Below are 41,302 nucleotides of genomic sequence, written 5' to 3'. Positions count from 1 at the left end.
TTTTTTCGTGCCTGGAATATATTACAGAAAATTCAGTTTAAATATTAGCGTGGAATTATTTTAATGCGACGCTAGTGTTTTAAATTATATAAATTATTTAATATTGAGATTGAAGGAATAAATAAATATCAACAGAAGAATACCATATTATATAAAAATTCTCTTAAAAAAATGCGCTTAAGTATAAAGTCTGGATCAATTATAGAATTAATAAATTATACTAGTTATTTGGTAATTCTTATTTTAGGTATATATTTTATTTATACAGGAAGTCTAACTATTGGGATTTTAATAGCATTCACGACTTATGCGAATAATTTCAGTCAATCATTTCTAAGGTTTTCGCAATTAAATACATTTTTCCAAGAAGCGATCGTGTCAGTAAATAGAGTGAAAAATTTATTAGAAGATCCTAAAGAAAACATAGGAAATTCGGAAGTATCTATCAATCTTGATCCAATGTATTTTTCGAAACAGGGTGAAATTATATTTAGAGATGTCAGCTTTTCGCATTCCGAAACATCTTCTTCGGTCCTAGAAAACGTAAATTTTCGAATACCTTTGAGGAAAATAGTACTTATAAAAGGGACAAGTGGATCAGGAAAAACAACATTGTTAAACATACTATCCGGTTTATACGTTGGCTATCAGGGAGACATATTTATTTCTGATACAAATATTAGACACATTCCTAATGATATTTATAAAAAAAAGGTCTGTCTGGTATCACAAGAACATTTTATCATGACGGGAACCATTAAAGAAAATTTGTTATTAGGAAAACCAAATGCAACTGATGATGAATTAATTAGAATTTGTGAAATGGTTAATATTTATTCATTTATAGAAACTTTAGAAGATAGTATTGAAACTGTAATAGGGTATAATGGACTTGAATTATCGACTGGACAACAACAAAGACTTTCTATAGCAAGATCTCTTCTAAGAGATGCTGATATTTACTTGTTCGACGAGATCACTGCTGCACTTGATAAGGAAAATCAGGTGAATATTGAAGTATTACTAAAATATTTAAATAAGGAAAAGCAAAAGACTATTATATTGGTTACACATAATCCAGTTTTAATAAAAGAAGCTGATAAAATTTTTGAAGTTGATAAAAATCAAGTGAAAGAAAGCAAATCTTTTTTCGTTTCTACTTCTTGATTTATTGAAATCACATTTTTACCATGTACAAAGACTGAGATTTAAGCTATTGACACTAAAAAAATAATAAAGTAGATTTAAAGTAATTGCATAAAAGCATTAGGTGCCCATTGCGGGAGAATAGGGAATAAAGTGAAAAGCTTTAGCGGTCCCACCACTGTAAAAGGGAGTTTCATAGAGAATGCCACTAGTATTGTGCTGGGAAGGTTCTATGAAATGTTGAAATTGAGCCAGGAGACCTGCCTATCTGCTTCGGTTATATAGACGATGGAAAAGTCTGTAGTTTATTTGTTATGGAATAAACTACAGGCTTTTTATTTTTTTCTCTAAAGCATTCTTCGAGTAACAAGGGCAAAAAAGAAAGGGGAAATTTTCATGCAATTATTACAACAGACGATTCAAAACATTCAAAGTGCTGACAACAAAATGATGGAGGAGGCTAGAGAACGCATAGATGCACTTTGCAAGCCTCCTAGAAGCTTGGGGAAACTGGAGACCCTTGCTGTGCAACTATCAGGAATTACAGGAGAACTATTTCCTTCGATTGATCATAAAGCGATAATTGTCTGTGCAGCAGATCATGGTGTTTGTGATGAAGGGGTGACATCGAATCCACAAAATGTGACGGTCTTTCAAACATTAAATTTTCCTAGAGGCGGAACTGGTGTCTGTGCTGTAGCGAAAATAACAAATGCAAAAATTGTCACTGTAGACGTTGGCGTAAAAGAAGATATTCCGCATGATGCTGGTGTTATCCTAAAAAAAATTAAATATGGAACGGACAATATGGCAAAAGGTCCTGCTATGTCAAGGGAAGAAGCTATCCAATCAATTGAAGTAGGAATTGAGGTAGCTACAGAAGAAATCAAAAAAGGAATCAATGTACTCGGGACAGGTGAAATGGGCATCGGTAATACAACACCGAGTGCCGCTATATTATCGGTTCTTCGCGAATGTCATCCGAATGAAGTGACAGGCTTCGGTGCAGGTGTTGGACCAGGAGGTCTTGCACATAAAGTGGAGGTCATTCACAATGCTATTGCATTAAACAAACCAAATCGTCATGATGCTATAGATATTCTTGCAAAAGTCGGAGGATTAGAAATAGGTGCGATGGCTGGGGTAATACTTGCTGGCGCCGCACATCGTAAACCTGTTGTAATTGATGGCTTTATTTCTACGATTGCTGCTCTTATAGCGTACGAACTTGAGCCAAACGTCAAAGACTATATCATTCCTTCTCATGCCTCTGAAGAGCCAGGTGCAAAAATTGCTGCTGAAATGCTCGGAATTGAACCGATGCTACAAATGAATATGCGATTAGGAGAGGGATCTGGTGCAGCTTTAGCCTTTCCTATTTTGGACGCAGCTTGCTCTATGATGAAAAACATGACTACTTTAGAAGAAGCTATGGTGCTATTGAAAATGTGATTTATTACCATTTTATTAGGTGCGCACTGCAAAAAAGCAAGGATGTTAGTGAAATTTGGAGATTCCGATAAGCGGATTGAACATTTTAAGAAAAAATATTTAAAACAAGAGGCTGGAACAAATGTGTTTCAGCCAACAAAAATACTGAACTATCCAATGAAACTCTCATGAAGTGTTTCGGAATAGTTCGGTTTTTCTATTTATCGTGTTTTGTTAATTTAGAGATTATTCGGCTTTATGAAGGAACCATTTAGTTATGTTCCAGCCCCTTGTTATTATGCAACTGTATAGCTATGCTCGATTCAACTTCCGTAACGGTAAACGCCATTTCTTCATATAGGAAAGTATTCTTAGTACTGTGATCACACCAAATAATACATATAAAAAGAGATCCCCTGAAAATAGTTGAAGTCCGACGATAAGCCCGGCTAGAGCTGCCCAAACACCATAGACTTCATCACGGAGGACTAATGGTTGTCGTCTAGCTAATAAATCGCGAACAATTCCACCGCCTGACCCTGTTAAGACAGCGGCTACAATAACTGCACTAATAGGCATATCGAGCTTCACAGCATAAAGGGCACCTTGAATCGCAAATGCCGATAATCCAATAGCATCAGTGAAATTGCCCCAGCGATGCCAATGCTGAATGAGTCGATGTGGAAATATGAAAAAAATTGTAATGGCTGCAATGGCAATTTGGAACATCATATCCTGTCCCCACAGTGTTGTTACAGGTAAACCTATGAGTAGATTTCGTATAGCTCCACCACCGAAAGCAGTTACGATACCGAGTATATAGACACCGAATAAATCATATTCTTCCTCCATTGCAATTATTGCCCCGGAAATAGCGAAGGCAATTGTTCCAATGATACTAAAAAACTCCCAAGCCAACCCTGTCACCCCTTATGTGAATAAATCATTTCATGTTGTTGTAGATTGCATACTAGAAAACATTAAAGTCTCCTTTTTGTATCTAAAAGTTTTTGCATAGTAAAGCATCGACTTGCGATTTGGAATTATCAGTTATCAAATATCTTATTATAGCAGAATTAAATAGATATAGTTCGAATTAAGTTTAGCGCCTAATGCAATTTTTGCAGGCAAGCTCACAAATTGTTAAGATAAGATTTGAACAAATGTGAAATGGAGAAGAATATAATGACTTTTACAACCAATTTAACAGAAGAAACACTAGCGTTAGCTGCTAAAATAGAAGAAAAGGTACGCCCTTTTCATGCAAAGGTAGAAGACATGGCGTTCTTCAATCAACAAAAAGTGCTTGCTGCGTTCCGAAAGCATCAAGTAAGTGACTATCATCTGCACCCGTCTAATGGTTATGGCTATGATGATGAGGGGCGTGACAATCTAGAACGTGTTTATGCAGAGGTCTTTGGAGCGGAGGCTGCCATTGTACGTCCGCAAATTATTTCTGGTACACATGCAATCACACTTAGCTTATTCGGCGTGCTTCGTCCTGGTGATGAATTACTTTATATTTCAGGTCAGCCGTACGATACATTGCAATCAATAGTTGATGGTGGCGATAAGGATACTGGCTCGTTAAAAGATTATAAAATCGGTTATAGCCATGTGGATTTAATCGATAATCAAGCGATCGATTGGGAAGGTGTTGCAGCTGCCATTACACCAAACACAAAAATGATTGCTATACAACGTTCGAAGGGCTATGCAACACGCCCATCCTTTACCATTTCACAAATTACAGAAATGTGTGCGAAAATCCGTGAATTAGCACCAGATGCAGTTATTTTCGTTGATAATTGCTACGGTGAATTTGTTGAGGCACAGGAACCGACAGAGATTGGAGCTGATTTAATGGCAGGCTCGCTTATTAAAAATCCTGGTGGGGGCTTGGCGAAAATTGGTGGTTATATTGCGGGGCGTGCAGATTTAGTAGAAAAATGTGCTTATCGTATGACATCACCAGGTATTGGTGCGGAAGCAGGAGCAACATTAAATACGCTTGGTGACTTCTATCAAGGATTTTTCCTAGCACCTCATGTTGTATCTCAAGCATTAAAAGGTGCCATTTTCACAGCTGCTATGCTAGGGGAAATTGGCATGAATACATCACCAAGGTATGATGTTAATCGTACGGATTTAATTCAATCGGTTTCTTTCCAAACCGCGGAACAAATGATTGCTTTTTGCCGTGAAATTCAAGCGAACTCACCAATTAATGCGCATTATGCACCTGAGCCAGCGTATATGCCTGGCTATGAGGATGATGTCATCATGGCAGCTGGAACATTTATTCAAGGTTCCAGTATTGAGCTGACAGCAGACGGTCCTATTCGTCCGCCATTTACAGCATTTATTCAAGGTGGGTTAACATATGAGCACGTAAAATTTGCAATTTGTAGTGCTGTTCAAAAAATCCAAAAATAGATAGCGAAAAAACTATTCAAATTTCCGTTTTGAATAGTTTTTTATTTTTGGATAAAAAGTTGAAGATATCATTTGCTAACACGTAGAAATGTAACATCGGACGCCCCCGGAAAAGCGCCAAGTCGGAATGGAAATCAACCCCACGTTAAGATAAAAAGCTTAGTTTTTTACAATTTTTCGTCATTTCAAAAATATTATTTAAATCCATGTTAGGAAAGCTTACATGGATAGTTGACAGTGTAAATTTTTCGTTATATTATTAGCAGGTATTGGAGGGGACTTAAATGAGTCGTGAAATTAGACGAACTATGCCGTTATTATCTATGAATATCGTAATGCAATTGACCGAGCTTTCGGCACGTCAGATTCGTTATTATGAAGAACACCATTTAATTGAGCCGCACCGAACAGAAGGCAACCGTCGAATGTTTTCGTTAAATGACGTCGACACACTGCTTGAAATTAAAGATTACTTGGAACAGGGTATGAATATGGCGAAGATTAAAAAACTATTCGCTAAAAAGAAAGACGCTGTTGCAACAGAAGAACCAAATTTAAGTGACTCAGAATTACGTCGCATCATGCGTGAAGAAATGCGTCAAGCACAGCGCATGCAAAAATCATCCATCCGACAAGGGGATTTATCTCGATTCTATTAATAAAAGGCAACATCATTAATTATTTTATTAATAGGGTAGGGTAATAATAAAAGCTAGACAATTTATAGGAGTGTGGAAAACTGTGGGTAAATACACAAAAGAGGACATTAAACGTCTAATCGAGGAAAAAAACGTAAGCTTTATACGTCTACAATTTACGGATATTCTTGGCACAATCAAAAATGTTGAGATTCCTGTAAGTCAATTAGACAAAGCTCTAGAAAACAAAATGATGTTTGATGGCTCATCTATTGAGGGCTTCGTACGTATCGAAGAATCAGATATGTATTTACATCCTGACTTAGATACTTTCGTAGTGTTCCCTTGGACTTCTGAAAAAGGGAAAGTAGCACGTTTCATCTGTGATGTATACACTGCTAAAGGCGAGCCATTTGCTGGTGACCCACGAAACAACTTAAAACGTATCCTTAAGAAAATGGAAGACATGGGCTTCACAAGCTTCAATTTAGGGCCTGAGCCAGAATTCTTCTTATTTAAATTAGATGCAAAAGGTGAACCAACACTAGAAGTAAATGACCACGGTGGTTACTTCGACTTAGCGCCAACTGATCTTGGCGAAAACTGCCGTCGTGATATCGTATTAGAGCTAGAAGAAATGGGCTTCGAAATTGAAGCATCTCACCATGAAGTAGCTCCAGGACAACACGAAATTGACTTTAAATATGCAGATGCAATTACAGCTTGTGACAATATCCAAACGTTTAAATTAGTTGTTAAAACAATTGCTCGTAAACACGGTTTACATGCTACATTTATGCCAAAACCATTATTCGGTGAAGCTGGCTCTGGTATGCACTTCAACGTTTCATTATTTAAAGGTAAAGAGAATTCATTCTACGATGAGTCTACTGAACTAGGTCTTTCAGAAACAGCAATGCAATTCATGGCAGGTGTCCTTGCTCACGTTCAAGGCTTCACAGCTGTGACAAACCCAACAGTTAACTCTTATAAACGTCTTGTACCTGGTTATGAAGCACCATGTTATGTAGCATGGTCCGCTCAAAACCGTTCACCACTTATTCGTATCCCATCAGCACGTGGTCTTTCAACTCGTGTAGAAGTACGTTCAGTGGACCCATCTGCTAATCCATATTTAGCAATGGCTGTTATTTTAGAAGCTGGTCTTGAAGGTATTCGCAGCAACTTAACACCACCAGCTGCTATTAACCGTAACATCTACGTGATGTCTGACGAAGAGCGTAAAGCGAATGGTATCGCAAACTTACCAGCAGCACTTGACGATGCTTTAGCATTACTTGCTCAAGACGAAGTAGCGCAAGCAGCTTTAGGTGAGCATATCTATGCAAACTTTAAAGAAGCAAAAGAAATCGAGTTCGACATGTACCGTACAACAGTACACCAATGGGAACGCGATCAATATTTAAAAATGTACTAATTAAAAGCGTTGGAGCTGTGAGGCTCCAACGCTTTTTTATGCGCACCTAATACCGAATGGGCCTAATGCATTAAAAGTATTTGGAGCTGCTGGATTAGAATATCTTAAAAAATATGGTGCAAAATCTGATATTTTTTGGAAAGTAGCTGTGAAATCTAGACAACATGCTATAAACAATCCCTATTCTTTATTCTCAAATAAGCTTCAATTAGAAGAGGTCGTGAATGCACCTGTTGTTAACCAGGTTTGACACGATTTATGGCGTGTCCACCGACATGTGGAGCAGCAGCGGTAATCGTATGTAGCGACCGATTTGCTAAAAAACATAATGTCAATAAAACTATGAAAATTCTTATTCATCAATGATGGAGACAATACGTATGGAGGAAAATATGTGGAAATCTATCAGGTGGTTTAATGTCAAAAGGACATCCTATAGGAGCAACCGGCTTGGCACAATGTACAGAATTAGTATGGCATTTACGTGGAGAAGCAGGAAATTGTCATGTTGAACAAGCTAGAATTGCCCTTCAGCATAACCTTGGACTTGGCGGCGCATGTGTAGTAACAATGTTTAGCAGGGGGTAATAAATTCATAACTTTGTATTAATTCAAGAATGGATGAATGACGAGATTCTAATCTACACTAAATAGTAAGAAAGCGATAGGGAAGACAAACCCCATCGCTTTCTTCTATTAATAGCCCATATGATGATGGCCCATATGATGGCCCATATGATGATCCATATGATGGCACATATGATGTCCCATGTGATGACCCATATGATGATGGCCCATGTGATGGTGATGATGTCCCATATGATGATGTGGCATATGACAAGGCTCAGGTGGCATCTCGCAAAGTGTATGAGTCTCGCAACATTCATCCACTACACATTCAGTGCAAGGGAAATGATATTGATGATCAATTATATGTTTGTTAACTGTTGTAATATGTGCTGGTTGTACATGAGGTACGACCGTATGGATGTAATTAGTGCGAACAAATTCCTCTGACGGTAAAAAATGAGGTGGATCAAATTGAGTTGGGCACGCTTGTGGCGGACAACAATGTGGACCTTTTGCATGGTGATGATGATGCATACGTCTATGCATGGTAAAACCTCCTGTTTTGATAAGTTGTGGTTCATAATTAACATATGAGATGAAAGACAGTGTGGTCTATTTGTATGCCTATTAAGGGCTGGTTAAATCTCTTAGGCAATCAAAACAGGTATGATTAATGGAGGGTTTCACCAATCTTTAACTTCTTTCAGACAAAGTAAATTTGAGCTTTGCTGAATGGTAATGATACAAAGAAGAAGTGCGGATAATTAGAAGAGAATTATAACAATAACAAATTTTTGGGGATTGAATAAAAATTCATTTTGTTGTAGAATTAATCGTTGTGTTGTTGGGTTTACGATATTTTTATAGATTTGACTTAATGAATAGAAATTTTGCATTGCGGATGTTAATTATAAAAAAGTAGTGTTTGGGCATTCCTTTATTACTTTTAGAGGGATGCTTTTTTATATTATCCGTATTCCATTTTTCTCGCATTAACGGACAGTAATTTATCTGTATCGAAAGCGAAGTATCAGGTACAGGACCCCCGCCTCGAAATTCAGAGAAAGTAAAGAGTTAAGGTGGGAGATTAACTGCTCGTAAATGCTTGATTGGTAAAGACTAATGTTTAGTGAGGAATAAAGAAATTCCCACTGATTAAAGTTACAAATATACATTTCTTGGCGGTTTAAAAGGACATAACTAACAAGCTTGATGTATAAAACTTCGAAAAACCTAGAGAAATGAGGCTTTAAATTATGAAAAAATATCCTACTTCTACATACTTTTTCTTCATAATTCCGTCTCTTATTGGTGTTCTGTTATTCATGACACCAGTCTTAACGGAAGATGGATGGAAAGTTCCGATTGCTATTTCAGCAAATTTACTAGCTAGTTTTGTTGCTCCGGTTATTAGTTATTTTACTATAATCATGTTTGCGATTTCGGCAATTGGTTCACTCATTGCCAAATTTATTCCGCGAAATAATAGAAAAGAGCCTAGTATTTTAGATACATTATTTTATGTAAATTGGTTTTGGACAATTATAAGAGTCATCGGTTTAGTATTTGCCTCTATGGTAGTCTTTGATTTTGGACCATCGGCAGTTAATAATGAAAATACTGGTGGATTATTAATGAACCCAGACGGTGGTTTAGTAACATTTTTATTTACAATTTTCTTATTTGCAGGCCTACTATTACCATTTTTAACAAACTTCGGCTTGCTTGAATTTTTCGGAACGATGATGGTAAAAATCATGCGTCCTCTTTTTAAAAGCCCTGGTCGTTCATCGGTTGATGCACTTACATCGTGGGTTGGTGATGGAACAATTGGTGTTCTTATGACGAGTAAGCAATATGAAATGGGAAACTACACGAAAAAAGAGTCTGCCATTATTGCAACGAGCTTTTCCGTAGTATCCATCACATTCTGTATCGTAGTATTAGATACAGTGCATTTGTCACGCTATTTTATTCCATATTATTTAACGGTTGTCCTTTGTGGTCTTGTGTTAGCGGTAATTATGCCACGAATTTTTCCACTTGCTAACAAAGAAGATACTTATATCGATGGTACACCTGTAGATTTATCACGTGAGGAATTACCAGAAGGTTATAATTCTGTGTCACATGGCTTAGAAAATGCTTTAGCCGTTGCGCATGCAAATCGTGACCCACGTCAATTTTTGAAAGATGGAATTAGAAATGTTTTGGATTTATGGGTTGGTGTAGCACCGGTTGTTATGGCATTTGGTACGGTTGCTTTAATGCTTGCTGAATTCACTAATGTTTTTGCACTTTTAGGAAAGCCGTTTGAACCTATTTTAACAGTACTTGGTTTACCAGAAGCAGCTGAGGCAGCGCGAACGATGGTTGTTGGCTTTGCTGACATGTTTCTACCATCAATTTTAGGAGCAGGAATTGAAGCTGACACTACGCGATTTGTAATTGCTGTCGTTTCTGTGACACAGCTTATTTATATGTCTGAAGTCGGTGGTCTTATTTTAGGTACAAAAATTCCACTGAAATTTTTAGATCTAGTCGTTATTTTCTTAATGCGTACGATTATTTCATTACCAATCGCAGCATTAGTTGCCCATATACTCTTTTAGCCTAAAAAGGCAATTGTTCGAATTTACTAACGCGGACAATTGCTTTTTTCTTTATTTAAATCTGCATGTTAGAGGAGAATATCCATCGAAATTGACTTTCTTTATGATGAAAAGATGATACATAAATTCATTGAGTTGGGAAAAACTACACTTAAAGTGATACTGAGGTGATAAAATGGACAGAATTTTTTCTCTCTGCTTAAGTTCCTGTTATTTGTTATTTTCTCAACCAAGTGATGCCTATATAAATGATTCGCTCAGTCCTTATGAAGAAATTTATCCTGAAATAGGCTATAAAACGGTTGAAGCAGCTGCCTCCGATTTTGAAAGGCACTTTCATCAAGGACTAAAGCTACCACTTCGAGTACCGCCTATTAGTTTTACACATCATTTTGGTCGGTTTAATAATCTTGATGGTGACATGAACGATTTTTTTGAAATTACATTTATTAATAATCAACTTCCTGAGCATCATTATAAAATAACGGTTCGACCTATTCAGTTTAAGTATCCATCTAAAAAGGAAAGTATAGTAAAGACATTCGAATTGAAAAACGGAACGACTTCAGTTTATATGGAAATATCAGGTTTCAATGTACTTGCTTTTGAAAGAGAAGATTGGCAATATATGCTATGGATTGACAAGAGAGTTTCAAATAAGGTGACACCTGAAGTTTTAGTCGACATTGCCAATTCCATTGACTATACAACGCAAGAGGATGAACATGGATAATAAAAAAATGCCAAGACCTTTAATGTGGACTTGGCATCATTTTCTTTTTGAAAGTATTCCGAATAGCCATTATGCTGGGTTGACCGAAGCATTTCGAATCGCCATTGTTATGATTGAATAGAGTAATACACTGAAAACTAATACACTACTTAAAAGAGTAAAGGTAGATATATTTGATAGTAGGTCAAACAAAGAAGAATACCACTTGAAGATGATTGTAACAATTGGAATTAAGCCGAGTAACCCTATAAAACTGTAACCACCAAGAGTTCCTAAGCGATAAAAGACAACATTCAATAGAAGGCCAGCTGTTAGGAAGAAGAGCAGCAAAACAGTATCCAATGCCATCGTTTGTAAAAATGATGGGGAATTATTAAAAAATAAAATAGGATGAATAATGAATATGCTAGAAACGAGAGTAATTATTTTTTGTGTACAACCAATTATGAAGGCACCTACTAAGCTCCAACAGATGAAAAAGAGCCCCACATTGAACATAAATTGCAAGCGACATAAACCAAGCCTTAAAAAATAAGACAAGGTTTTATTTAGTAACTTTGCTGCCATGACACTGGAAAAGATATAAACAGGTATAGAAATCATGATGGAAAAGGAATAAATATGCAGTTCAAAAAAAGTATCTATGAAAAGCGAAAATAGGACGATTGAAAATAAAATGCACCAAAAAGTTATAATTTGTTTTTTATAGCTTTGAAATAATACATACAAACTACCCTTTACTGTATTCATTTAATAGCCCTCGCTTTCTGCTGTTTACTTAAATACACCAACATATCCTGTAATGAAACACGTTCAAGCATAATATTCTGTCCTTCAATGGATTGACCACCAGCGAAGACAATTGCAGTTAGCTCCTGCATAAATGTATGTTTATAAATAACTTCTAGACCACGTATTACTTGCTCAACATCAGAAGCACTACCTTTTACTGCAACAATATGCTCATACCATTCTTCCGCTGTTTTTTGAAGCAGTATTTGTCCTTCGTGTAAAATAAGTATTTCTTCAAATAGCTTACTTGCCTCATCAATTAAATGTGTAGACAAAATAAAAAGCCTTGGATTTTCAGTTTGTTGTTCAATCAATAAATCATAAAATGTATTTCGAGCAGCTACATCAAGTCCGATATAAGGCTCATCAAAAATCGTAATCCCTGCATTACTTGCAAAACCTGTAATAATACCTAACGCAGACACCATTCCTTTTGATAAACTGCGAACCTTATCTTTTGGATTTAGAGCAAAAACTTCTAGTAGCTCCATTGCAAGATTCTCATCCCATTTTGGATAAAAGAAGCTATTCGCTCTTAATGTTTGTGCAATGGTCATTTCCTCTTGAAAGTTTCCACTCTCAGCAACAAAACAAATGTCACGTAGAGTTAAAGGTACATTAAATACATTTTCTCCATTGACAGTGATGTTCCCGTTAGTAGTTGCAATGAGTCCAGATAATAAATTTAAGAATGTTGTTTTACCAGCGCCATTATGGCCCAAAAACCCAATGATTTTAGGTCCTTCAATTGTAAAAGAGATATTTTTTAAAGCTTCCTTATGTCTATATGATTTACTAACATTTTTCACTTCAATTTTCATACGTTAACCCCTTTGTAACATATTTTGTAATTCTACATCTGAAATACCTAATCTTATTGCTTCTTTCTTCAATGGCTCTATATGTTGATTAAAAAAATTTTCTCTACGCTCCGCAATTAATATTTCGCGAGCGTTAGCACTAACAAACATGCCGACGCCTCGTTTTTTATAAATTACGCCTTTGTCCACTAATTCGTTCACGCCCTTTCCAGCTGTTGCGGGGTTAATTTGATATTCTTTTGCAAACTCATTTGTAGATGGAATGCGATCTTCTGGTTGTAAGTGTCCATCTAAAATCCCATCCTCTATTCGTTCGCGTATTTGCTGGAAAATGGGCTTTTCGCTATTTAAAGAGTGAATTACAATCCACCTCCTTGTGTTAACTGGTTAATTACTTATGTAACTAACCATATAACGATAGGATATTTTTGTCAATGCAAAATTATGAAAAATTTAGTTGACGGAATGCATTCATTAAGTTAATATAACTAGCGAATAAGAAAGAGGTTCATAGCGCATACCCTCTATAAAAAACTATGGATGACGTCATCTACGCCATATCCCAAAAATGCGGATATGGCGATTTTTTTTTATTAGGATTCACGCATAATGAACTTCTCACAACTTGAGGAGGCATTTTTATGGCAGGAAGAAATGAGGAACAAGGCTTGCAGGATTTAACACTCCTTGGCAACCAAAATACAAAGTATTTATTTGAATACTCACCAGAGATACTTGAAGCAGTCGATAATTTGCATACGAAAAACGATTTTTTTGTGAAATTTAATTGCCCGGAATTCACGAGTCTATGTCCAATGACAGGGCAGCCTGACTTTGCGACAATGTATATTTCTTTTATTCCGGATAAAAAGCTAGTAGAGAGTAAATCATTAAAGCTCTATTTATTTAGCTTCCGTAATCACGGGGACTTCCATGAGGATTGTGTTAACATCATCATGAATGATTTAATTAAACTGATCGAGCCACGCTATATTGAAGTATGGGGCAAGTTTACGCCACGTGGAGGCTTGTCCATTGATCCTTGGTGTAACTATGGACGCCCAGGCACGAAATATGAAAAAATGGCGGAGCATCGTTTGATGAACCACGATATGTATCCTGAAAAGGTAGATAATCGCTGATGCTTTACTATTTAAATGGATTATTTGTTGGCTTTTTAATTTTAGCAAATGTTTTAGCTGTTAAAGTGTTTAGTATAGGTGAATGGATGATGCTTCCAGCTGCTGCGATTTTAATTATTTTCACGTATCCTCTTATTGATGTAATTTGTGAGGTATATGGCAAGGAAGCGGGTGGTCGCACGGTAAGAACAGGGCTTATAGCACAAGTATTTGCGGCATGCTTTATTGCTATCGCCATTGCACTACCACCTGCACAAGCCTTTGTTCATCAGCAGGAGTTTGAGACAATTCTCGGCGGCAGTATGCGTGTCATTATTGCAAGTCTTGTAGCCTATGCGGTCAGTGTTAATTTGGATGTAGTGATATTTAATAAATTTAAGGAAAAGCATGGAGACAGCAAGCTTTGGCTTCGAAACAATGCTTCTACGATGTTAAGCCAACTTATTGATACGGCATTATTTATTACGATAGCCTTTTATGGAATAATGCCAATTAAAGTTTTATTGACATTATTTATAACACAGTATTTGTTTAAATTTTTTGCGTCTATTGTAGCAACACCACTTGTTTATGGACTAGTTTTCGTGGCGCGAAGATTTGATAAACGTAAAGGCTTTGGACTATCTCATTACTGAAATGATTCAAAGTGTTAAAAATCAATGAAATGAAGCATGGCTCCCCGGCAAAACGAGCACTTCGAGAGGCTGGGACATAACTAATTTGTCCTTTATGAAAGACGGATAATTTTTAAATTAACAAAGAATATAAATAGAAACCCGAACTATTACGAAACACAGAATGAGCGTTTCGTGATATAGTTCGGTTTTTTCATTGGCTAAAATCCTTTTGTCCCAGCCTTTTTTTATCACCCTCAAAACATTCCACTCATACACCATCTCAATCACCTACATTTACTCGTGTTTGAAGGCATCCATCAACAAGATGTGCCCTAACTATTTATATGAGTAAAGTAATCTTAGTAAAAACACATTGATATATAGATTTAAAAATTTTAATAACTCGATGGGAGAGATGTCACATAATTCTTCCACGGAAGTTGATGGAACTCTCACAATGAAAAATATTACTTAACTTTTTTCAGCGGGTGTACAAACACCTGCTGCTGTCGCTCCGCTTTCGCGCAAAACACATTTGCAGGCTTAAGCACAAAGCCGATTCCGGACGCAATTATGCCGAGGCATAATTGATAAGAAGCCCTCATATTCCACGTTTATAGTTCCATTTTTGCATATGTACCACGTTACGGCTGAGCATATACTGTGGATGAGAGGGGGGAGGTGAGTATTTATGAGAATTAACTGGATGATCCGTTTTCAGCATAAACCATTTTTATTTGCGCTATTTTCGTTGATTTTGTTACTCGCACAGCAAGTAGCAACTATTTTTGGCTATGACATAACGAGTGCAATGAGTGAGCAGGCAACGCACATCTTAAATACTATATTATCAATTTTCGTTTTAATAGGGGTTGTCGTAGATCCAACTACACGGGGAACCAGTGATAGTGAACGTGCTTTAATGTATCGAAGACCTAGATAAACAATGGTGTAAAAATAAATCAAAAGTGTAATTTTACAATAAGGATAAATGTGTTATAATGTTAAAAAATTGATAATGCAGGGAGGATGATTGAATGTCGCTTGAAATGGAGCGGAGGGTTGCTAAGCTCGAGCAGGAAATGATGGATTTACGGCAGGAATTAGAGGGCTTAAAGCGTCAGAAATCTGTTGAAAAAACAAGTACATTGAGCCCTAGAAAACCCATTATAGAACAATCTACGCCAAAACCAGCGCAAAATCTAAAGCCAAAAACAACAGCTCCAGAGAAAAAGATGCAACCACAGCGAACGTTGGAAGAGCGTATTATGTGGGCACTGCCAAAATTATTTATGGTAATTTTAGTGATGGGGGTGCTTTGGGGTCTTAAGCTCGTGAGTGATTATGGCTATTTATCGAATGAGGTTAAAATCATCCTCGCCTACACATTATCGCTTGCCTTAGCTGCAATAGCTTATGCGTTGGAGCATAAAAAAATAGGATCCTCAGCCATCACAATTTCTTTGTACGGAGGGGCATTTATTGTTGGAATATTAACAACAGCCGCTAGTGCGATATTGTATGAGATCATCGGTTTAACGATGGCACTTGTTATTGCCGTTGTTTATATCGGCTACGGTATTGCTATTAGCTATTTAAAGAAAAACGAAGTACTAACAATATTTGTGGCGTTTACCTCATTATTACTCCCTTATTTACTAGAATATATGGATTTTAGTCCTATAATTATTTTAATCTATGTGGTTGTCCTATTTACGATGCTGCAATTTGTCATTCATCAACACAAGCAGAAATTGGCTCTCTATATAGCAACCTTTTTCTCAGAGCTAGCTGTCAGCATTATAGCGTTTATGAACAATGACAATCGAGTTGTTTTTGCAATAGGTTTCCTAGTTGTTTTAACTATTTTTTACACGAGTTGGTGCTGTTTATATAATGCAGAGTCTAAACTGAAATATATTCATGTCGGACTCCAATTTAGTCTAGGAGCCTTTAGTTTATTGCTCTTGAACTTTATCATTAGTCCAATTGAATATAGCGAAGCACTATTACTCATATTAGTTTGCTTGTTTGCAGCTTTAGCGGGTTATGGCTATAAGCAAAAATGGCAGGAGGCATTTGATAGTGCCGTAACACTCGCATTTATTACACTATTTAATACGCTATTAGTTATGAATTTTCCAGAGAAAGTGGATCATTTGCTAATCCCGTTCATCACCTTTGCAGGCGTTATGATGAGTTTACGTTTACGAATTAGTTTGATGAAGGTTGTTAGCTCATTTTTATTTATGATTACACTCGCGTTAAGCTTTATAATTCATGGGCCAACACCACTTTTCAGCATAGATCATGCTAGCTTGATCATGCCAGGAATATATCTCCTGATTATTTATCTATACGCAAGACGTCCAAAAGAGACACTGACTGTATTTGAAAAGTTAATGAAGGATCTATATGTAATTGATTTTTTAGCAGTAATAACGACTGGTTATTTCTTAGCCTATACCGGAAAGCTGGATGTAACATACTTTACAGGTGTTGGTAATATTCCACATCTAATGTGCATCATCCTCGCTTTACTTTTCGCGGGATCACTTTTAGTACCAACAAAATATAAAGGGCGTGCATTAACGCCGGTCCTTAGTGTATTTTTCATTCTCTTCACACTAATGCTTGAAGTTATTCCGTACAATATGCAAGGTGTCGAGTGGTTAAATATAGTAACGAGAATCGTATATATCGCTGTTATCGTAGCAATTGTAATTGATTTACTGATGAATGGGCGCATTTATCAAATCTATCAAGAGAAAATAGAGAAACGCTTGGACCCGATTGTAAGTGCAGGCGTTGTGCTTTCAATGATATCTGTTTGGGGGCTCATATCCCAGCTTACCTACAACAGTTTGCTTGATTGGAAGCTAAGCATTGCCTTCTCAACGATTACATTATTCCTAACAGCGAGTATTGCACTATGGCTTAGCACCTTGCGCAACTTACGAACATTACGTATAACAGGTTTTATCATCTTAGTTATTGCGTTTATTAAGCTTATATTCTTTGATTTGTCAGCGCTAGACTTATTAATACGAGCTGCCCTGTTTATCACGATTGGTGGGATTGGGTTGCTGTTGTCAGGTAGGTTATTGCGGAAATAAAAAAAGGGTTATTTAGAGTATCATTACAAATACGGTACTCTAAATAACTCTTTATTGTTTGGTTCTGTTAAGTTATATGTTGATTTTTTTGATAATACAAAGGAAGGCCTCCAATGAAAGACTTTCCTTATCCTTAATTAGCAAATTATAATAGAAATCAATATCAAACTTCAGTGCAGAAACTGAGGTGAAATGAATTTAAATTGGAATTTGATTGGCGCGCATACTTCAAATGTATGGGCGTCTATTAGTATAGGAGGACATGGAAATGGAAATTGCTTATACAATTACAGTTTTAATAGTGGGGCTCGTTCTAGGCTCGTTTTTTAATGTAGTTGGCTTACGTGTGCCTTTGAAAGAGTCCATTGTGCGTCCGCCCTCGCATTGCACTTCTTGTAAGAGACAGTTGACAGCACTTGATTTGGTGCCTGTTTTGTCTTATGTATTTTTAGGTGGAAAATGCCGTAGCTGTGGGCAAAAAATTTCTTGGATTTATCCACTGATGGAGCTTATTACTGGCGTATTATTTGCTTTTGCATATTGGAAATTAGGCTTTAGTGTAGAGTTTTTCGTTGCGCTATTATTAATTTCATTATTAGTGATTATTGTTGTATCGGATTTTGTGTATATGCTTATTCCAGATAAGATACTACTCTTCTTTTTGCCATTACTTGTTTTAGGACGAGTGATATCTCCTTTGTCTCCGTGGTGGGACAGTATAGTTGGTGCTGTCGTAGGCTTTGGCATATTATATTGTATAGCTGTTCTATCAAAAGGTGGAATGGGTGGAGGCGATATTAAATTGTTCTTTTTACTTGGTCTCGTACTCGGCACAATACATGCAATTCTGACGCTATTTTTAGCAGCCGTGATTGGTATGATTGTTGGGTTAGTTGTGTTAAAGGTACGCGGGCAGGGAAGGAAAGCACCTATACCATTCGGACCGTCTATTGCTCTAGCAGCTATTATTATCTATTTCTATGGGGATGCGTTGATGGATTGGTATCTCGGATTTTGGTAATTAATCAGTGGATTTCTTCAATGATTAATAGTCTTCACCAATCACGCTTTTACAGGCAGTTAATGCAAGATCAAGATCATGGAGGCGATAAGATGAAACCAATTATAGGTATAACGGCTTTTGCGGAGGATGATTTGTCCTCGAGATTAAATGCTGCTTACAGCAAAAGTATAATTGAAGCTGGTGGTGTTCCACTTATAATTCCGCTTGGAGTGGAAAAGGATGTTGCGCAAATTTTATCGCTGACGGACGGATTGTTACTATCGGGTGGTTATGATGTACATCCATTCCTCTTTGGTGCAGAACCTACACCAAAATTAGGGAAGATTCATCCAGAAAGAGATACAGCGGAGCTTGCTTTAATTAACGGAGCCTATACTCGGAAAATGCCGATTCTCGGAATCTGTCGAGGGCTTCAAATACTGAATGTTGCGTTTGGAGGCACAGTCTATCAGGATATTGAAAGCGAGTACCATAGTCGAAAATTAATAAAGCACATGCAACAAGCGGCACGAGGCGTTACTACACATCATGTTAATCTAACACCTGATACACTATTAAAAACGATTATTGAGGAAGAAAAAATTGCTGTGAATTCATTTCATCATCAGGCAATAAACATAGTAGCAGAAAAATTGGAAGTGGTAGCAAAATCAAGTGATGGTATCGTTGAAGCGGTAGTGCATGATGATTTACCATTTTGTCTAGCAGTACAATGGCATCCTGAAGAGCTAGCCATCGCAGGAGATGAAGTATCAAAGAAATTATTTAATGCATTTGTAGAGGCAAGTTTGAAATTTAAATTCCCTTGAAAGAAGTCTCCCACTTCTAAACGTGAAGGTGTGACAGCATCAGTGAAAGTGGGTGATGAATTTCGGTTAGGTGTTGCCTAAAGTTGTGGGAATCAACCCCACGGTATGGGGATGAGCTGTTTTAATTTAACTAAAGACATTGCTAGGTGTAAGAATCCATTTGAAAGTGGGTTCTTTTTTAGTGTATAAAATGGAACTCAAAAGATAAGAAAAAAGAGGTATATGCTCCTTTGTGAACATAAAATCCTCTTTTTATATTTTAATATTGAGATACTTTTAATGTACACGACGATAAAGACCTACAACTTGCCCCAAAATAGAAACTTGGTCTACGATAATTGGCTCCATTGTTGAGTTTTCAGGTTGTAAACGGAAATGATTTTTTTCCTTGAAGAAACGCTTTACAGTAGCTTCATCTTCTTCAGTCATTGCTACGACAATATCACCATTATCAGCTGTTGCTTTTTGTTTAACAATAACTAAATCTCCGTCTAAAATACCAGCTTCAATCATTGATTCACCCATAATTTCTAGCATAAATAATTGATCTTCACTAGTACCATAAGTATCTGGTAGTGGGAAATATTCATCGATATTTTCAATAGCAGTTATCGGAGAACCTGCAGTAACCTTCCCAACAAGTGGGACATGTATAACATGTTGCTTTTGAATAGAATCCTCTGGCTCTAGAATTTCAATGGCACGTGGTTTAGTTGGATCGCGTCGAATCAAACCTTTTTGCTCTAAACGAGATAAATGTCCGTGAACGGTTGAGCTTGAAGCAAGTCCAACTGCTTCACCAATCTCACGTACAGATGGTGGATACCCCTTTGCGCGCACTTCTTCTTTAATGAACTCTAATATGGCTTCTTGTCTTTTCGAAACTTTTTTCATGATTGCTCACCTCTTTTTTTCTAATGATTCTACTTATTAATAGTATAACAGAATGCGAACACTTAAGCAAACATAGGTTCGAAAAGTGTTTGACAAAAACGTTTGTTCGCACTATTATAAGAACATACATTCCGAACAAACATTCTAGAAAAGGGGTTATAAACATGAACTGGTTAAAGAAAAATCCACATATTACAACTTTATTAGGGGCTTGTCTACTTTTTGCAGCATACCTTTTTATAACAGACCCAGGCGATGTTGCGTACACAAAAATTGAAATCGCACATGGTGATAGCTTATGGTCGTTAGCCGAACAATACCGTGGTAAAATGAAAACGGATGAATGGATTAAGCTTGTGAAAACAGAAAATGAATTATCTAACGTACAAATTATTGCAGGTAAATCTCTAGTGGTTCCAGTAGTGGGTGACCAACCCCATCCTATAAATTCAATTGAAATTGCGAGAAATGAAAAATGATAAATAATCAACAATCGGCTGTTGTCTATTGCCGTGTGAGTACAGAAAAAGAGACACAAAGTTCCTCATTAGAGCGTCAACAGGAGGAGTTGATGCGCTATGCTAAAGAACAGGGCTATGAAGTCAAACATGTTTTTAAGGACAAGCATAGTGGCTATGATGTGGAACGTGAAGGATTATTAGAAATGCTCGATTTCATTAAAGAAAAACAAATAGAAGCATTATTCGTGCAGGATGAAACACGCTTAGGACGTGGAAATGCTCGAATGGCAGTGTTGCATTTATTGCAGAAAACTGAAACTGATGTTTTTTCTATGCGAGACGAGGGACCTTTACAATTAAATGAAATGGATACGATGCTCCTGGAAATTTTAGCAATTGTAGAGGAATACCAGCGCAGAATCCATAATGCTAAAATACGCCGTGGCATGCGTCGTGCCGTTGAAAATGGCTATCGTCCTGAAAATAATTTATCCAACCGTGGAAATCCAAACGGTCAAGAACGTAAAGATGTACCTGTAGAAGAAATTGTAAAGCTACGTAATCGAGGCTTCACCTTTGAGGAAATCGCCATGACTCTTAGAGGTCTAGGTTTTGATGTAAGCAAAGCTACTGTCCATAGGAGATATCGGGAACATCAAGAGGGAAGCGGACAAAATAAAGTGACGTTTTAATCAGTGGGAGTTTTGTCGGCCCGCTGATTTTTTATTTTAATGGATCTTGAAGGATAGCCAAAGTGACGGATAGAACCTGATCGATGACTAGAATGAATAATTAATATCCATTTACCATGTTGCTTGGATATAGAACTGTACCCAGCCGAAAATAAAAAAATAAGAGAAGTAGCGAATTCTACCTCTCTTTCTGATAAATTCTCTATAATGTTGAAAAAATTTGTATCATCTATTACTGTAACTAAGTTTTCATATTAATTAGCGCTAATTCGTTATTCTCGGTACCAACTTTCATCAAAAGAAAGATTTAGGGCTTTACCGGATCATCACCGAAACGTGTGGTTGATTTCCGTTCCGACTGGGCGCTTTCCTGGGGGCGTTCGATAAGCCGCTTCGCTTCGCTGCAGGGTCTTATCTGAAACGCTGATCCCCGAGGAGTCGCCCAGTCTCCACTACAATCAACTATTTGCATAGTAAACGTTTTAACAAAAGTCATCCACAACTTTTGGTGATGAACCGCTTTACCCACAGTAATGCCAAATTCTACAAAACCTCTACCTCTTGCGGTTATGATGTTGCCGTCTTGTACAACTAGGTCTTCAGAGAAATAATTAAGATCAAAGAAGCCTAACTTATTCATACCTTCTGGTGATAATCCTACAGTATATTTTTTGTTCTTTAATACTCCAGCTTTTGCTAAAAGAGATGGACTACTAGAGATACTTGCAATGATCGCACCTTTGGCATTCACATTATTAATAAAATCAATTAATTTCTGCTCATGTATTAGTAAAGCGATATCCATACACCCAGGTAATATCAGGCTATCGATTTCGTCAAGATTAACTTCACGTATTTGTTCATCGGCTATACAAGATAAACCAGATTCTCATTTGATTTTTTCACTGTGTAATCCAACGGTTACAATAGGTTTATTTCCTTGCATTAATATAGATAATGCTACACTCAGTTCGTATTCACTAAATTGGGGATACAATAATACAGCGGTCTTTTTCATATAAATCTCTCCTCTGAAAGTATCCTATGCCCATTCTTCTTCTAAGACAGAATAGTAATATTCATCCCACCACTCATCTCCATGGGGTATACATTTTTTGAAATAACCCTCGCGTCTCATACCGATTTTCTCCATCACTCGATAGGATGGGATATTTTCTGGTTGGCATGTTGCAATAATTCTATGAAGTTTCATTTCTTTAAATCCGTAGTTCAGTACAGCCCTCGCTGCTTCAGAGGCATATCCATTATTGAAATAGTTCGGATTTAACACCCAACCAATCTCATACGTATGGTCACCAAAATATTGGTGGAAAACAATATGACCAATAACAATATTTTCACTTAGTAAAATAATAGGGAAGTATTTTGCTTTTTCATCGCTATTTTCTGAAACAAACTTTTTTGCTTGTTCCTCATTAAAAACGTCCTCTGGAAGATACTTCATCACATTTGGATTTGAAGTATATTCATAGATAGCTTGCCAATCTTGAGCCTCGAAATTTCTTATTAATAGTCTGTTCGTTTGGATAAACAATTCATTTTCCTCCTTTGCAATGAAGTTTCACATTAGCTTTCTTTTCTATTTATTTATCAGCTCATTAATCTTTCTATTCAATTTTTTTACTTCGGATTTGTTATATAAATAAAATAGCAGCCAAATAAGAGTGAATAGCAAAACACTTAAGAATAGCATTAACATAGTTACTCCTATAGATGATGTGGGAAGCCAATTTAAAAATAGTGCAACAACAATAAAAGTACCTAAAGAAATTGCAAAATGGATAGCTGCTTGTAGTAAAAATGTTAAACGTTCTACTTGATAAATATATGATGGTAATACGCAAGCAAGCCCCACAATAATTGAACCTAAAGATTGTTGTATAAAGTTAGTCATAATAGCTTCTAAAAAAATATCTCCAAAAATCCAAGAACCCAAAAGATTAATAAAAACAAAAACTGTACAGCCCATACATACGCCAAACGCTACATTTTTTAAAAAATGCACCTATCTTAAACCCCCAAACGCTTTTTAAATTGCTTTCGATAATTACGAGAAATTACTTCTTTAATTCCTAAAACTAGCTCAATCTCCATTGTTCCATTAAATGAAGCTTCAATATTTTTAACTTTTTTTAGATGTATAATTGCAGATTTAGAAATCCGTATAAAGTCATTCCCTAATTGTCGCTCTAATTCATATAAAGGTTTATTCAATACGAGACGATTATTATCTTCGTCATATAAAGCTAATTCTCTTCCTTCCGTTCGAATAACAATAATTGAATTTGGATCAACGATATATGTTTTATTATTTGCTATCCCTGTTAAAATTCGTTCTTCTTGCTCTTGTTGTAATAAAGAAATAGCGGCTTGTATCGTAGGAGTAAGTTTTGCTGTACAAATTGTGACATGTGGCTCTTCATACTCTGCATCTATTTTTACCTCTATTTTCAGTTCTATCACCTCTCAAAAAAATTATAGCATATACAACATTTTAGAAAATGCAGGACATTGGTTGAAAAAGGCTTCTTACACACTCATAACAACATGTTACTCCAAACGTCTTGTTGGGGTACATTTCTTTCGATATATTGAGTTCAGATAAATTAAAGCTTTTGATGTACTGCAAATGAAATAGAGATCTAAATAATATGGATATGAATTTTTCGAGTAATTAAGTATTCGACAGTTCATGATTAGGAGGCTACGGCTATTATGAATGAATTAACTACTTCAAGTGAAAGAAGTAAAACTGGTTGGATATTGGTGAATATTTCAACTATGCTCACAGCTAGTATAATTTTTTGGAGTTATAATAATCCTGAAGGTTTTATTGAAAATGGAATTGGCTTTAGGACAGAAGTATTTTCGAATATATTTATTTGGATTTTTACACTTATTATCATAGTGGGATACATTGCATATACAATCATTGCAATCCCTTTCGTAAAAGTACATTTATTTACTCTATCTTGGCTTAAAGTAATTGGAATATGGGCTGCCATTGTGGCAGGGATAGTAGAAGAAGTTGTTTTTAGACATTTACTTATGGAATACTTATTAACTATTGGAGCTTCAGCCGTCACGCAAATACTAACTTCAGGGATACTCTTTGGAATTGCTCACGGTGTATGGGTACTTTTTGGAGGGAATTGGAAGTTTGCGTTACCTGCTATAATAAGTACCACAATTTTAGGAAGTCTTCTCGCAGTGCTTTATATTATGGCTGGAAGAAGTACCTTTGCACCAATCATAGCTCATATTTTGATTAACATGTTTATTGAACCATGGCTAATGTTATCTGCTGTTTCTGGAAAATGGGATAGTAAATAAAGAACAAATTATGTATATATATTAGAAATGTGTAGCCATGACAGCGTATCAGGCTAACCGCGGCTAGCTAAATGTCCTTAACCTGCACCTTTTTTTAGAAGGTGTTTTTTATTTCCAAAGGCTATTGCACGTTTACATAACAAGTCGACTAAATCATAATCAGTGGAGGAAAAAGCGTGTAGAGAGGTCCTGTGCCTTTCTATAATTGGTTAAACGAGCGTGATAGCCTTCCACAATCAATTAGTAGTAGACCATGTAATTAGAGAATTGGGTAGAATGGTAGATGGGTGAAATAATGTTATGGAAAAACACTCTACTTTGGTTGGATTTTTAACATTCGTTGGTAGAATAGTAGATTGCTAGTATATAATACTAAGATATTATGTTTTTTAAAATAAAACTATGTTGGGGGAGAATAATGAAAAAATTATTTATTGTGTTACTAGCAGCATTTGTATTTGCGGTAGTAAATCCAACGAAATCAGAAGCAAAAGTGATGTATGATGGAGCAGAAGTTGTAAAAGAGCAAACAGGAAAAATGACCTTTAAAAAAGACATCAAGGTATACAAGAGAAATCCAGATGGTACTTTTGATTCGCTAGTGGTAAAGCGAAATAATTTCTTTAGAACGTATGATATTGAAAAATATGATAAAAAAATATTCTATCAAATGGGGCAATACCGCGTACAAGCAACGGATTTAGTAGTTTTCAAAGAGGTACCAATAGAAATTCGTTCATCTTTTTATAAATCCCCAATCTATATTGTTAGTACTCGTGATGGTATTAATGCTAGCGAAAATTACGGACACTTCTTCAGCAATGCAGGAACATGGTTTATTGATTTCAAAAATACAAAGAATGGACAACTACTGAAGCATTGCAACGGTGAATATGAAAAAGACGAATTTTGTGATGAGTACCCTGGTACAGATCTTAAAATCGTTGAGAGAATATGGACGGATAGTGGCGTACGTTATGAGCTAACAAAAGATGCGGAAGGGAAAGACGTTCCATTAAAAGAATCTAAAACTGAAAGAATGATGAAAAAGGGAAGTACTGTTTTTTCAAGGTTTTATCATGAAATTAATGGTTATATATATGTAGCTGATGACTTAGAAGGAAGACTCGATGATGCTGTTTGGCTCCCAAAGAATTCACTAATGCCAGTTGGAGATAAGTGATAGATTATGAATTATATATAGCCCTCTTAATTATTTGTTAAGGGGCTATTTTTTTAGGGTTTGTTGACATGCGGATAGGATGTTAGTCGATGTCTTCGCTTACCGAATGAAATATTAAAGTGGCTGGGACATAAGTATACTTTCAAAGCAAAATTAATAAATTTCACATCAGAAAAGCGCGAGAAATCAACGTTTCTAAAATTGATTTCTCGCGCTTTTTAAGGTTTTAACCAGTTATGTCCCAGCCTCTTAGTTGTTATTGTGATAGTAATATCCTATCGTTTAAATGCTGAAATCAATTGAGGGAGTAAGCATTGTGCTGTAAATATTGAATCTTAATCATTTATTCTTTTTAATCTTTTAAAACATGCTCTTAATAATTAATATATATAATCAAGCAGCTGCAGAAATGTGGTTGCTTTTTATTATGGCCAAAAGAAAAACACTTTCAGCTGCACGATGAGCTGGAAGTGTTTCTTGCTATCGTTTAAATTTTATCACCGTTCTTTAGGAAGAAGAAACCTTCAAATTCAACTTCTAATACATCGGCAATCTTTTTTAAATCTTGTTCGCTAAAATTATCCTTCTTCAATTTCGTATTAATATTTTGTCGAGATTGTCCGAGTAGCTCAGCTAGATCCTGGACTGACATGCTTTTTCTGTTTAATAAAACTTTAATCTTTTCCCCCATTGTCAAAGACACTCTAACACCTCCTACACCTTAATTATAACATGATTTACGAAGGTGTTGACAACCAATATATTGACAAAAGCAATATTTATTTTTACAAAAAACTTGATTTTGACAATCGTATGGTTTACATTGGAAATATAAATTTTTACAAATAACCATCAAAGGTTAGTCGGTGAATGGACTAGAAATAGCCGACATGTTGATGTGGGAGGGAATATCAATGTGTGGACGTGACCAATCGAAAACTATCCAGAAGCGCAATGAATACATCCACAACAAATTGAAGCAACTGGATCAGGTTAAAGACGCTCGCAAGCATACAAGACGGTTAGCGCGCATCATGAAGTATCACAAGTTATTAACCGATGTGGAAGTAGAGCATATGAGGAAGAAATTGAAACAAGCTTTTAAGTAAATACGAACAATATTTATTCTTTGGATCCATTAAAGTTCGTGATTAGAAAGTGAGGTGAGAACAATGGCAGCGTTTGAATATTTAGTACAATATGAAACATTCAATTCAGTACAAGAAATGGATATCAGCACGTTGAACAGCATATCCAGCAACATTACTATGACCTAACTGAATCAGAGAGTGCCATTGTTTATAAACTCGCTTCACATGCTCTTAATTACCCTGGGGTATGTCATTTGAAGGCTGCCACAATTGCTGACAGCTTAGAGATCAGTACAAAGACGGTGTACAGAGCGATTTCAAAACTGGAATCACTAGGGATTATTAAGAAACAGGTCACTACGAAGGAAAAAGGCGGTCGTGGTGCAAACATCTATATTATTTTGCCGTATCAATTAGAAGTGTGTGGAAGCACTGACAAACCATTTGAGCAAGAGGCGGTTCAAAGTGAGGTTGTTCCATTACAAGCAGCATGTAACACGGCTAATGCTGAAAAAGAAGCATGTAAAGAATTTATGAATGATTATCAGCAAATGCTTTACGATTTCATGCATTCGCTGCCACTTTCGGACATTTTCAAAGATGAGCTGCATAAAGTGGTATTGGCATCTAATGTAAGTAACATTCAGGAATCATATTGGCTAAGAACATCATTTTTAAAATGGCCAACGATATTAGAGATGGTGTGCTGACAGTTACAAAGACATTACGTGCAGTATTCGTAGGAGCCCACAACAAAGCAGTACAGCGCATAGGTAAGCATCCGACAACAAACACATCATATATGAAGAAAAAGCCTGTAAATGTACGTCCAGTACCTTTCTACAATTGGCTAACAGAACGTAATGGACCAACAGAAGTATTTTAATAAGAAAGGAAGTGAATGCAAATGAAAGTAACGGTTAAAGAATGGCGTGTAATGTCTGATCGCAACAAACAATTACTTTTAAATGCGGTAGCAACTAAATAAAACATAGATGAAAAGGGGAATGAGAACATGCAGCAACAAACACAACACTTATTAGAAACAGTGGTACTCGAAAATAGTAATGATGCTACAGGATTATCTGTACAAATGACCGAATTACGAGTTGTACAAAGCGCAGTAGCAAAATTGATGAATAGAATTGACGAAATGACAGAAAACGGTTGGCATGAGGATCGTGGAATGGCTTATATGTCTATTCAAGAAATTCAAGATACAGTGCGTTTAATTGATATGGCTTTTTATCCATTGTTTAAAAGATTGGAAGAAGATGTGAATACCATTAACATTCATGCCGATGAATTATATGAAACGGTAATTAAAAGTGCATCTGAAGTACAAAGTATTTGAGAGTTGTGCAAATTTCATAGGTCTGCTCAAAATTGAGCGTACTTCTGCAAAATTGGATTGGTCCCTCAAAAGTGAGGAGACCTCTCTAATTTAAGAGAGATCTGTTTCACTTTCAAAATTTTACTTTTGTAATAAAAAGTACGGAAACTTGTTGGTACTGATAAAGTAAGAGTTATAATCCATTAAAGTGCTAATTACCACTAAAGTGACGCCATTTGTAAATATCTTCGAAACGATTAAATATTTCCTGGTAAATTACATCCTCACAAAAATGCAAATATTCATCATCCTCACCAAGATAATATACATATAGACTGGATAGTATTTGCATATCTTCTTTTCGTGTTTTTAAAAAATCATTTTTAATAAATCCAACTCTGTTGTTTTTTGATCTATTGATTACTTCTATTCCATCGCTATTTATACTTATTACTCTAACTTTTGTGGTTTGCCCCCGATACAATCCACAACTATCTGCAATCTCAGCTGGCATCTTTAAAAGTTTAATATTTCTCATTGATTTTCACTCCTTTATTTTTAACTATTTTCAATATAGCTAGTTGAATGAAAAAAAACAAAAACATTTGGTAATGTAATTACTTTATTGGTTAGTAAAATAAAAAAGATTGGAGCAAATTGCTTCAATCTTACTCACCCATCCCTGTACACACGCTCGCAGTTCTTGGGCTTTGCAAAGTCGATACGGCTCTTTTTTTATGAATGCCCACCTTTTTGACTTTTCACTCTCAATCCTTTACAGTCGAAATACTCACGAATTTTACAATGTAGGAGGATTATAATGAACATTGAAATAAAAGATACTTTAATCTCTGCAGAATCTTTACAAGCAAAAGTAAAAGAACTAGCACTACAAATTGAACGCGACTTTGAAGGCGAAGAAATCGTGATAATTGCGGTATTAAAAGGTTCTTTCGTATTTGCTGCTGATTTAATTCGTCACATAAAAAATGAAGTAACAATCGACTTTATCTCTGCGTCTAGTTACGGCAACCAAACGGAAACAACAGGAAAAGTTAAATTATTAAAAGATATCGACGTCAACATTACAGGCAAAAACGTAATTGTCGTAGAAGACATTATCGATTCAGGCTTAACACTTCACTTCTTAAAAGACCATTTCTTTATGCATAAGCCAAAAGCACTAAAACTCTGTACATTACTTGATAAACCAGAGCGCCGTAAAGTTGACTTAAAAGCAGAATACGTCGGCTTCCAAATTCCAGATGAATTTATAGTTGGCTATGGAATTGACTGTGCTGAAAAATATCGTAACTTACCATATATTGCATCAGTTGTAACAGAAAAATAAAAACAAATATAACTTCCATCGATTTCTGATGAGAGTTTATTTGTAAACGTAAATTAACTCCAAAAAAACAAGCATTTGCAGAATTTTAAATTGAACTAGGAAATGTAGAGCAAGCTGCGATAAAGGCTGGATACAGCAAAGTCTACGCAAGAGGTAATGCTCATAAATTTGTTGCAAATGTGAGCTTAAAAACTTATATAGAAAATCGCATGGAAGAATTAAAATTAAAAAGGTTGAAGCAATTAGCCTCAACCTAATATAACTCACACATTCCTGTACACACGCCCGCCGTATTTTATTAGCCCCAAATCCATGCTTTTTCATTCATTGTTTTGCATTACCTTAATGAATAAAGCGATGCGAGAAAGGTTGGTATAACTGCATTCCAAGGGAAAACATGCTATACTTTGCATACCATATTCATTAAGATATGTACTGAAAGGTGTGTAACTATGATATCAAAAGAAAAAATTAACCGAATCAATGAACTTTCTGCTAAGGCTAAAAGTGGTACATTAACAGAGGCAGAAGCTAAGGAACGTACAGCGCTTCGTAAGGAGTATCTAGATACATTTAGAGCAACGATGCGTGATACAATTGAAAACGTAAAAGTGGTAGATGCTGAAGGAAATGATGTAACACCGGAAAAAGTTAAACAAGCGAAAAAAAATAAATTTCTAAATTAATGTGTCACATTTAAATCAATTACTCCTCGGCGTAATTGCGTCAGGATTTTGAATTGTGCTAGCACAATTAATTCCATTCAAAATCCGTAACATCCGCCGGAGGCATTATCTTTATTCAGTTAGTCTTATACGGTTTCACTGCTGTGAAAATATTAAATTTAAAATAAATATTTCTACTGAATAAAGATAAAGTATGTAATAAAACGTAAATAGTATAACAAAAATATTGTTTTCTGAAGCAATGTTGACTAAACTGTATAAGAACAATATATAGGACGAGAAAGGATGTCACAAAAAAATGACTCAACATGCGGATCAACTAGCGATTAATGCTATCCGAACTTTGTCAATCGATGCAATTGAAAAAGCAAACTCAGGTCACCCAGGTTTACCGATGGGGGCTGCGCCAATGGCTTATACGCTTTGGACAAAACAACTTCGCCATAATCCGGCGAATCCAAAATGGTTTAACCGCGATCGTTTTGTACTTTCTGCAGGTCATGGCTCAATGCTTCTATACAGCCTACTTCATCTTGGTGGCTACGGCTTACCAATGGAAGAAATTCAAAATTTCCGTCAATGGGATTCATTAACTCCAGGACATCCTGAATATGGTCATACAGTTGGGGTAGAGGCAACAACGGGTCCTCTAGGTCAAGGTATTGCTATGACAGTTGGTATGGCAATGGCTGAACGTCATTTAGCAGCTACTTACAATAAAGCAGGACATGACATCGTTGATCATTATACATTCGCACTTTGTGGCGATGGCGATTTAATGGAAGGTGTAGCAGCTGAAGCTATTTCATTAGCAGGTCACTTGAAGCTTGAAAAGTTAATCGTTTTATACGATTCAAACGATATTTCTTTAGATGGTGATTTAGAAAAATCATTCTCAGAAAATGTCCAAAAGCGTTTTGAATCTTATGGCTGGAACTATTTAAAAGTTGCTGATGGTACTGATGTTGAAGCAATTAACGCAGCTATCGAAGAAGCTAAAAAATCAACTGGCAAGCCAACACTTATCGAAGTGAAAACTGTAATCGGTTTTGGTTCACCAAACAAATCAGGTAAAGCTGCTTCTCACGGTGCACCACTTGGTCAAGATGAGGTCGTTTTAACAAAAGCTACTTATGAATGGACACACGAGCCATTCCAAATTCCTGCAGAAGCATATGATACATTTGCTGCAGCTGCTAAAACTCAAGGGGCACAACCTGAAGAAGCTTGGAATGCTAAGTTTGAAGCATATAAGCAAGAGTTCCCAGAATTAGCTGCACAATTTGAAAACGCAATGAATGGTCAATTACCAGAGGATTTCGCTTCAGAATTACCAGTTTATGAAACAGGTAAATCAGTAGCTACTCGTTCTTCATCTGGAGATGCAATCAATGCAATTGCGAAGAAAACACCATCATTCTTCGGTGGTTCAGCTGACCTTGCTGGCTCAAATAAAACAACAATGAAAGACGCTGGAGATTTCTCTGCAGACGATTATGCTGGCCGTAATATTTGGTTCGGTGTACGTGAGTTTGCAATGGGTGCTGCTATGAACGGTATGGCACTTCACGGTGGTCTTAACGTATTCGGCGGTACATTCTTCGTATTCTCTGATTATGTTCGTCCAGCTGTACGTCTTTCTGCATTAATGGGTCTTCCTGTTACTTATGTATTTACACATGACTCAATTGCTGTAGGTGAAGATGGTCCGACACATGAACCAATCGAACACCTTGCATCTTTACGTGCAATGCCAAACTTATCTGTAGTTCGCCCAGCTGATGCAAATGAATCAGCAGTTGCATGGGAGCTAGCAGTAGCATCTGAAAAAACACCAACTGTTTTAGTATTATCTCGTCAAAACTTACCTGTGCTTGACGCATCTATTGATACAGTACGTGAAGGTGTGACTAAAGGTGCATATACAGTGTCTCCTGCTACAAAAGAAGTGGCAGATGCCATTTTAATTGCAACAGGCTCTGAGGTTTCACTTGCAGTTGAAGCACAAAAAGCATTAAAAGCTGATGGCGTGGATGTGGCAGTTGTTTCAATGCCATCTATGGATCGTTTCGAAAAACAAGACGCAGCTTACAAAGAATCAGTTCTTCCAAAAGCTGTAACAAAACGTCTTGCAATCGAAATGGGCGCATCATTCGGCTGGCATAAATACACTGGTTTTGAAGGGGACGTTCTTGCTATTGACAAGTTCGGCGCTTCTGCACCAGGTGAATTAGTAATGGAAAAATACGGATTCACAGTAGAAAATGTTGTAGCGAAGGTTAAAGCTCTATAATTTATTAAATACCGCAATACTCAGTAGGTTAAATCTCCTCTGAGTACTGCGGTATTTTTTCATGTTTAGAAGACTTCACTAAAGAAATCCAAATAGCTGCACAATGAATTAGCAACATAATGACAAAACAGTAAAAGCCCTTGGAACTTCCTTCAATATTTAACTCATCAGCTATAATGCCACTAAACCAAAGAAGCTGCCCTGTGACGATTGCTGAGAGGCTTGCAAAAAGTATACAAAACCAAATAGATACTTTTTTTATAATCACAATGATAAGTAGTAAAACAGCAAAAAGTAAGGTAGCTTCAAAAATCGGATCAAGAAGTGAAAATGTATTTTCATTTACGAAATGCTTATAAGTAAATTGAGTATCCACACAACCCCTCCTTAAAAATAATAACGTTTATGGTAATAAAAGGTTTCTTCGGTGAAGAAACTTATCTGGTATTAATTTCCGATTGAGATACAATGATAAGAGTAGGAGGGCTATTTAAATGAACTCACAAGCTATACTCACACAAGTAAAGAAGACTTTCTCACAATTAGATTGTACAGGTGGCGGAGTTATTATTAATAAGCATGGTAAAACCGTACTAGAAGAATATTTTGGTGTGCAAGGACAACAACAAGACGCTAAGAGGGTAGGACCACATACTCTTTTTCATCTTGCTTCTGTTCGCAAAACATACGTAGGCTTTGCTGTAGCATATGCGATTTATCATAACTATATTGCCTCAATAGATGATCCACTAAGTGAGTATTTAGAAAATGAAAAAGTTTTTGCCGATGTATCAATTAGACATCTACTAACACATACTCACGGTTTACGTCGTCAAAATGAAAATGAAAAAGTAATGAAGGAATTCAAAGCAGGCTATAACTGGGCATACCGAGATATCAATGTAGAACTACTTGCTAATGTCATTATTAAAGTTACTGGAAAAACTATTGCAGAAATTGTAGATGAGCAAGTATTTCAAACATTGTCTTTTACTGAAACAAATTGGTTCAGTGAAAAAAATGAACAGCATATAGAAGTAATACATAATGATAGTCCATTTTGGTATGAAAGCGAAGTATGTGATGGCAGCAAAATGAATATGTATAGCTCATTAAGAGAGCTAGCAAAGTGGGGGCAAGTGCATCTTGATAAAGGGAGATTATATGGAAAACAAATGATCCCTGAAGAAATCATACAGTTATTAACGACAATTCAATCCCCGAATACTAAACCAAAGAATTTGCCCACTAATGGCTTTTTCTGGTTTGTTCAGCCTCAACAGAGAAATGGGGTTACAGAGTTAAGTCCATTATTACCTAAAGGAAGTTTTCAAATACTTGGTTATACAAGTGTCGCATTATTGGTAATTCCGGAAGAAAATATTGTGGCAGTTCGTGGATTTAATAGCTTTGGTTCACCTGAAGGGTTTGATTACATCAAGGATATTCATGATTTAGGTTCTATAGCATTTCAATCAATTCAATAGAGGAATAACGATAAAAGGAGAGCTAGTAATGAAAAAATATAGCGTAGTTTTATTTGATTTAGACGGTACAATATCCGATCCTAAAATTGGGATAACGAAATCTGTTCAATATGCGTTACAAAAAATTGGGATAGTTGAGGAAGATCTAGATCAGCTTGAAACGTTTATTGGGCCTCCGTTGCAAGTATCATTTCGAGAAATATATGGATTGGATGATGTTCAAATACAGCAAGCGATTGCCTATTACCGTGAACGCTTTATCCAAAGTGGCATGTATGAGAATAAATTGTATCAAAATATATCCTCATTATTAGAATGTTTACAGAAGGAGGGATATCAGTTAGCAATAGCTACATCTAAGCCAACTGTATTTGCTGAACAAATTTTACAATATTTCAACCTTGAACATTTTTTTGACCTTGTCGCAGGTAGCAATTTAGATGGGACACGTTCAGCAAAAGGAGAAGTTATCGCATTTGCACGCGAACATTTTAATGAAGTGAATATCGATCAATTTATGATGATTGGAGATCGTAAATACGATATTGTTGGGGCACATGAAAATCAAATTGATTCTATCGGTGTTACTTATGGCTATGGTTCACTTGAGGAATTAACGGAAGCACAAGCTACATACATAGTGAACAGTGTAAACGAGCTGCAAGAACTTTTTAATAGATTAGGTTAAAAAAATACGAAACTACATTGGGAAATGCAGTTTCGTATTTTTTTTGGAAAACAGAAAGAATCGCTGATAAAAACGCAAAAATCGCTGATAACCCAGGTAGAATCGCTGATAAGAGCGCAAAAATCGCTGATAAACCCAGCAGAATCACTGATAAATCAAAACTTACTTCGCTAGCCCGTTTTGAAAAGCATAGACTACAGCTTGTGTGCGGTCTTGAACATCAAGCTTCGCTAAAATATTGCTAACATGTGTTTTCACAGTCTTTAAGGCGATGTATAGGTCATCGGCGATTTCCTGATTCGCTTTGCCCTTAGCCATAAGCAGTAATACTTCCATTTCACGCTCTGTAAGTTGCTCATACAGTGGGGTATTATTGCCGTGACGCATGCGATGCATCATTTTTGATGTTACTTCTGGCTCTAAAACAGTTTCGCCACCCATTGTTTTACGAATGGCCTCAGCTATTTGCTTTGCATTGGACGTTTTTAAAATATAGCTGACTGCACCAGCCTCTAATGCAGGATAAACTTTGTCATCATCTAAAAAACTTGTCACCATCATAATTTTTGCTTCTGGCCAGACAGCTAAAATTTCTGCTGTCGCCTCAGCTCCTGTCATGATTGGCATCACATTATCCATTAAAATAATGTCAGGACGCAGGGCAAGAGCACGTTCCACTGCCTCTTTACCATTTTCAGCTTCACCGACAACAGTGATATCTGGTTGTGCTGACAAATAGGCAGATACACCGATACGCACCATCTCATGGTCATCCACTATTAACACTTGAATCATTCACTTCAACCTCCATCTGTAGTGGAATTTTAACCTCTACAATTGTACCTTCTCCAGGCACTGACACAATTTTGTACATACAACCTATTTCTACAGCGCGTTCAGCAATATTTTGCAGTCCGTAAGAAGTAGATTTATCGGCTTCGACATCAAAGCCGAGGCCATTGTCTTGAATACGTAAAATGGCTAAATCATCGCGGGCTACGAGCAGTAATTCAACTTCGCTCGCTTTGGCATGACGTAGCGTATTCGATAACGCTTCCTGTGCAATACGGAATAAATGATCCTCCTCCGCTTTGGATAACGCCATTTCCTCAAGCTCATATTCAATATGAAAAAATACTTTTTGCTGCAGCTCAATAATTAGTTCTTCAAGACCTTGTGCAAGCGTTTTATTGTGCAGAGCTACTGGACGTAAATGTAATAATAATGCGCGCATTTCAAGCTGTGCCTGTTGCACAACTTTTTCGACCTGCTTTAAGCTTGTAGCATTTTCATCAGTTTCGGTTAATGCTGAAAGCAACATCGAAGCTGCGAATAATTGCTGTGATACAGAATCATGGAGCTCACGAGCGAGGCGTTGACGTTCAGCAATAATGCGCTCTTGAATAATTTTATCATTTGCTTCTGCACGTTCATTGGATAAGCGTTGTAAGCTTTTGCGTTGAGTGTCAATTAACTCACTTGTTTGAACTAAAGCTTTTTTCAAAGGTTTTGGTAAAGGCTGTTTTTTAGGTAATACAAAATCAGGTTCAACTAACTGTTTCACGATGCGGGTTGCCTGTGCCTCTCTTGCACGGGCAGTCATACTAATCCAACTTGCAATCAGTAAACTAAGCGCAAAAAGAATGACAGCGATAAAACCACCGAGTGGGATATTATTATAATTCTGCTGCCATAATGGCTCCCATGTTTTCTCTTTTGGCTCGCCCCAAACAACGACAAGAAGACAGAATGCAGCACTCATCAAAATAAAAAATAGAGTAAATATTCTTGAGATAAAGGCAATCATTTACGTAGCACCTCCAAGTCCCCAAGCCATGTTGCGACATGTATCACAAGTGTACGCTTTGCATCCTCAGGGTTTCCATCTGAGAAACTTACACTTTCATTGAGTATGCGTTGCGGTCCAACATGTAGGCATTTTAATTCACCAAACAATGTCGTATAGTGTAAGCGGAATGGAATTTCATATGGGATATAAATTTGTACCTTACCAATGCCTTGTCGAATCGTAATAAGACTTGTGCCAGCAGGTAAAATTGTTTGTGTTGTATCAATCGTAATGTCACCTGCAAGTCGCTGAATTTGAACATCTTGCCATTTATAGGCTTCTAATGGTGCAGGCATTGTACCGAATAATTCGTTTTTCGTAGCAGGAAGCTTTTCGAAAAGCTCCAAGCCAACAACTTTCTCTGAGTTTTCTCTTTGCAAGTATTGATAGAGCATATATAAGAGAATGATGACAATAAATAAGCGCAAACTCCACATCGTAAATAGTGCAATCGAGATAAAGAAAATTCCTGTCCATTTAAAGAAACGATTTTTTTTCGTGAAACTTAAATAAAGAAGTCCTACTCCAATCAATAGACAAAAGGCGCCACCGTTATTAAAAATTGTGAGCTCCACAAAAACGAGTAAAAAGAAGCATAGTACCCAAAATGTGAGCTTATTAGTTGTGAAATTTTGCAAGAGGGTCACCCTTCTTTCTACAAATTGATGAGAGAAGACAAACTTCTCTTAAAATAAATATTATTAAAAGTGTTTTTAATGATCTTCAAGCATTTTCTTGATTGTGTCATTTATCAATGGTGAATCCAGTGTATTTGGATAGTGGGCAGAGTGCTCTAAAGTGATAAACTCCTTACCATTTGGTGCATCTAATAGCTCATAATATTGCTTTGCTAATTCATAATTCGCTTGTTTATCATATTTACCTTGTATAAAATAAACGGGTATATCTATACTTTTTACAGAATCAAAAAAATTAGTAAGAATGATTTCTTTTTTTAGTTCTTGGCTTTCTATTAGGCTAAACTGTGGCCCTGAAATAAATGCTTTATACAGATCCTGTAAAGAGTAATCAGGGGAAGTGAAAGCCCCTTTTATCAATTCAAAGAGATTGACTTTCTTGATCGTATCATCAAAATAATTCATGCCTTTATATTGATTGATAAGATCGCTAAATTGATCCTCATCTTTTGCTAAATAAGGACCTTTTCCTATATCGTCTAAAATTCGGAGTGTTTTTTTATCTTCATTATCTATAGCTTCTCTCTGTAACCAACTGTACCCAAGTTCTTGACCTTTACTAGTATTAGTTAATTGAGAAATTCCTAAGTAGGCATAGAACTTCTCAGGATAATTAGATACTAATTGAGTTCCAATGACTGTACCGAAGGACTGACCAATGACAAATATTTTTTCCTGTTGATAATGTTCTCTAATATAATCCACTATTATATTAGCATCTTCTGTAAATTGAGAAAGGGTCAGTGTAGTATTCTTTATTTTTTGGTTAAAACTTTTTCCGGAACCTCTTAGATCATAATAAACTGCTACGCAATTCTCGGTTATTTCAGGATACAATGTTCGAGCACTCACGCCATAGGGGAATGGTGACCCTGGCCCACCATGTAGGAATAAACAAAATGGTTTCTCCTTATCTTTTCCTTCCACTAATATATATTGTTTATCGCCATTTACATTGATTCCCTTTAATTCGCTAATACCACCATTTTCAATAATTTCAGCACTTTTTTCTTTAATTTGTTGTTGTACAAAGAAGCGATAACCTAATAACATGAATATAAGTAATATAAGTATAAAAAAAGCAAAAAGACATATTTTAATCATAGGACTAAACCACTTTCTGTTTACACTTTTTTCATTAAGATAATTTTCTCTATCTCTTTTTGGTCACCTTCAAAAGTTTTTTCTTCAAAGAAATGGGATGCTTCAATAATTGAGGCATCCCTTATTTCTTTTATTATTATAACATGTTATTTGTTTTCAATTAGCAGTGGTTCGTTATCTTCTGTGACATTTTTTTCTAGCTGTGCAAGACGAGACTCGAAAGATGTAACTTCATGATCTTTGTCGATTTGATACGCCAGTTTATCGATATATGATTCTAAATCTTCAAAGTTGGTTTTATTGTTTTTAGCAATCATACCGTCCATTTGATGGTGAGCGCGTGTGACGTTTTCTTTGCCCATAAGCTGTAATTGACGCACTTTCATATCTTTAATTTTGTGTTTCATCGTTTCAAATTTGCGTTCAAGTTCGAAATATTCACGTGTACTAGCTTCGATACTAGCTTGCAATGTATTGTTACGTGCTGTATATGCAGCAACTTCATCCGAAGCAAAATCGATTAAATCTTGCTCACCGCTAGTAGTAGCTAATTTTAATTGAGCCTCACGTTTAGCTAGTAACTCTGCATTTTGCTTAAATTCTTGCTCTAGTTTTTCTTTTAGCTGACCTTGACGCTCTAATAATTTTCCAGTTTGCTCTGTTTGTTTTTCTGCTTCACGAATGTATTGGTTTAACATCGCAATTGGGTTTTTTTGTTCCTTCTTATCAAATAACTGATGTAAATCTGCCTCTATTGTATATTTAAAACGTTGAAATAAGTTCATGTTAATTCGCTCCTTTTATTTTGTTAAGTTAGACCATTCTTTTTCAAAGTTTGTAAATGGATCTTCTTCTTTAGCTTCAATCGTTGGGATTTTTACATCTTCGCCATTCCATTTTTTATAGATAACATAGATGACAGCGATTGCTGCTAAACCAACCATTGCTGGGATATTAGATATTGCTGATAGTACACCAATCAGACCTACTGTAAACCATAAGATTTTGCCGAATGTCGATTTGCTTGAAGTGTAGAAGTGCATACCGAGTGCTACAAACAATCCAGAAAATAGTAGGCCTGCAAGCGGTCCTGTTAAAGCAAGTGCAACACATCCTGCGATAAAGCCTCCTATTAGTAGAAAAAATTTTCTCATATGTTTTAGCTCCTTTCGTTGATACCTTTATATTACCTATTAGAAAGCTTTGCTAAAACGGACTGGAAATTGATTTTACTCTAGGTCTTGAGGCTGAGAGTATTCTAAGCACTATAGAAAAAGCAAAAATGCAATTAGCCATAATGTATTTAATAGAACGGAAAGTAGAAAGTTTTCGACAAAAATAGAAGATGAATGCCTCCCTCGTTTGACAAATTAAAAAGTTTGGATGAGCTATACTTATGAAAAAGAAATGAGCGAAGGAGGATTTCTAGTGAGAACCTATTCCATATATAAAATAAAAGAAGAGCATTTAACGTTTATTTTCGGCAGAGAGCGTAAGTTATTAGAAATGATGCAAGGCTGTGAAGACGCTAACGAGAAATCCTTAAAAGAACTTGCATATATATGTGAAACCGTTCGCTTCGATGAGATAGCTACGATGCTAGAGGCGCAACTAGATTCCAAATATGCACATTTAGAGAGAGCTCGTAATGCTTTGTTTTTAGAACATCCTATAAAAGGAAAAATGGCTATTTATTTAGTGGAACGCAAAATTTGTGTCTATTGTGAGGGATCACGTATGCTGGATTTGGATCTATTCCAGATGCTAGCGAAGATGAGCGAGCGCTTTATTGCATTTAATAAACAAGATAATGAGTGTGGGTGGCTAAAGCCAATGAAGTATACAATGCATTAGGAAATTTCACTACAATATATAGTAACACGCTAATATTTGGTGTATAATGGAGCGTGGAGAGTTTTTTTCTCGGTATATATTGTAGTGGAGGAGGTTGGTTGTATGCCTACATGGGGCTGGATTATTATTGTAGTTATCGCATTAGCAGCGGGCGCAGCACTTGGTTTCTTTTTAGCTCGTCAAGCTATGATGAAATATTTAAAAGAAAACCCACCAATTAACGAACAAATGATTCGTATGATGATGGCGCAAATGGGACGTACACCGTCTGAAAAGCAAGTACGCCAAATGATGACACAAATGAATAAATTCCAAAAATAATTGGAATTTTTAAAAAGCAACTAGTCCAAGCAGGGCTAGTTGCTTTTTTTATATCAGCAGTTGTCTAAACGTAATTTGTGAGAATAATTAAAATAATTAGTAAAAAACATATAATTCTATCGGAAAACTCGTTATAATGGAAATATTCTATATAAAGGAGTTGTTTGTATTGCAGAAAGAAAAAACAAATGTGGAAAGCTTTGATTTAGACCATACGAAAGTAAAAGCGCCATATGTACGTTTAGCAGGTGTTAAAACAGGAAAAAATGGCGATGAAGTGTACAAATATGATATTCGTTTTAAACAGCCTAATAAAGAGCATATGGAAATGCCTGCATTACATTCCCTAGAGCATTTATCGGCAGACATTATTCGCAATTACTCTGATCATATTGTTGATTTTAGTCCAATGGGTAACTAAACTGTTACGACAAATTTAGACTAAACTATACAAACCTGTATAGAAGCATAGATTTATAACAGAATACCCTTCGTATCAAGCGATTGGTGCGAACTCCACGTTAATTGCTTTTAACTCCTAAAGCCTTGTGACCAACGCGAAGCTGGAAACGGCAGACGTAACGGTGCGAAAGCAGAAAAAACAACAAGGATGGCATAAGCTGAAAAAAATCACTCAG

Annotated in this window: 48 protein-coding genes, 3 pseudogenes and 1 riboswitch; of the genes and pseudogenes, 32 read left to right on the top strand and 19 right to left on the bottom strand. The window is 36.2% G+C overall.

Going from position 1 to position 41,302, the window contains the following annotated elements:
• Positions 1 to 102 precede the first annotated feature (102 nt).
• The 3 genes and pseudogenes from AMS59_RS26920 to cobT all read left to right on the top strand — a co-directional run.
• Positions 103 to 318, top strand: a pseudogene (locus tag AMS59_RS26920) (ABC transporter transmembrane domain-containing protein); the annotation flags it as partial.
• Positions 319 to 375: 57 nt separating this feature from the next.
• On the top strand, positions 376 to 1,167 hold the full coding sequence (locus AMS59_RS07805) for an ABC transporter ATP-binding protein (RefSeq protein WP_234007710.1): 792 nt from the start codon (positions 376 to 378) through the stop codon (positions 1,165 to 1,167).
• A gap of 84 nt (positions 1,168 to 1,251) precedes the next feature.
• A riboswitch (cobalamin riboswitch) is annotated at positions 1,252 to 1,429 on the top strand.
• A 113-nt stretch (positions 1,430 to 1,542) separates the two neighbouring features.
• Positions 1,543 to 2,598, top strand: coding sequence for a nicotinate-nucleotide--dimethylbenzimidazole phosphoribosyltransferase (gene cobT, locus AMS59_RS07800; RefSeq protein ID WP_053483191.1), 1,056 nt, complete (start codon positions 1,543 to 1,545; stop codon positions 2,596 to 2,598).
• A gap of 291 nt (positions 2,599 to 2,889) precedes the next feature.
• Here the strand turns inward: cobT and AMS59_RS07795 are convergent, their stop codons facing one another.
• Complete coding sequence (locus AMS59_RS07795; RefSeq protein ID WP_053483190.1) at positions 2,890 to 3,495, bottom strand: trimeric intracellular cation channel family protein; 606 nt, start codon at positions 3,493 to 3,495, stop codon at positions 2,890 to 2,892.
• A 267-nt stretch (positions 3,496 to 3,762) separates the two neighbouring features.
• Here AMS59_RS07795 and AMS59_RS07790 point away from each other — a divergent pair, with 267 nt between their 5' ends.
• The 4 genes from AMS59_RS07790 (at position 3,763) to AMS59_RS25775 (ending at position 7,677) form a co-directional block, all read left to right on the top strand.
• A complete protein-coding gene (locus AMS59_RS07790; RefSeq protein WP_053483189.1) occupies positions 3,763 to 5,013 on the top strand; it encodes a methionine gamma-lyase family protein in 1,251 nt (416 codons plus the stop codon).
• A 284-nt stretch (positions 5,014 to 5,297) separates the two neighbouring features.
• Positions 5,298 to 5,672 carry a MerR family transcriptional regulator gene (locus AMS59_RS07785; RefSeq protein WP_053483188.1) on the top strand — a complete coding sequence of 125 codons (375 nt, stop codon included), beginning with the start codon at positions 5,298 to 5,300 and terminating at the stop codon, positions 5,670 to 5,672.
• A gap of 82 nt (positions 5,673 to 5,754) precedes the next feature.
• Positions 5,755 to 7,089, top strand: coding sequence for a type I glutamate--ammonia ligase (gene glnA, locus AMS59_RS07780; RefSeq protein WP_053483187.1), 1,335 nt, complete (start codon positions 5,755 to 5,757; stop codon positions 7,087 to 7,089).
• A 417-nt stretch (positions 7,090 to 7,506) separates the two neighbouring features.
• Positions 7,507 to 7,677: a hypothetical protein gene (locus AMS59_RS25775; RefSeq protein WP_199777693.1), complete on the top strand. Its 171-nt coding sequence runs from the start codon at positions 7,507 to 7,509 to the stop codon at positions 7,675 to 7,677.
• A 108-nt stretch (positions 7,678 to 7,785) separates the two neighbouring features.
• Here AMS59_RS25775 and AMS59_RS07775 read toward each other — a convergent pair whose 3' ends face one another.
• Positions 7,786 to 8,205, bottom strand: a complete 420-nt coding sequence (locus tag AMS59_RS07775; protein WP_082337430.1) for a CotD family spore coat protein — start codon at positions 8,203 to 8,205, stop codon at positions 7,786 to 7,788.
• Between the two features lie 710 nt (positions 8,206 to 8,915).
• Between AMS59_RS07775 and AMS59_RS07770 the strand changes: the two genes are divergently transcribed.
• Positions 8,916 to 10,271, top strand: coding sequence for a YjiH family protein (locus tag AMS59_RS07770; protein WP_053483186.1), 1,356 nt, complete (start codon positions 8,916 to 8,918; stop codon positions 10,269 to 10,271).
• Between the two features lie 175 nt (positions 10,272 to 10,446).
• Complete coding sequence (locus AMS59_RS07765) at positions 10,447 to 11,004, top strand: hypothetical protein (RefSeq protein ID WP_082337429.1); 558 nt, start codon at positions 10,447 to 10,449, stop codon at positions 11,002 to 11,004.
• 69 nt (positions 11,005 to 11,073) lie between these two features.
• Here the strand turns inward: AMS59_RS07765 and AMS59_RS24935 are convergent, their stop codons facing one another.
• The 3 genes from AMS59_RS24935 to AMS59_RS07755 are packed head-to-tail and all read right to left on the bottom strand — an operon-like array spanning position 11,074 to position 12,938.
• Complete coding sequence (locus AMS59_RS24935) at positions 11,074 to 11,754, bottom strand: hypothetical protein (RefSeq protein ID WP_156304584.1); 681 nt, start codon at positions 11,752 to 11,754, stop codon at positions 11,074 to 11,076.
• The gene (locus tag AMS59_RS07760) at positions 11,751 to 12,617 is read right to left on the bottom strand and encodes an ABC transporter ATP-binding protein (RefSeq protein ID WP_053483185.1); all 867 of its coding nucleotides are present in this window, start codon (positions 12,615 to 12,617) and stop codon (positions 11,751 to 11,753) included. Before AMS59_RS07760 ends, AMS59_RS24935 begins: the two co-directional genes overlap by 4 nt.
• Before the next feature lie 3 nt (positions 12,618 to 12,620).
• Complete coding sequence (locus AMS59_RS07755) at positions 12,621 to 12,938, bottom strand: GntR family transcriptional regulator (RefSeq protein ID WP_369814319.1); 318 nt, start codon at positions 12,936 to 12,938, stop codon at positions 12,621 to 12,623.
• Between the two features lie 320 nt (positions 12,939 to 13,258).
• On the opposite strand from AMS59_RS07755, the gene queF reads away from it, so the two are divergent.
• From queF to AMS59_RS07725, 6 genes are all read left to right on the top strand, one after another.
• Entirely contained in the window at positions 13,259 to 13,759 is a 501-nt protein-coding gene (gene queF / locus AMS59_RS07750; RefSeq protein WP_049668571.1) for a preQ(1) synthase, read from the top strand.
• On the top strand, positions 13,759 to 14,394 hold the full coding sequence (locus tag AMS59_RS07745; RefSeq protein WP_053483183.1) for a queuosine precursor transporter: 636 nt from the start codon (positions 13,759 to 13,761) through the stop codon (positions 14,392 to 14,394). Before queF ends, AMS59_RS07745 begins: the two co-directional genes overlap by 1 nt.
• 673 nt (positions 14,395 to 15,067) lie before the next feature.
• The gene (locus tag AMS59_RS07740) at positions 15,068 to 15,319 is read left to right on the top strand and encodes a phage holin (RefSeq protein WP_053483182.1); all 252 of its coding nucleotides are present in this window, start codon (positions 15,068 to 15,070) and stop codon (positions 15,317 to 15,319) included.
• Positions 15,320 to 15,413: 94 nt separating this feature from the next.
• Positions 15,414 to 17,492 (top strand): DUF2339 domain-containing protein, encoded by a 2,079-nt coding sequence (locus AMS59_RS07735; RefSeq protein WP_053483181.1) that lies wholly within the window; start codon positions 15,414 to 15,416, stop codon positions 17,490 to 17,492.
• A gap of 268 nt (positions 17,493 to 17,760) precedes the next feature.
• Positions 17,761 to 18,513 (top strand): A24 family peptidase, encoded by a 753-nt coding sequence (locus tag AMS59_RS07730; protein WP_053483180.1) that lies wholly within the window; start codon positions 17,761 to 17,763, stop codon positions 18,511 to 18,513.
• A gap of 92 nt (positions 18,514 to 18,605) precedes the next feature.
• Positions 18,606 to 19,325, top strand: a complete 720-nt coding sequence (locus tag AMS59_RS07725) for a gamma-glutamyl-gamma-aminobutyrate hydrolase family protein (RefSeq protein WP_053483179.1) — start codon at positions 18,606 to 18,608, stop codon at positions 19,323 to 19,325.
• A gap of 276 nt (positions 19,326 to 19,601) precedes the next feature.
• Here the strand turns inward: AMS59_RS07725 and lexA are convergent, their stop codons facing one another.
• The gene (gene lexA / locus AMS59_RS07720) at positions 19,602 to 20,219 is read right to left on the bottom strand and encodes a transcriptional repressor LexA (protein WP_053483178.1); all 618 of its coding nucleotides are present in this window, start codon (positions 20,217 to 20,219) and stop codon (positions 19,602 to 19,604) included.
• A gap of 164 nt (positions 20,220 to 20,383) precedes the next feature.
• On the opposite strand from lexA, the gene AMS59_RS07715 reads away from it, so the two are divergent.
• Both AMS59_RS07715 and AMS59_RS07710 read left to right on the top strand, forming a co-directional pair.
• The gene (locus AMS59_RS07715; protein WP_053483177.1) at positions 20,384 to 20,698 is read left to right on the top strand and encodes a LysM peptidoglycan-binding domain-containing protein; all 315 of its coding nucleotides are present in this window, start codon (positions 20,384 to 20,386) and stop codon (positions 20,696 to 20,698) included.
• Positions 20,695 to 21,372, top strand: coding sequence for a recombinase family protein (locus AMS59_RS07710; protein ID WP_053483176.1), 678 nt, complete (start codon positions 20,695 to 20,697; stop codon positions 21,370 to 21,372). Before AMS59_RS07715 ends, AMS59_RS07710 begins: the two co-directional genes overlap by 4 nt.
• A 307-nt stretch (positions 21,373 to 21,679) precedes the next feature.
• Here AMS59_RS07710 and AMS59_RS26190 read toward each other — a convergent pair.
• The 4 genes and pseudogenes from AMS59_RS26190 to AMS59_RS07690 form a co-directional block, all read right to left on the bottom strand.
• Positions 21,680 to 22,246 (bottom strand): annotated as a pseudogene (locus AMS59_RS26190) (DJ-1/PfpI family protein); the annotation flags it as partial.
• A 168-nt stretch (positions 22,247 to 22,414) separates the two neighbouring features.
• Entirely contained in the window at positions 22,415 to 22,927 is a 513-nt protein-coding gene (locus tag AMS59_RS07700; RefSeq protein WP_053483175.1) for a GNAT family N-acetyltransferase, read from the bottom strand.
• Between the two features lie 45 nt (positions 22,928 to 22,972).
• A complete protein-coding gene (locus AMS59_RS07695; RefSeq protein ID WP_234007709.1) occupies positions 22,973 to 23,398 on the bottom strand; it encodes a DUF3021 domain-containing protein in 426 nt (141 codons plus the stop codon).
• A gap of 5 nt (positions 23,399 to 23,403) precedes the next feature.
• Positions 23,404 to 23,856: a LytTR family DNA-binding domain-containing protein gene (locus AMS59_RS07690; RefSeq protein ID WP_234007708.1), complete on the bottom strand. Its 453-nt coding sequence runs from the start codon at positions 23,854 to 23,856 to the stop codon at positions 23,404 to 23,406.
• Positions 23,857 to 24,108: 252 nt separating this feature from the next.
• Between AMS59_RS07690 and AMS59_RS07685 the strand changes: the two genes are divergently transcribed.
• Positions 24,109 to 24,726, top strand: coding sequence for a CPBP family intramembrane glutamic endopeptidase (locus AMS59_RS07685; RefSeq protein ID WP_053483174.1), 618 nt, complete (start codon positions 24,109 to 24,111; stop codon positions 24,724 to 24,726).
• Between the two features lie 418 nt (positions 24,727 to 25,144).
• Complete coding sequence (locus AMS59_RS07680; RefSeq protein ID WP_053483173.1) at positions 25,145 to 25,909, top strand: hypothetical protein; 765 nt, start codon at positions 25,145 to 25,147, stop codon at positions 25,907 to 25,909.
• Between the two features lie 487 nt (positions 25,910 to 26,396).
• Here AMS59_RS07680 and AMS59_RS07675 read toward each other — a convergent pair whose 3' ends face one another.
• The gene (locus AMS59_RS07675) at positions 26,397 to 26,612 is read right to left on the bottom strand and encodes a helix-turn-helix transcriptional regulator (protein ID WP_053483172.1); all 216 of its coding nucleotides are present in this window, start codon (positions 26,610 to 26,612) and stop codon (positions 26,397 to 26,399) included.
• Between the two features lie 211 nt (positions 26,613 to 26,823).
• Between AMS59_RS07675 and AMS59_RS07670 the strand changes: the two genes are divergently transcribed.
• From AMS59_RS07670 to AMS59_RS07655, 4 genes are all read left to right on the top strand, one after another.
• A complete protein-coding gene (locus AMS59_RS07670) occupies positions 26,824 to 27,018 on the top strand; it encodes a hypothetical protein (RefSeq protein WP_053483171.1) in 195 nt (64 codons plus the stop codon).
• A gap of 98 nt (positions 27,019 to 27,116) precedes the next feature.
• On the top strand, positions 27,117 to 27,710 hold the full coding sequence (locus tag AMS59_RS07665) for a helix-turn-helix domain-containing protein (protein ID WP_082337428.1): 594 nt from the start codon (positions 27,117 to 27,119) through the stop codon (positions 27,708 to 27,710).
• The gene (locus tag AMS59_RS07660) at positions 27,680 to 27,886 is read left to right on the top strand and encodes a hypothetical protein (RefSeq protein WP_156304583.1); all 207 of its coding nucleotides are present in this window, start codon (positions 27,680 to 27,682) and stop codon (positions 27,884 to 27,886) included. Before AMS59_RS07665 ends, AMS59_RS07660 begins: the two co-directional genes overlap by 31 nt.
• A gap of 129 nt (positions 27,887 to 28,015) precedes the next feature.
• Complete coding sequence (locus tag AMS59_RS07655; protein ID WP_053483168.1) at positions 28,016 to 28,354, top strand: hypothetical protein; 339 nt, start codon at positions 28,016 to 28,018, stop codon at positions 28,352 to 28,354.
• Between the two features lie 190 nt (positions 28,355 to 28,544).
• Here AMS59_RS07655 and AMS59_RS07650 read toward each other — a convergent pair whose 3' ends face one another.
• Entirely contained in the window at positions 28,545 to 28,871 is a 327-nt protein-coding gene (locus AMS59_RS07650; protein WP_053483167.1) for a hypothetical protein, read from the bottom strand.
• A gap of 282 nt (positions 28,872 to 29,153) precedes the next feature.
• Between AMS59_RS07650 and hpt the strand changes: the two genes are divergently transcribed.
• From hpt to tkt, 4 genes are all read left to right on the top strand, one after another.
• Positions 29,154 to 29,684, top strand: a complete 531-nt coding sequence (gene hpt, locus AMS59_RS07645; protein WP_053483166.1) for a hypoxanthine phosphoribosyltransferase — start codon at positions 29,154 to 29,156, stop codon at positions 29,682 to 29,684.
• Between the two features lie 89 nt (positions 29,685 to 29,773).
• Positions 29,774 to 29,941 carry a terminase small subunit gene (locus AMS59_RS26185; RefSeq protein WP_255350003.1) on the top strand — a complete coding sequence of 56 codons (168 nt, stop codon included), beginning with the start codon at positions 29,774 to 29,776 and terminating at the stop codon, positions 29,939 to 29,941.
• Positions 29,942 to 30,136: 195 nt separating this feature from the next.
• Positions 30,137 to 30,370 (top strand): DUF896 domain-containing protein, encoded by a 234-nt coding sequence (locus AMS59_RS07640; RefSeq protein WP_053483165.1) that lies wholly within the window; start codon positions 30,137 to 30,139, stop codon positions 30,368 to 30,370.
• A gap of 298 nt (positions 30,371 to 30,668) precedes the next feature.
• Positions 30,669 to 32,663: a transketolase gene (gene tkt, locus AMS59_RS07635; RefSeq protein WP_053483164.1), complete on the top strand. Its 1,995-nt coding sequence runs from the start codon at positions 30,669 to 30,671 to the stop codon at positions 32,661 to 32,663.
• Positions 32,664 to 32,691: 28 nt separating this feature from the next.
• Here the strand turns inward: tkt and AMS59_RS07630 are convergent, their stop codons facing one another.
• Positions 32,692 to 33,039 carry a hypothetical protein gene (locus AMS59_RS07630; RefSeq protein ID WP_053483163.1) on the bottom strand — a complete coding sequence of 116 codons (348 nt, stop codon included), beginning with the start codon at positions 33,037 to 33,039 and terminating at the stop codon, positions 32,692 to 32,694.
• A 118-nt stretch (positions 33,040 to 33,157) separates the two neighbouring features.
• Between AMS59_RS07630 and AMS59_RS07625 the strand changes: the two genes are divergently transcribed.
• Positions 33,158 to 34,150, top strand: coding sequence for a serine hydrolase (locus AMS59_RS07625; protein ID WP_053483162.1), 993 nt, complete (start codon positions 33,158 to 33,160; stop codon positions 34,148 to 34,150).
• 28 nt (positions 34,151 to 34,178) lie between these two features.
• Positions 34,179 to 34,838 (top strand): HAD family hydrolase, encoded by a 660-nt coding sequence (locus tag AMS59_RS07620; RefSeq protein ID WP_053483161.1) that lies wholly within the window; start codon positions 34,179 to 34,181, stop codon positions 34,836 to 34,838.
• A gap of 162 nt (positions 34,839 to 35,000) precedes the next feature.
• Here AMS59_RS07620 and AMS59_RS07615 read toward each other — a convergent pair whose 3' ends face one another.
• The 6 genes from AMS59_RS07615 to AMS59_RS07590 all read right to left on the bottom strand — a co-directional run bounded on the left by AMS59_RS07615 (position 35,001) and on the right by AMS59_RS07590 (position 39,643).
• The gene (locus AMS59_RS07615; RefSeq protein WP_053483160.1) at positions 35,001 to 35,633 is read right to left on the bottom strand and encodes a response regulator; all 633 of its coding nucleotides are present in this window, start codon (positions 35,631 to 35,633) and stop codon (positions 35,001 to 35,003) included.
• Positions 35,608 to 36,645, bottom strand: coding sequence for a sensor histidine kinase (locus AMS59_RS07610; RefSeq protein WP_053483159.1), 1,038 nt, complete (start codon positions 36,643 to 36,645; stop codon positions 35,608 to 35,610). Before AMS59_RS07610 ends, AMS59_RS07615 begins: the two co-directional genes overlap by 26 nt.
• Positions 36,642 to 37,334, bottom strand: coding sequence for a cell wall-active antibiotics response protein LiaF (gene liaF, locus AMS59_RS07605; RefSeq protein ID WP_234007707.1), 693 nt, complete (start codon positions 37,332 to 37,334; stop codon positions 36,642 to 36,644). Before liaF ends, AMS59_RS07610 begins: the two co-directional genes overlap by 4 nt.
• A gap of 66 nt (positions 37,335 to 37,400) precedes the next feature.
• A complete protein-coding gene (locus AMS59_RS07600) occupies positions 37,401 to 38,489 on the bottom strand; it encodes an alpha/beta fold hydrolase (RefSeq protein ID WP_053483157.1) in 1,089 nt (362 codons plus the stop codon).
• A 146-nt stretch (positions 38,490 to 38,635) separates the two neighbouring features.
• Complete coding sequence (locus tag AMS59_RS07595) at positions 38,636 to 39,274, bottom strand: PspA/IM30 family protein (RefSeq protein WP_053483156.1); 639 nt, start codon at positions 39,272 to 39,274, stop codon at positions 38,636 to 38,638.
• Between the two features lie 15 nt (positions 39,275 to 39,289).
• Positions 39,290 to 39,643 (bottom strand): hypothetical protein, encoded by a 354-nt coding sequence (locus tag AMS59_RS07590; RefSeq protein ID WP_053483155.1) that lies wholly within the window; start codon positions 39,641 to 39,643, stop codon positions 39,290 to 39,292.
• Between the two features lie 274 nt (positions 39,644 to 39,917).
• Between AMS59_RS07590 and sirA the strand changes: the two genes are divergently transcribed.
• From sirA to AMS59_RS07575, 3 genes and pseudogenes are all read left to right on the top strand, one after another.
• On the top strand, positions 39,918 to 40,343 hold the full coding sequence (sirA, locus tag AMS59_RS07585; protein ID WP_053483154.1) for a sporulation inhibitor of replication protein SirA: 426 nt from the start codon (positions 39,918 to 39,920) through the stop codon (positions 40,341 to 40,343).
• A gap of 102 nt (positions 40,344 to 40,445) precedes the next feature.
• Positions 40,446 to 40,664, top strand: a complete 219-nt coding sequence (locus AMS59_RS07580) for a YneF family protein (RefSeq protein ID WP_053483153.1) — start codon at positions 40,446 to 40,448, stop codon at positions 40,662 to 40,664.
• Between the two features lie 136 nt (positions 40,665 to 40,800).
• A pseudogene (locus AMS59_RS07575) lies at positions 40,801 to 41,079 on the top strand (S-ribosylhomocysteine lyase); the annotation flags it as partial.
• Positions 41,080 to 41,302: the final 223 nt, after the last annotated feature.

Source organism: Lysinibacillus sp. FJAT-14745, from assembly GCF_001275675.1.
Classification (GTDB): domain Bacteria; phylum Bacillota; class Bacilli; order Bacillales_A; family Planococcaceae; genus Lysinibacillus.
The sequence above is the reverse complement of the archived record's forward strand: the minus strand, read 5'-3'. Positions and strand labels throughout refer to the sequence as shown.

What these genes read in the sequence shown, in the direction of transcription:
- AMS59_RS07620 (WP_053483161.1), top strand. Translation starts at nt 34,179, where the DNA reads ATGAAAAAATATAGCGTAGTTTTATTTGATTTAGACGGTACAATATCC.
- AMS59_RS24935 (WP_156304584.1), bottom strand. Translation starts at nt 11,754, where the DNA reads ATGAATACAGTAAAGGGTAGTTTGTATGTATTATTTCAAAGCTATAAA.
- AMS59_RS07740 (WP_053483182.1), top strand. Translation starts at nt 15,068, where the DNA reads ATGAGAATTAACTGGATGATCCGTTTTCAGCATAAACCATTTTTATTT.
- AMS59_RS25775 (WP_199777693.1), top strand. Translation starts at nt 7,507, where the DNA reads ATGTCAAAAGGACATCCTATAGGAGCAACCGGCTTGGCACAATGTACA.
- AMS59_RS07600 (WP_053483157.1), bottom strand. Translation starts at nt 38,489, where the DNA reads ATGATTAAAATATGTCTTTTTGCTTTTTTTATACTTATATTACTTATA.
- AMS59_RS07785 (WP_053483188.1), top strand. Translation starts at nt 5,298, where the DNA reads ATGAGTCGTGAAATTAGACGAACTATGCCGTTATTATCTATGAATATC.
- AMS59_RS07615 (WP_053483160.1), bottom strand. Translation starts at nt 35,633, where the DNA reads ATGATTCAAGTGTTAATAGTGGATGACCATGAGATGGTGCGTATCGGT.
- AMS59_RS07790 (WP_053483189.1), top strand. Translation starts at nt 3,763, where the DNA reads ATGACTTTTACAACCAATTTAACAGAAGAAACACTAGCGTTAGCTGCT.
- AMS59_RS07760 (WP_053483185.1), bottom strand. Translation starts at nt 12,617, where the DNA reads ATGAAAATTGAAGTGAAAAATGTTAGTAAATCATATAGACATAAGGAA.
- AMS59_RS07685 (WP_053483174.1), top strand. Translation starts at nt 24,109, where the DNA reads ATGAATGAATTAACTACTTCAAGTGAAAGAAGTAAAACTGGTTGGATA.
- AMS59_RS07680 (WP_053483173.1), top strand. Translation starts at nt 25,145, where the DNA reads ATGAAAAAATTATTTATTGTGTTACTAGCAGCATTTGTATTTGCGGTA.
- AMS59_RS07670 (WP_053483171.1), top strand. Translation starts at nt 26,824, where the DNA reads ATGTGTGGACGTGACCAATCGAAAACTATCCAGAAGCGCAATGAATAC.
- AMS59_RS07765 (WP_082337429.1), top strand. Translation starts at nt 10,447, where the DNA reads ATGGACAGAATTTTTTCTCTCTGCTTAAGTTCCTGTTATTTGTTATTT.
- hpt (WP_053483166.1), top strand. Translation starts at nt 29,154, where the DNA reads ATGAACATTGAAATAAAAGATACTTTAATCTCTGCAGAATCTTTACAA.
- AMS59_RS07730 (WP_053483180.1), top strand. Translation starts at nt 17,761, where the DNA reads ATGGAAATTGCTTATACAATTACAGTTTTAATAGTGGGGCTCGTTCTA.
- AMS59_RS07745 (WP_053483183.1), top strand. Translation starts at nt 13,759, where the DNA reads ATGCTTTACTATTTAAATGGATTATTTGTTGGCTTTTTAATTTTAGCA.
- AMS59_RS07580 (WP_053483153.1), top strand. Translation starts at nt 40,446, where the DNA reads ATGCCTACATGGGGCTGGATTATTATTGTAGTTATCGCATTAGCAGCG.
- AMS59_RS07650 (WP_053483167.1), bottom strand. Translation starts at nt 28,871, where the DNA reads ATGAGAAATATTAAACTTTTAAAGATGCCAGCTGAGATTGCAGATAGT.
- AMS59_RS07715 (WP_053483177.1), top strand. Translation starts at nt 20,384, where the DNA reads ATGAACTGGTTAAAGAAAAATCCACATATTACAACTTTATTAGGGGCT.
- AMS59_RS07775 (WP_082337430.1), bottom strand. Translation starts at nt 8,205, where the DNA reads ATGCATAGACGTATGCATCATCATCACCATGCAAAAGGTCCACATTGT.
- AMS59_RS07640 (WP_053483165.1), top strand. Translation starts at nt 30,137, where the DNA reads ATGATATCAAAAGAAAAAATTAACCGAATCAATGAACTTTCTGCTAAG.
- AMS59_RS07660 (WP_156304583.1), top strand. Translation starts at nt 27,680, where the DNA reads ATGGCCAACGATATTAGAGATGGTGTGCTGACAGTTACAAAGACATTA.
- AMS59_RS07595 (WP_053483156.1), bottom strand. Translation starts at nt 39,274, where the DNA reads ATGAACTTATTTCAACGTTTTAAATATACAATAGAGGCAGATTTACAT.
- AMS59_RS07590 (WP_053483155.1), bottom strand. Translation starts at nt 39,643, where the DNA reads ATGAGAAAATTTTTTCTACTAATAGGAGGCTTTATCGCAGGATGTGTT.
- AMS59_RS07610 (WP_053483159.1), bottom strand. Translation starts at nt 36,645, where the DNA reads ATGATTGCCTTTATCTCAAGAATATTTACTCTATTTTTTATTTTGATG.
- AMS59_RS07725 (WP_053483179.1), top strand. Translation starts at nt 18,606, where the DNA reads ATGAAACCAATTATAGGTATAACGGCTTTTGCGGAGGATGATTTGTCC.
- queF (WP_049668571.1), top strand. Translation starts at nt 13,259, where the DNA reads ATGGCAGGAAGAAATGAGGAACAAGGCTTGCAGGATTTAACACTCCTT.
- tkt (WP_053483164.1), top strand. Translation starts at nt 30,669, where the DNA reads ATGACTCAACATGCGGATCAACTAGCGATTAATGCTATCCGAACTTTG.
- AMS59_RS07770 (WP_053483186.1), top strand. Translation starts at nt 8,916, where the DNA reads ATGAAAAAATATCCTACTTCTACATACTTTTTCTTCATAATTCCGTCT.
- AMS59_RS07655 (WP_053483168.1), top strand. Translation starts at nt 28,016, where the DNA reads ATGCAGCAACAAACACAACACTTATTAGAAACAGTGGTACTCGAAAAT.
- AMS59_RS07735 (WP_053483181.1), top strand. Translation starts at nt 15,414, where the DNA reads ATGTCGCTTGAAATGGAGCGGAGGGTTGCTAAGCTCGAGCAGGAAATG.
- lexA (WP_053483178.1), bottom strand. Translation starts at nt 20,219, where the DNA reads ATGAAAAAAGTTTCGAAAAGACAAGAAGCCATATTAGAGTTCATTAAA.
- AMS59_RS07710 (WP_053483176.1), top strand. Translation starts at nt 20,695, where the DNA reads ATGATAAATAATCAACAATCGGCTGTTGTCTATTGCCGTGTGAGTACA.
- AMS59_RS07625 (WP_053483162.1), top strand. Translation starts at nt 33,158, where the DNA reads ATGAACTCACAAGCTATACTCACACAAGTAAAGAAGACTTTCTCACAA.
- cobT (WP_053483191.1), top strand. Translation starts at nt 1,543, where the DNA reads ATGCAATTATTACAACAGACGATTCAAAACATTCAAAGTGCTGACAAC.